The 57,671-nt window shown below is 60.6% G+C and carries 46 protein-coding genes and 1 pseudogene (1 of these 47 cut by a window edge); 20 read left to right on the forward strand and 27 right to left on the reverse strand.

Features of this window, described 5'->3' with window-relative positions; translation table 11 throughout:
* Positions 1 to 767, reverse strand: the 5' portion of a protein-coding gene (locus YA0848_RS25025) for an MFS transporter (protein WP_047882178.1). It extends 544 nt beyond the left edge of the window; 767 of the gene's 1,311 nt are visible here — the first part of the coding sequence; it begins with the start codon at positions 765 to 767; the stop codon falls past the left edge of the window.
* Positions 768 to 927: 160 nt separating this feature from the next.
* Between YA0848_RS25025 and YA0848_RS25030 the strand changes: the two genes are divergently transcribed.
* The 4 genes from YA0848_RS25030 to YA0848_RS25045 all read left to right on the forward strand — a co-directional run bounded on the left by YA0848_RS25030 (position 928) and on the right by YA0848_RS25045 (position 4,960).
* On the forward strand, positions 928 to 2,034 hold the full coding sequence (locus tag YA0848_RS25030) for a sugar diacid recognition domain-containing protein (RefSeq protein WP_034097970.1): 1,107 nt from the start codon (positions 928 to 930) through the stop codon (positions 2,032 to 2,034).
* Between the two features lie 91 nt (positions 2,035 to 2,125).
* Positions 2,126 to 3,265, forward strand: coding sequence for a glycerate kinase (locus YA0848_RS25035; protein ID WP_034113766.1), 1,140 nt, complete (start codon positions 2,126 to 2,128; stop codon positions 3,263 to 3,265).
* Between the two features lie 54 nt (positions 3,266 to 3,319).
* Entirely contained in the window at positions 3,320 to 4,387 is a 1,068-nt protein-coding gene (locus YA0848_RS25040; RefSeq protein WP_034113765.1) for a DUF1176 domain-containing protein, read from the forward strand.
* A 60-nt stretch (positions 4,388 to 4,447) separates the two neighbouring features.
* Complete coding sequence (locus YA0848_RS25045; RefSeq protein ID WP_034097965.1) at positions 4,448 to 4,960, forward strand: GNAT family N-acetyltransferase; 513 nt, start codon at positions 4,448 to 4,450, stop codon at positions 4,958 to 4,960.
* On the opposite strand, the gene YA0848_RS25050 is transcribed toward YA0848_RS25045, so the two are convergent.
* Positions 4,957 to 5,649, reverse strand: a complete 693-nt coding sequence (locus tag YA0848_RS25050) for an aspartate/glutamate racemase family protein (RefSeq protein ID WP_034113763.1) — start codon at positions 5,647 to 5,649, stop codon at positions 4,957 to 4,959. The two genes, YA0848_RS25045 and YA0848_RS25050, sit on opposite strands and share 4 nt — an antisense overlap.
* Before the next feature lie 190 nt (positions 5,650 to 5,839).
* Between YA0848_RS25050 and YA0848_RS25055 the strand changes: the two genes are divergently transcribed.
* Entirely contained in the window at positions 5,840 to 6,511 is a 672-nt protein-coding gene (locus tag YA0848_RS25055; RefSeq protein ID WP_169902607.1) for a DUF3313 domain-containing protein, read from the forward strand.
* On the opposite strand, the gene YA0848_RS25060 is transcribed toward YA0848_RS25055, so the two are convergent.
* The 5 genes from YA0848_RS25060 to YA0848_RS25080 form a co-directional block, all read right to left on the reverse strand.
* Positions 6,508 to 7,521, reverse strand: coding sequence for a DUF3829 domain-containing protein (locus YA0848_RS25060; RefSeq protein WP_034097961.1), 1,014 nt, complete (start codon positions 7,519 to 7,521; stop codon positions 6,508 to 6,510). The two genes, YA0848_RS25055 and YA0848_RS25060, sit on opposite strands and share 4 nt — an antisense overlap.
* The gene (locus YA0848_RS25065) at positions 7,521 to 9,089 is read right to left on the reverse strand and encodes a J domain-containing protein (protein WP_169902606.1); all 1,569 of its coding nucleotides are present in this window, start codon (positions 9,087 to 9,089) and stop codon (positions 7,521 to 7,523) included. The genes YA0848_RS25060 and YA0848_RS25065 overlap by 1 nt, the downstream gene beginning before the upstream one ends.
* 144 nt (positions 9,090 to 9,233) lie before the next feature.
* On the reverse strand, positions 9,234 to 10,634 hold the full coding sequence (locus YA0848_RS25070; RefSeq protein ID WP_169902605.1) for a DUF1254 domain-containing protein: 1,401 nt from the start codon (positions 10,632 to 10,634) through the stop codon (positions 9,234 to 9,236).
* A gap of 250 nt (positions 10,635 to 10,884) precedes the next feature.
* Positions 10,885 to 11,244: a response regulator gene (locus tag YA0848_RS25075; RefSeq protein WP_034097955.1), complete on the reverse strand. Its 360-nt coding sequence runs from the start codon at positions 11,242 to 11,244 to the stop codon at positions 10,885 to 10,887.
* Positions 11,245 to 11,443: 199 nt separating this feature from the next.
* Positions 11,444 to 15,046, reverse strand: a complete 3,603-nt coding sequence (locus YA0848_RS25080; protein ID WP_184316311.1) for a hypothetical protein — start codon at positions 15,044 to 15,046, stop codon at positions 11,444 to 11,446.
* A gap of 282 nt (positions 15,047 to 15,328) precedes the next feature.
* Between YA0848_RS25080 and YA0848_RS25085 the strand changes: the two genes are divergently transcribed.
* The 5 genes from YA0848_RS25085 (at position 15,329) to YA0848_RS25105 (ending at position 21,897) form a co-directional block, all read left to right on the forward strand.
* Positions 15,329 to 18,826 carry a response regulator gene (locus YA0848_RS25085; RefSeq protein ID WP_034097954.1) on the forward strand — a complete coding sequence of 1,166 codons (3,498 nt, stop codon included), beginning with the start codon at positions 15,329 to 15,331 and terminating at the stop codon, positions 18,824 to 18,826.
* On the forward strand, positions 18,827 to 19,657 hold the full coding sequence (locus YA0848_RS25090; RefSeq protein WP_371263992.1) for a CheR family methyltransferase: 831 nt from the start codon (positions 18,827 to 18,829) through the stop codon (positions 19,655 to 19,657).
* The gene (locus tag YA0848_RS25095) at positions 19,654 to 20,253 is read left to right on the forward strand and encodes a chemotaxis protein CheB (RefSeq protein ID WP_034097952.1); all 600 of its coding nucleotides are present in this window, start codon (positions 19,654 to 19,656) and stop codon (positions 20,251 to 20,253) included. The genes YA0848_RS25090 and YA0848_RS25095 overlap by 4 nt, the downstream gene beginning before the upstream one ends.
* Positions 20,247 to 21,440: a hybrid sensor histidine kinase/response regulator gene (locus YA0848_RS25100; protein WP_034097950.1), complete on the forward strand. Its 1,194-nt coding sequence runs from the start codon at positions 20,247 to 20,249 to the stop codon at positions 21,438 to 21,440. Before YA0848_RS25095 ends, YA0848_RS25100 begins: the two co-directional genes overlap by 7 nt.
* 79 nt (positions 21,441 to 21,519) lie before the next feature.
* Complete coding sequence (locus YA0848_RS25105) at positions 21,520 to 21,897, forward strand: response regulator (RefSeq protein WP_034097949.1); 378 nt, start codon at positions 21,520 to 21,522, stop codon at positions 21,895 to 21,897.
* Between the two features lie 58 nt (positions 21,898 to 21,955).
* Here the strand turns inward: YA0848_RS25105 and YA0848_RS25110 are convergent, their stop codons facing one another.
* The 5 genes from YA0848_RS25110 to YA0848_RS25130 form a co-directional block, all read right to left on the reverse strand.
* Complete coding sequence (locus YA0848_RS25110) at positions 21,956 to 25,753, reverse strand: hypothetical protein (protein ID WP_198731446.1); 3,798 nt, start codon at positions 25,751 to 25,753, stop codon at positions 21,956 to 21,958.
* Between the two features lie 153 nt (positions 25,754 to 25,906).
* Positions 25,907 to 27,586 (reverse strand): response regulator, encoded by a 1,680-nt coding sequence (locus YA0848_RS25115; protein WP_034097945.1) that lies wholly within the window; start codon positions 27,584 to 27,586, stop codon positions 25,907 to 25,909.
* Positions 27,583 to 29,085 carry an ATPase domain-containing protein gene (locus YA0848_RS25120; protein ID WP_034097943.1) on the reverse strand — a complete coding sequence of 501 codons (1,503 nt, stop codon included), beginning with the start codon at positions 29,083 to 29,085 and terminating at the stop codon, positions 27,583 to 27,585. The genes YA0848_RS25115 and YA0848_RS25120 overlap by 4 nt, the downstream gene beginning before the upstream one ends.
* 143 nt (positions 29,086 to 29,228) lie before the next feature.
* Positions 29,229 to 30,287: a HEAT repeat domain-containing protein gene (locus tag YA0848_RS25125; protein WP_034097941.1), complete on the reverse strand. Its 1,059-nt coding sequence runs from the start codon at positions 30,285 to 30,287 to the stop codon at positions 29,229 to 29,231.
* Positions 30,288 to 30,363: 76 nt separating this feature from the next.
* Positions 30,364 to 31,257, reverse strand: coding sequence for a bestrophin family protein (locus YA0848_RS25130; protein WP_034097939.1), 894 nt, complete (start codon positions 31,255 to 31,257; stop codon positions 30,364 to 30,366).
* A gap of 238 nt (positions 31,258 to 31,495) precedes the next feature.
* Between YA0848_RS25130 and YA0848_RS25135 the strand changes: the two genes are divergently transcribed.
* Genes YA0848_RS25135 through YA0848_RS25155 form a run of 5 tightly spaced genes read left to right on the forward strand, consistent with a single transcriptional unit; the run spans position 31,496 to position 37,056 of the window.
* A complete protein-coding gene (locus tag YA0848_RS25135) occupies positions 31,496 to 33,145 on the forward strand; it encodes an AMP-binding protein (RefSeq protein ID WP_169902602.1) in 1,650 nt (549 codons plus the stop codon).
* A 21-nt stretch (positions 33,146 to 33,166) separates the two neighbouring features.
* Positions 33,167 to 33,934: an SDR family NAD(P)-dependent oxidoreductase gene (locus tag YA0848_RS25140; protein ID WP_034097934.1), complete on the forward strand. Its 768-nt coding sequence runs from the start codon at positions 33,167 to 33,169 to the stop codon at positions 33,932 to 33,934.
* A gap of 12 nt (positions 33,935 to 33,946) precedes the next feature.
* Positions 33,947 to 35,131 carry an acetyl-CoA C-acyltransferase gene (locus YA0848_RS25145; protein WP_034113744.1) on the forward strand — a complete coding sequence of 395 codons (1,185 nt, stop codon included), beginning with the start codon at positions 33,947 to 33,949 and terminating at the stop codon, positions 35,129 to 35,131.
* 12 nt (positions 35,132 to 35,143) lie between these two features.
* On the forward strand, positions 35,144 to 36,271 hold the full coding sequence (locus YA0848_RS25150) for an acyl-CoA dehydrogenase (RefSeq protein ID WP_034097930.1): 1,128 nt from the start codon (positions 35,144 to 35,146) through the stop codon (positions 36,269 to 36,271).
* Between the two features lie 11 nt (positions 36,272 to 36,282).
* Positions 36,283 to 37,056 (forward strand): enoyl-CoA hydratase, encoded by a 774-nt coding sequence (locus YA0848_RS25155; RefSeq protein WP_034097928.1) that lies wholly within the window; start codon positions 36,283 to 36,285, stop codon positions 37,054 to 37,056.
* Positions 37,057 to 37,159: 103 nt separating this feature from the next.
* On the opposite strand, the gene YA0848_RS25160 is transcribed toward YA0848_RS25155, so the two are convergent.
* The 12 genes from YA0848_RS25160 to arnC form a co-directional block, all read right to left on the reverse strand.
* Positions 37,160 to 38,311, reverse strand: coding sequence for an acyl-CoA dehydrogenase family protein (locus YA0848_RS25160; protein WP_034097925.1), 1,152 nt, complete (start codon positions 38,309 to 38,311; stop codon positions 37,160 to 37,162).
* Positions 38,312 to 38,314: 3 nt separating this feature from the next.
* Complete coding sequence (locus YA0848_RS25165) at positions 38,315 to 39,418, reverse strand: enoyl-CoA hydratase/isomerase family protein (protein WP_169902601.1); 1,104 nt, start codon at positions 39,416 to 39,418, stop codon at positions 38,315 to 38,317.
* Positions 39,419 to 39,550: 132 nt separating this feature from the next.
* Entirely contained in the window at positions 39,551 to 40,261 is a 711-nt protein-coding gene (locus YA0848_RS25170; protein ID WP_034097922.1) for an HPP family protein, read from the reverse strand.
* Positions 40,262 to 40,433: 172 nt separating this feature from the next.
* Complete coding sequence (locus YA0848_RS25175) at positions 40,434 to 40,667, reverse strand: type VI secretion system contractile sheath small subunit (RefSeq protein WP_034113738.1); 234 nt, start codon at positions 40,665 to 40,667, stop codon at positions 40,434 to 40,436.
* Between the two features lie 203 nt (positions 40,668 to 40,870).
* Entirely contained in the window at positions 40,871 to 42,493 is a 1,623-nt protein-coding gene (locus YA0848_RS25180; protein WP_169902600.1) for an ArnT family glycosyltransferase, read from the reverse strand.
* Positions 42,494 to 42,496: 3 nt separating this feature from the next.
* On the reverse strand, positions 42,497 to 43,891 hold the full coding sequence (locus YA0848_RS25185) for a UDP-glucose dehydrogenase family protein (protein ID WP_034097916.1): 1,395 nt from the start codon (positions 43,889 to 43,891) through the stop codon (positions 42,497 to 42,499).
* Complete coding sequence (gene arnF, locus YA0848_RS25190; RefSeq protein ID WP_034097914.1) at positions 43,888 to 44,289, reverse strand: 4-amino-4-deoxy-L-arabinose-phosphoundecaprenol flippase subunit ArnF; 402 nt, start codon at positions 44,287 to 44,289, stop codon at positions 43,888 to 43,890. Before arnF ends, YA0848_RS25185 begins: the two co-directional genes overlap by 4 nt.
* Positions 44,286 to 44,633: a 4-amino-4-deoxy-L-arabinose-phosphoundecaprenol flippase subunit ArnE gene (arnE, locus tag YA0848_RS25195; RefSeq protein WP_169902599.1), complete on the reverse strand. Its 348-nt coding sequence runs from the start codon at positions 44,631 to 44,633 to the stop codon at positions 44,286 to 44,288. Before arnE ends, arnF begins: the two co-directional genes overlap by 4 nt.
* Positions 44,630 to 46,285, reverse strand: a complete 1,656-nt coding sequence (gene arnT, locus YA0848_RS25200; protein WP_169867797.1) for a lipid IV(A) 4-amino-4-deoxy-L-arabinosyltransferase — start codon at positions 46,283 to 46,285, stop codon at positions 44,630 to 44,632. The genes arnE and arnT overlap by 4 nt, the downstream gene beginning before the upstream one ends.
* Positions 46,282 to 47,166 (reverse strand): 4-deoxy-4-formamido-L-arabinose-phosphoundecaprenol deformylase, encoded by an 885-nt coding sequence (arnD, locus tag YA0848_RS25205; RefSeq protein WP_169902597.1) that lies wholly within the window; start codon positions 47,164 to 47,166, stop codon positions 46,282 to 46,284. The genes arnT and arnD overlap by 4 nt, the downstream gene beginning before the upstream one ends.
* Positions 47,166 to 49,157, reverse strand: coding sequence for a bifunctional UDP-4-amino-4-deoxy-L-arabinose formyltransferase/UDP-glucuronic acid oxidase ArnA (gene arnA / locus YA0848_RS25210; protein ID WP_169867798.1), 1,992 nt, complete (start codon positions 49,155 to 49,157; stop codon positions 47,166 to 47,168). Before arnA ends, arnD begins: the two co-directional genes overlap by 1 nt.
* Entirely contained in the window at positions 49,154 to 50,185 is a 1,032-nt protein-coding gene (arnC, locus tag YA0848_RS25215; RefSeq protein WP_169902596.1) for an undecaprenyl-phosphate 4-deoxy-4-formamido-L-arabinose transferase, read from the reverse strand. Before arnC ends, arnA begins: the two co-directional genes overlap by 4 nt.
* Positions 50,186 to 50,588: 403 nt before the next feature.
* On the opposite strand from arnC, the gene YA0848_RS25220 reads away from it, so the two are divergent.
* Positions 50,589 to 51,401 carry a M949_RS01915 family surface polysaccharide biosynthesis protein gene (locus YA0848_RS25220; RefSeq protein ID WP_034097903.1) on the forward strand — a complete coding sequence of 271 codons (813 nt, stop codon included), beginning with the start codon at positions 50,589 to 50,591 and terminating at the stop codon, positions 51,399 to 51,401.
* A 108-nt stretch (positions 51,402 to 51,509) separates the two neighbouring features.
* Positions 51,510 to 52,424 (forward strand): site-specific integrase, encoded by a 915-nt coding sequence (locus YA0848_RS25225; protein ID WP_169902595.1) that lies wholly within the window; start codon positions 51,510 to 51,512, stop codon positions 52,422 to 52,424.
* A 5-nt stretch (positions 52,425 to 52,429) separates the two neighbouring features.
* On the opposite strand, the gene YA0848_RS25230 is transcribed toward YA0848_RS25225, so the two are convergent.
* Together YA0848_RS25230 and YA0848_RS25235 are read right to left on the reverse strand one after the other, a co-directional pair.
* Positions 52,430 to 53,287, reverse strand: a complete 858-nt coding sequence (locus YA0848_RS25230; protein WP_034097899.1) for an SDR family oxidoreductase — start codon at positions 53,285 to 53,287, stop codon at positions 52,430 to 52,432.
* 100 nt (positions 53,288 to 53,387) lie between these two features.
* On the reverse strand, positions 53,388 to 54,596 hold the full coding sequence (locus YA0848_RS25235) for a multidrug effflux MFS transporter (protein WP_169902594.1): 1,209 nt from the start codon (positions 54,594 to 54,596) through the stop codon (positions 53,388 to 53,390).
* A 158-nt stretch (positions 54,597 to 54,754) separates the two neighbouring features.
* Between YA0848_RS25235 and YA0848_RS36750 the strand changes: the two are divergent.
* Positions 54,755 to 55,510 (forward strand): annotated as a pseudogene (locus tag YA0848_RS36750) (MCP four helix bundle domain-containing protein); the annotation flags it as partial.
* A 132-nt stretch (positions 55,511 to 55,642) separates the two neighbouring features.
* Complete coding sequence (locus YA0848_RS36755; RefSeq protein WP_405045996.1) at positions 55,643 to 56,368, forward strand: methyl-accepting chemotaxis protein; 726 nt, start codon at positions 55,643 to 55,645, stop codon at positions 56,366 to 56,368.
* 67 nt (positions 56,369 to 56,435) lie between these two features.
* Here YA0848_RS36755 and YA0848_RS25245 read toward each other — a convergent pair whose 3' ends face one another.
* Positions 56,436 to 56,795 carry a winged helix-turn-helix transcriptional regulator gene (locus YA0848_RS25245; protein ID WP_034113730.1) on the reverse strand — a complete coding sequence of 120 codons (360 nt, stop codon included), beginning with the start codon at positions 56,793 to 56,795 and terminating at the stop codon, positions 56,436 to 56,438.
* A 98-nt stretch (positions 56,796 to 56,893) separates the two neighbouring features.
* On the opposite strand from YA0848_RS25245, the gene YA0848_RS25250 reads away from it, so the two are divergent.
* A complete protein-coding gene (locus tag YA0848_RS25250; RefSeq protein WP_034113728.1) occupies positions 56,894 to 57,643 on the forward strand; it encodes an SDR family NAD(P)-dependent oxidoreductase in 750 nt (249 codons plus the stop codon).
* Positions 57,644 to 57,671 lie beyond the last annotated feature (28 nt).

Raw genomic sequence — 57,671 nt, forward strand, 5'->3', positions numbered from 1 at the left:
GCCCAGATCGCCGGGTTCTTGAACACTTCGGCGAGGGAGTCGCTGGTGGTCTTGGGCTTGTTCGCCAGGTCCGTGGCCTGGTCGCCTTCCAGCACCGCGCGTTCCTGGGGCGTGAGCCATTTGGCGTGGGCGAAACTGTCGCTGAGCAAGAAGTAGGCGAGGGCGCCCAGCACCACGGTGGGTATGCCTTGGAGCAGGAACATCCACTGCCAACCGGCCAGACCGCCCTGGCCGGCGGCGAAGTGGTTGAGAATCCAGCCGGAAAACGGGCTGCCCAATAGGCCCGACACGGGGATCGCCGACATAAACAACGCCATGATCCGCCCGCGACGGAAGGTCGGGAACCACTGCGAGAGGTACAGCACCACGCCGGGGAAGAAGCCGGCTTCGGCCGCACCGGTAAACAGGCGCAAGGTGTAGAAGTGCGTCGGCGTGCTGACGAACAGCAGGCAGGTGGACAGCGTGCCCCACACGATCATCATCAGGGCGATCCAGCGCCGTGGGCCGAATTTGCTCAGCGCCAGGTTGCTCGGTACGCCGCACAGTACGTAACCGATAAAGAAGATCCCGGCCCCGAGGCCGTACACGGTTTCGCTGAACTTGAGGGCGTCGAGCATCTGCAGCTTGGCGAAGCCGACGTTGACGCGGTCGAGGTAATTGAACAGGTAGCAGATAAAAATGAAGGGGATCAAGCGCAGGGTCACGCGCTTGTAGACAGCGTTTTTATCGTCATCGTTGGCCTGGGTGACAGCGGCGCTCTGTGACATGGCGTTCTCTCTTTATTATGATTTTTCGCGATGCGAGGGTAACGTTGATCGCCCCAAGAGTCTCGGCCAGGTAGCAGGGGGCTGTCTTTGTGCTCGCGCACAGTGAACGTGCCTTTGCGCTGTGCCGATGACCAACCACGCCTTGCAGGAAGTTAACCCCATGTTCGAGCTGGATCATGACCTGGCGCAGGAGATCGTCGATCGCACCATGGCCATCCTGCCCTATAACGTCAACGTCATGGACAGCCAGGGCTTGATCCTGGGCAGCGGCGAGCCCGAGCGCATCAACACTCGCCATGAGGGCGCGCAATTGGTCTTGGCGAATGGTCGTGTGGTCGAAATCGACGGCCACACCGCCAAGCACCTCAAAGGCGTGCAGCCCGGCATCAACCTGCCGCTGATGCACGATCAACGCCTGATCGGTGTGCTGGGCATCACTGGTGAACCGCAACTGCTGCGCACCTACGCCGAATTGGTGCGCATGACCGCCGAGATGCTGGTCAGCCACCGTCACCAACAAGCCGAACAGCAATGGCGCCGCCAGCGGTGCGACGACCTGCTGGCGCTGTTGCTTGCCGAATCCGGCGACTCGCCGCGCCTGGTCGACGAAGCCCAGCAACTGGGGCTCAAGCCGCATCTGTCGCGTACGCCATACCTGTTCGAGCTGGGCGCGGGCGCCTCCGCGCAGGACCTTGGTGCCTGGCTGGCTGCGCGTTATCCCGACAGCTGGTGCGTCAGCTCGGCGCAGTTTTCATTGTTGTGGTGCCGACCGGCCGGGCTCCCGGTGGACAATCCCAAGCTGCTGGAAAAACTCGCCGGCCACGGCTGGCAGATCCAGCGTGTGGCGGTGGGTGGCCAGGCCGACGGGCTGGCCGGGCTGCGCCGTTGCTATCGGCGGGTCGGGGACCTGTTGGCCTATGGCCGGGACATCCTGCCCCATACGCAAGTGCTGACCCTCAATCGCTATCGCCTGCCGGTAATGCTGTGGCGTCATCGCAACGACGACGCCCTCGATGAATTGCTCAACCCGCTACGCAAAGTACTGGCCAAGGACGGCAACGGCCAATTACTGGCAACTTTGCGCAGTTGGTGCGAGCACGACGGGCAAAGCCAGGCGTGTGCCGACGCTTTGGGCATCCATCGCAACAGCCTGCGTTATCGCATGGAGCGCATCGCCGAACTCAGCGGTGTCGACCCGCTGACCCTCGATGGCATGCTTGCCTTGTACCTGGGCGTGCAGTTGCTGCCCCAGGATTTGTCGGAATGAACAACAAACCTGCGCCGCACTTGTGCATCGGACCGGCGTTATTGCCGCAGCCAACTGGCAGCATGGGCGTTATAAAAAACGGAGAACGCCCATGAAGATCATCATCGCCCCCGACTCGTTCAAGGACAGCCTGAGCGCCGCAGGCGTTGCCCAGGCGATTGTCGAGGGGTTGGCCCAGGTTTGGCCGGACGCGCAGATGATCCAGTGCCCGATGGCCGATGGTGGCGAAGGCACGGTGGACGCGGTGCTCGCCGCCTGCCACGGCGAGTTGCGCCGCCAGACCGTGCGCGGCCCGCTCGGCGCCCCGGTGGACGCACGCTGGGGCTGGTTGGCCGACAGCCACACCGCGATCATCGAAATGGCCGAAGCCAGCGGCTTGCAACTGCTGCCGCCGGACCAGCGCGACGCGTGCCGAACCACCACCTTCGGCACCGGTGAACTGATCCGCGCGGCGCTGGAGGCGGGGGCTCGGCGCATCATCCTGGCCATCGGCGGCAGCGCCACCAACGACGGTGGTGCAGGGGCGATGCAGGCATTGGGTGTGCAAATGTTCGATGCCGACGACCAGCCCCTTCCACCTGGCGGCTTGGCCTTGGCGCAATTGGCGCGCATCAACCTGGACAGCCTTGACCCCCGCGTGGCCGAGGTGCGTTTCGAGATTGCTGCCGACGTCAATAACTCCCTCTGCGGCCCCCACGGCGCCTCGGCGATTTTCGGCCCGCAAAAAGGAGCGAGCCCGCAGCAGGTGCAACAGCTCGATGCTGCCCTCGGCCATTTTGCCGACATCTGCGCCAGGGTGCTGCCTACCGATGTGCGCGACGAACCCGGTAGCGGCGCCGCTGGCGGCCTGGGCTTCGCTGCCAAGGCGTTTCTCGGCGCCCAGTTCCGCGCGGGGGTGGAGGTGGTTGCCGACTTGGTGGGCCTGGATGCCGCCGTGCGCGGTGCTGATCTGGTCATCACCGGCGAAGGCCGCTTCGACGCCCAGACCCTGCGCGGTAAAACCCCGTTCGGCGTGGCCCGCATCGCCCGGCAACACGGCGTACCGGTGATCGTCATCGCCGGCACCCTCGGTGAAGGCTACGAGCAGATGTACTCACACGGCGTCGACGCCGCCTTCGCCTTGCCCAGCGGGCCCATCAGCCTTGAGCAGGCGTGCAGCGAGGCACCGCGCTTGTTGCGCGAGCGGGCGGCGGATATTGCGCGGGTGTGGCGCGTGGCCGCCGGGCGCTGACGCCACAGGCCGAACATGGGACAATCCGCGCCTTTTCAGACACGGAGAGTCCCCATGTTGCGCCCCGTACTCCTGGCCCTGCTGGCCGGTTCCTCTGCCCAAGCCTTTGCACAACCCGCTAGCGAACGCGTGCCGCTGCTGCGGGACATCAAGGAGTGGGTGGTCGGTTGCGACAACCTGCGCAACTGCCACGCCCTCAGCGCACCGAGCGGAGCCAATGAAGAAGATTACAGCTCACTGACCTTGCATATCTGGCACAAGGCCGGCCCTCAGGGCTACTTGCGCCTGCGCTTCGACCATCGGGGGGAGACGGCGGACCTGTCGACCCTGCAACTGGACGGCCAGCCCCTGGGCAATGACTTGACCCAGGCATTGCAGGTGGAGTTGGACGACCAGGGCGGCGATCCCCATGTGCAATCCTTTGGCGTACTTGACGACGCCGCCGCGCGCCGATGGTTGCAACGCTTGCGCGATGGCCAGCGCTTGCAGCTGCCCGGCGATGCCGATGCCCACGTTTCCCTGAGTGGGTTGAGTGCATCGCTGTTGTTGATGGATGCGGTGCAAGGCCGGGTGGATAACGTCACCGCACTGGCACGACCCGGCAAAGGTGCGGCGAGTGCCGTGCCGGCGCGTTTGCCGACGCCGCTGCTGCGTCCATTCCCCGGTGCGCCGGCGTTGACCGCCGAGGAGCAGCAAGCTTTGGTGGCCGAGGCCCTCAAAGGTGAAACGGCGCAAGAAGACTCGCCGCCACCCGAAGCCAGTGCCGGTGCGTTGACTGCCTCGCAGGCCATGACCGTGTTGAGCTACGACTGCGCGGCCTACAACTGCGAATACGAGGTGGTGCGTCGCGCGCGCCAGGCACCATATGCCCAGACCGCGTTGCAACTGGAGTCGCTGCCTTTGGACGGCGCCGCGCTGCAAGGCTCGGTGGGCTACGACCCAGCCACCGGCACCCTGAGTTACTTCTACAAGCAACGCGGGCTCGGCGATTGCGGGGCCGGGGCGGTGTGGTTGTTTGACGGCAAGGCTTTCCAGCTCAGCGAGTTTCACATGATGTCGCGCTGCACCGGGGTGGCCTACGGCGACTGGCCTTCGTTGTGGACAACCGCTCCAGCGCCCTAGGCAGCGGACGGTCGGCGCCTCTACACTGGCCGACCACATGTCTTTCAAAGGATGAAACCCATGCACGCGCCTGAACCCCATATCGTCATCCAGCGCTTTACCGAGGCCCACCTTGACGGCGTCGCGGCGCTCTACAACGAGCCGGCGGTGTGCCGTCAGGTACTGCAGATGCCGTTCCAGTCGATTGAAGTGTGGCGCAAGCGTTTGGTGATGGACGACGAACGTCGCCTGCAACTGGTGGCATTGCACGGCGGCGAGGTGATTGGGCAGTTGGGGCTGCAACAGTACCTGCGCGTGCGCCAGGCCCATGTCGGCACCTTTGGCATGGGCGTGGCAACTGCCTGGCAGGGCAAGGGCGTCGGCTCGCGGCTGTTGAAGGCAGCCCTCGACGTGGCCGACAACTGGATGAACCTGCACCGCGTCGAGTTGACGGTATTTGCCGATAACCAGGCCGCGCAACGTCTGTACCGCTCGTTCGGTTTCGAGGTGGAAGGGGTGCTGCGCGACTACGCCCTGCGTGACGGCGTCTACGTCGACACCGTCAGCATGGCGCGTTTGCGTCCTTCGACTTAATCCTGCAAGGCAAACGCCACCGCGGCCTGCGCATGCAACGCGGTGGTGTCCAGCAGCGGCAGGTTGGTGTGTTCCGGCTTGATCAACAGGCCGATTTCCGTGCATCCGAGGATGATCGCCTGGGCACCACGGGCAGCCAACGACGCAATGATGCGCAGATAAGCGTCGCGCGAGGTGTCGCTGATGATCCCCACACACAACTCTTCATAGATGATGCGGTGCACGCTCTGGCGCTCCTCGGCCTCCGGCACCAGCACGTTCAAGCCATGCTCGGCCAGGCGCGCCTTGAGGAAATCCTGCTCCATGGTGAACGCCGTGCCCAGCAGGCCGACGTTGAGCGTGCCGGCCGCCAAGGCCGCCTGGCCAGCGGCGTCGGCGATATGCAGAAACGGAATCGAGATCGCCGCTTCGATACGCGGCGCCACCAAGTGCATGGTGTTTGTACACAGCACCACGCAGTCCGCGCCGCCGGCTTGCAGGCGTCGCGCCGCGTCTTCGAGGATCTGCGCCGCGTCGTCCCAGCGCCCATCGTGCTGCGCCTGCGCCACCGGGCCGAAATCCACGCTGTACATCAACACCTGCGCCGAGCGCAGCGAGCCGAGCTGGTCACGCACGCGCTGGTTGATGATGCGGTAGTACTCGGCGCTGGACTCCCAGCTCATGCCGCCGATAAGGCCGATGGTGCGCATGTGATGCTCCTGATAGGGGGGAGCTCCACCTTACTTACCGACGGTTGATTAGTCATACGCAGTTGCCCGCCAAATGACCGGTGCAGTTTTTGTCATCTCGGCTTGATCAGTCGAGTGGGCGCACCATTTCCCCAGGATTGGCTATACCTACAGCTCCGCCCTTCGATGATGACTGCCAGGGAGTTCAATGATGAAACTAAGGCTAATGGTCAGTACGTTGTGCGTGGCTTCGCTTGGGATTGCAGGCTGCGCCAGCCAGGTCACGCAACCGGATGAATATTCGGGCTTTCTTTCCAACTACAGCCAACTCAAGCAAGCCAAGTCACCGTCAGGCGTCGAAGTGATGCGCTGGGTCGATCCCCAACTGGACCTGAGTCGCTATAACGCGGTGTACATCGAACCGACCCAGTTCTATCCCAAACCCCAGGCCACCGCGAAAATCCCTGACAGCACCCTCAACGGCATTAACACCTACTACAACCAGGCGCTCAAGCGTGAGCTGGCAAAATCCTTGCCTTTGGCCAATGCCCCAGGCCCAGGCGTAATCGTGGTGCGCGGGGCCATCACTGCCGTCAGCAGCAAGACCGAAGGGCTTAAACCTTATGAGTTCATCCCGGTAGCACTGGTGGCGGCGGCGGTCAGTACCGGCACCGGCATTCGCGATCAAGAAACCACCCTCGGCACCGAGGCGCAGTTCCTCGACGGCGCCACGGGGAAAGTCCTGGCCCAAGTGGTGCGCAAAGGCACCGGCAAGCCCTTGGAGAACGACGCTCAGGTGATGAAAGCCGATGACGTGAAAAACGTGATCGACGGCTGGGCTTCAGACCTGCATCAGTCCTATGTGAAATTCAAAAAGCACTAAAACGCATTGCGTGCCGGCCGGTTGTAATAGCTGAGCAGGACGTCGTAGCGGCGGGTGACGAGGTCATAGTCGTCACTCAGCTGTTGCGGGGTGGCGTGGTTGAGCCAGTCTTGAAGCATGCCTTGCAGGGCAGCAAGGTAGGTATCGGCGGGGGTTCTGAGGGTGTACCAAAGGTGCAGCGTTTCTTCAGTGAGTTCTTTATCCGGCATCTGATCGACAAAGGCTGCGGCACTTTCTTGGGCACGCTGAACCGAAGCGGTCAACGCAGCCAGGGCTTGGGGTGTCAGGTCGGCAGCGCGTACCCCTTGGTCGATCCGATCGATCGACTGGCGCGACGCAATCATGTAATTGAGCAGGTGCCAATGCAGGTCTCGGCCCAGACGTGCTTCCAGTAAATCCAGCTGTAGGGGGCGCAAACGCAGCTCCTCACGCGTCAGATCGTCACGCAGAGCCGCGGATGCCGACAGGTAGCCGCCACCGTTACGGCTTAGTTCTGCTTTCAACTGGTCAAGCATGACGTTGCCAAATAATTGCTGCTGCGGCGTTTTCGCGCCGGGGGTTTGGTTGGGGCTGAGCAGCGTGCCGACGTCGCTGATTCTGCGAAGGGTCTGCAAGTACTGCTGCGTGGCCGTGATCAATGGGCTGCCGGGGGCTTGGCGTTCCAGCTGGAGGGTAATAGCAGGGGTGCATATCTGCTTTTGGATCAGGCGGGCTTGCGGCTCGGCGTTGTCGCCAAATTCTTCCCGAGGCAAGTTCGCGGCGCCGGAGCGCTCAGCCGTCCGGACTGAGGCGTCGACCTGAGTCAGCAAGTAGTAGGCCAGCCGAGTATCGCGGTCAACGCGGTTAACGCAATCGATGATCGGCGCAAGCGCGCCGGCCGTTGCAGTCTGGGGGCTGTCCAATTGGTTGAGCCACCACTGCACAATCTGCAGTTGTTTGCTGGCGCCGGCCAGGCTGAACAGGCACAGGATCAATACCACCCCGACGGGGTACAACATGATTGGCTTCATCACTCAGCCTCCTGACCGTACCACTGTGCCTGGGTCGCGGGGGCCTGGCAGGGTTGTGCTGTTCTCGGCATGCGGCTGCACACGCGCTCTGTCCACTGTTGCAGGCCTTGATTGCGGCCCACCTGATAATGACTGTCAAAGCTTTTGAGCGCTGCAAACATCATTGTCAGGAGCAAAGTGACAAGGCCCCATACACCGATGGTCTTGCGCGGATGGCGGGTGGACCATTCTTTGTAGCCCGTGCGGGCTTGACGCTTACCCGCACCGATCACGACCAGGGTCGCCACCATCACCAGGCCCGCAACCGCGCCGAATTGAACACTGATGGCCACGCTCATGATCGCCCCCGGCAACAGATCGCGCAGCGGCAATAACGGCAGGCGGGTAGGGCAGAGTCGCGTCGGTAGTCTGACGGCGAGGCTTTCATCCAGGACGCGGACCCGATGTACCAGCGGACGCCACACTTGCCAGGCCAGGGCGCCGCCCACGACATAGGCCATCGACCATACCAACGCGTGCCCCAGTGTGCTGACCAGGACTCCTGAAAACCACGGCGCCTGGAACAGTGCACCTGTCACACAGCCCAGCACTGTCGCCAGCGCCAGCGGCCAAGTGTCGACAGCAGTTTCCCACTCCTGCCAGAAATAAGCCGTACCGCCTGGCAGGGACAGCGCAACGTCGGGATGATCGGCTTTAATGCGCGCGGCCAGCGCTCGGCACGCCTCCCAGTCGGCCTCGCTCAAGCGCTGAGCGAATGCACGTCGCTGCCCCAGTGTCATCGGTGCCAACAGCAAACGAGCGGCGCGCTGTTGCGCAGTGTGCGGCGGCACAACAGCCAGTGCACGCTGGTGGGCAATGAACGCCGGCCCTTGCTCACGCCGCAACAGGTGCTGCCATTCATCCTCGGGGCAGGGGTTTTCGCCACCGTGCGGCCAGCCCTGCCCGGCGCGGACGGCCTCGAACAACGCAGGCAACCAGAAGTAGCCGTCGCATAGCAGTGTGGCAAGTGTCTGGTTGAACCATTGAGCGTGCGCCGGCTGGCGCAACCAGGCGTGTTCGTCACGCCGGGCGTACGCATTGAGGAAGTCCGCTTCATTACGTTGTGCAAGTGCCAGCGCCAATTGGCTGCGCAACGCCTGCCTGCATTGAGAGGCCAGGGCATCCAGCCATTGCGCTGGCAGCTCCAGGCGCTGCCAGGCACTGAGCCAGTGGAAGGTGTCAAACGCCCAGCGAAGCTCCTCATCGCTCACGGTGTCGTCGCTGATACAGCGTTCGAGCAGCGCCACTTCGAATGCCAGGCCGTTACCTTGGGCCAAGGCCTGCTCATAGCGCTGGGGCAGGGTGCCGTCCACCGGTTCTGGTGCAGCCATTTCGACCGCAACGGCGGCAGACGCGTCGTCCATGACCGACTCTTGCCCGTTCAGGGCCGCTTCATACGCTTCGCGCAGGCGCTGGAACCCCTCGGGATCATCATCCGGCCGGGTTTTCTTGAGCAGCGCCGCGTAGGTGCGCTTGATGGTGCGGCTATCGGCATCCGGGGGCAGATCAAGGACATCCCAGCAAGTCATGTGCGGTGCAGCTCCGTGGGGAATCGCGCGCACCTTACCCGTTTTAGCAGCCAATAAACCAGCGGTAGTACAGGTTGGCGCTGTCGGCCTGATATCGGAAAGTGACGTGCTCGGTCCGGACTCGCCGGAGCCGAGCTCGCGGTGTTACTTGAGCGGGGTCAACGGCGGCAGTTTCCATTGACCGCTGCCGACCTCAGGCTTGGGCAGGTAAATCCGCAGCACGGCGTAAAACGGACCGGGGGGAGCCGGCAACCAATTGCTCTGTTCGGCTTTGGGCGGTTCGTGATGTTGCAAGGCCAGGGTCAGGCCGCCATCGGCATCGCGCTTGAGGCTGGGCAACATGCTTGAATTGATCAAGTAGCGCTTCTTGTGGTTGGGCACCAGTTGCTGGGTCTTGGCGCTGTACATGGTCAGCGACCAGAACGCGTCCGCCGGTGGCAGTTGGTCCTTGTTGAAATGCAGTGTGTAGCTATGACGTGCCCCGTTCGCCGGTTTACCTTCGCTGTCGACGACATAACTCAGGTAGGCGGTTTCGTCGCTGGAGGTGCCGAAGATGCCCATGTTGGCACCAGCGTAGCGGTACAAGTAGTTGTTGTTGAGGTGATCACGACTGCCGTACAGGTCGCCGTTAGACACCTGGTGGGTGTCGATCTTGTCTTTTTTGAACGCGGCAAACTCGGCCTTGCCGTCGGCAATCCCTTCTTCCAGGGCCTTGCGTTGTTCGGCGCTGAGCTGGTTGAACTTGAAGGGCGCACCCGGGGCGACGCCAATCTTGGCAAAGCGCGCCAGCAGGTCTTTCTCGCTGTCCTGGGGGGCGGCGAACGCCAGCATGAAATTCAGGTAGCGGAACAGTTGCGGGCTGTCGCTCATAGTGGCGGTGGGTTTTGGCCACTGGACCTTTGGCACATTGGCCGGTGCGGCTTGCTTGACGTAGCTGCTCAGCGGCTGGACTTTATAGCCGCTCTGAATCTGCTTGACCTTGCTCAGGTCTTTCTCGTCGAACAACTGCGTGCGGTACAGCGCGTAAGCGATATTGCTCTCGCTATAGACCACGCGATCGATGTCCACCGGCTGCTGACCTTTCCAGTTTGGCCCGGCGATCATGTAGTGGCCGCCGTTGTTACCCGTGCTGCGCGTGCCCAGGTAGGCGAAGTTCTGCGTGTAGAGGTCGATCAACTGCACCGAGTAGTAACGATTGTCTTCAATCTTGGGCAGGGTCAGCACCAGCGGTTCGCGGCGCAGATCCATCCACACGAACGAGTAGGGCGTGTCGGCGTTTGGGCTGACGAACGCGGTGTCCTTGGGCGTGAACACCTGGGCGGTATTGCCGATGCGGTTGAACGGCGCCTTGAAGTTGGCGCCGCCCTTGTCGACGGCTTGGGTGTAGAGAGATTTGTACATTTCCACTACCGGAAAACCATACAGGTAGGCTTCCTTGGCGATGGCCCGCGCTTCGCTCGGGGTGGCGGTGAAATCGGCCCAGGCGCCGCTGCTCAGGAGGATCGAGAGGCTCGCTAACAGCAGGCGCGTCGGTTTTCTGATCATGTTGTTGCGTCTCTTAGGGAACTGGGTGATGTCATTGAGTTTCCAGCTTTTATCGAAGTAGGCCTCGTGCGCGGGGGGGCGTACGGCAGGGAATCGCTGGCCGGCAGAGTTTGCACCCAGTTTCGCTGGAAGTCTTTTGTCCTGAATGACCGATTGATCGATGGGATAGCGTCGACGCGCCTATCGCCCTGCGCGATAAGCGCTAATGGCAGGCGTTGAAGGTACGGCGCAGGCGAGAAAATGAAAGCAGTCAGCCAATGATGGACTTGACCTTGTCACGCAGTTGATCGATGGAAAACGGTTTGCCAATCACATGCATGTCCGCCGGCGCGTCGATGTTTTCGGCATAGCCGCTGGCAAACAGGATCGGCAAGCCGGGCCGCAGTGCGCGTACTTTGGCTGCCAGTTCTTTGCCGTCCATGTCCGGCAGGCCCACATCGGTCATCATCAGCTGAATCAGCTGGCTTTCATCATTGACCATGCCCAGCGCCTCCGCTGCGTCGGCCGCCTCAATGACCGTGAACTCCAACTCTTCGAGGACATCGACGATCAACATGCGCACGATGTTGTCGTCTTCGACTACTAGGATGGTGGAGGAGGCTGCGGACATAGTGAGGTTTCCCGAAAATTGGAGGTGCAGGTCGTGTGAATGCAAAGACCATCCTCTAGTGAGTCGTGTCGATCGCAGCAAGTTCCCCTGGCGCGCGTATTGTGACGGGAGTCTGCGCGAATGTCTTGCCCGGATGATGCGCGGCAGCAAGTCGGCCCCGGCGCGCTGGGTGCAGCAACGTCGGGGCCGCAGGCACGGCTTATAGGACCGCAGTGGAGAGGCTCGATACGTCGACATTACCCGTACGGTCTGGGGTCAGGTCTGTGGGGGAGAATTGACTTATCTGATACTCGGGAACAGCGGAATCGCGCTTATAGGCGTCAAGTCGATAGGGCGATATACCCCTGTTCAACGTGCGCTCCAGACCATTCTTCATCGAATCCAGCGAATCAAACGTGACGTACCCATAGTTGGGATCGAAATAGAACCATTGCTTGCTCGCACCGTCGACCTTTACACCCGCGAGCAGCGCGTGGTGTTCCGATGCGACTCTAAGCGTGGTTGATTCGGTGGCATTGGCCAACTCCGAGATAATGGTGGTATAGGGCACACGCCGAGGCGTCTGGCCCATGTGATAAAGGGTTTCCGTGCCGGTGACCTTTTGTAGGGTCTCTATATTTTTGATAAAAGCGGCATTGCTTGGCACGTTCGGGTTAGCGGCGGCGGTGTAAAAATTGCTCAGCAGCGTGTGTTCTTTACCGGTGCCGATGGCAAGGGCCATGGCGTTGGAAATGCCTGCACATTCGCCCTCGGAGCCCATATTGACCAGGCTGAGGTAGAAGTCCTGGGGCATCCGATGCAAATGCCCGCCTGCTGCGGCGATATCTTTTTCAAAGTACGCCAGGCGGTGGAAAGATTCCGCGATAGCTTTTTGTTTGATGGCTTTGGCCAATGTGCCTATGTCTTCGGGAGAGAAACAATACTGCAACAGGCGCTGCAGATCGGGAATGTTCAGGTTGGGTGAATAACCGGGGATATCACTCGGATTGCCGTAGTCGAACCCTTGGTCAAAGGCTGCACGGTTTTCCTTACGCATGCCGTGGTTATATTTGGCGGTAAAGTTCTTATGCTCCTCCTTGGTCAGGCGGGTGACAGTGCCTTGAGCGTTTTCAGGCTGGAGCAGGTTGTAAATGCGGTCGAAAAAGCCGTGGAGCGGCATATCTCGGGTTGGCGGCACCGCAGGTTTGAAGTCCGCCAAGGCGGGGCCGTACGGCTGTTGCCGGGCAACGTCGTAGGCATGCCATTGGTTGTTGTGCAGCACTGCGGTGGTCTCCACGGTCCGGTCCGCGAGGGTGAACGTACCCGCCGATAGCGTGGCGTAGCCTTTGTTGGCCCGGACCAAGTCATACGCGCCCGTTGCGCCGCGCAGGGCATTGACCCCTTGGGTGACCAGGGACACCCCTGTGTTAGCCACGGCACGTGTGCCTTTGGCAATCGTTCGCCCTACCGCCTGCGTAACCCGTGCAGCCCCGACCAGTAAGTCGCCGGCCCCGCTTACGGGGTTGAAGGCGCCGATGGCGGCGGCACCGATCACCTTCGCCGTGTTGAGGGCTTTGACCGTCGTCGACGCCGAACTCTTGACGGCCTTGGCCACTTTGCCCGCCGTTCCCACTCCAGCGGTCACGAAACTGAACATGTCCAGTGCCAGGTCCGTGGCGCCATCGGCATAGTTGCCATTCTGAAAGTTGACGATAGCGGACCTGAGCGGCACCAGGTTCAAGAAAAAATCCGCGAGTTTCCATTCCACCTCATTTTGCTTGTCCAGAGGGGTGACCCCCTTGGCTTGCTTGACCACCTGTGCATTGTCGATATCGAGGTGTTCCACAAACGCATCGGCAATCGACTGAGTGCGCGCCGAGATGAAGGAGGCCGGTGCCAGCGTGCCATTCGCGGGCTTGAGCGCAAAATCGCCGGCTGCGACGCTCTTGGGCACGAACGCCTCAATTTTTTCTTCGTGATTGGCGTTGCGCTCCCGGCGCCGGGTCAGTTCGCTCTCGGGCACCTTATTGATCGTGCCGCGCTTACTATCCACTTCATACACCGTCACGCCGTCCGCGCCGGTGGCCTTGATCAACAGCTTTCGATCCGTGTGGTGCAGGGTGCGAGAGGTAAAATCCAGTCCCAGTTCATAGGTTTTCTTCTGAAAGAACTCCAGTTTGCCGTGCGCCAGATTCTGGCGGTCGGCGGGCGGCAACTGGGAGACGAGCTGTTTGATCAGCGTCCCCAAGCCCTGCTTATGTGAATCGATGGTCTGTTTGAATTGCTCGTTGAATGCCTTGTTCACGCCCAGCGCAAGCGGCGCGTTGACCGCTGCGATAGGAATGCGCGGGTCGGTGGTTTTCCAGGTGTAATCGCGCAGCTCCATCATGGCGATGTCGAGCAGCGAGTACCGCCCGGCCGGTCGTCGATTCGGGTCATAGAGCGGCCCCTGATAGGGGGTGCTGGTATCGTCTACGCTCAGCAGTTTTTCTTCGAACGGTACGTTATCGCCAAAGGCCTCGCGCAGCTTTTGCAACGCGATCTGTTTGCGGCTGGGCAGCTCGCTACTCAGTTGGGCCGAGGCGTTGAGTCGTTCGGATTGCTGGGCGTTATAGGCGCTTCTGGCGCTGTCCAGCTCATCAGCGGTGTAACTGTCGTTCTCGCGCTTGGGCAACATACCGTTGACCACCGCCCAGTCCACTAAAGCCCCTCTCTGCGCATCTTCGGGGGCCAACGCGCCGGACCCTTTTGCTGCCTGCATGACTTGCGCAAACGTCATATTGGCTACCGTCCCCGGGGCTTGCGCCTCCACCGCTGCTGCGGCGATGCAGAAACTGGCCCAGGCCTGGCTGCCATAGGTGAGCGCGGCCGGTATCTCTTTGACGAGCAGTTGAGGCGCCACCCGCGCCAGTAGCAAGTGCGCGGCGAACCTCGCTGTTGCATGGGTGGCGCGACCTTCCTTGACCAAGTGCAGGCTGAGCCGGTTGACGATATCGGACGGCGCCTTGCCCCAGTGCTGCTCACTGGCCAGATCGAATCCGGCCACATGGTTGCGATGGGGGACGAACATCGAGTCCAGGTCCAGGCCCATGTTGATGGCCGCGAGCACGTAGTCATTGACGCTGCCAGGGGTGTCAGCGCCACCCAATTCGGTCTGGATCGCCTGGCCAAGCGCCTGGGCGCGAGGGGATGCCACCAGTTTTGCCAGGGCGTTGGGCGGGTCTCGCAGCTCTGCATCGGACAACGGGGTCTGTTCGAGCAGATAACCTAGGGCACCTTTGCGCGCATCCTCCAAGGGCAGACCGGGCAGACCTGCGGTATTTTTGTCCACCAGCGTGCCGATTTTGCTCTGGTCGGCAACGCTCAAGGGGATCGGCCAGGACAGCCCACCGCCGAAATTGCCCAGGGGCGACTGCAGTGCCCGCTGGGCCACTGCCTCGGCCAAGTACACAACGTAGTGGCGGCGGGTAGGCTGCGCCAGGCGTTGTTCGTTGATAAACGCGTCAAGGTTCACGGTGGTAGCAGTGCCAGAGGCCCGGTGGCGCGGCATCGACCGCGCTTTTAACGCGTCAGCCACGGCCTGTTCATCGGCGTCCGCCGGCAGTTCCTTGACCAGGCTGAAGAGCGCCTGTGCCAATTCGTGCCAGTTACGCTGGTCGGCCAGGGCCTGTTGCAGGCTCTGCGTGCCGGAAGAGGAGGACTGTTCAGGCTTTGCAAGAGCCTGAGCCGTGCTCGCGCCCGACGGTAATCGGGAAACCGATGCCAATGGTGGATTTGCCAGGGCAGAGGGAGTGGGCAAACGTGGGGTGTTGACTGCATTCATCGCGGGCTACCTGTTGGTCATGGTTGGAAGTGCCTTGTTGACGAACATCCCTGTACCCGAGGCGTGTCATTAGGTGTCCGTTGCAGACAAGAGCGTTCCGCAGAACCGTTTGCCCAAGTTGTCAGCCTATATGTAGATAAATACGAGCAAACATCGCGCGGCGAGGGCGCTAAAGGTGGCTAACCGCCAGGTTTTGTTCCGCTCGTTGCGTCAGAAACATAGCCCTCACTGCCACGTTTGGGGCAAACTCCCCGTTTTTCCGTATTTGGCCAAGGCATGCCCATGACTCCCGCTTCGTCCGTCGATGAAAAGAGCTTTCGTACCCTCCTGAGCCGAAACGTGGCATTGCCCCTGGGTGTGGGCGTGCTCAGCGCGGTGTTTTTCGTGTGCCTGATCACCTATTTGCTGTCGGTGATCCAGTGGGTGGAGCACACCGATCGCGTCATCAACAACCTCAATGAGACGTCAAAGCTGACAGTCGATCAGGAAACCGGCATGCGCGGTTTCCTGATCACCGGCGATGAGCATTTCCTCGATCCGTACGAGGTGGCCAAACCGCGGATCATGTCCGACCTGCGTAACCTGCAGGAACTGGTTGCCGATAACCCGCAACAGGTCGACCGCCTCAAGCGTCTGGAGGCGCTGCAACTGGAGTGGAACAAGTACGCCCAGACGATGATTGATATGCAGCGCCAGAGCGGGGACTACCGCAGCGCCGTCAAGGCCGGACGTGGCAAGCGCCTGACCGATGAGATCCGCAAGGAGTACGACGAAGCGGTGGCGATGGAGCAGCAGTTCCGGATCACCCGCAATGCCGACGTGACCCGTACCACAGTGATCAGCGTCGGCCTGTACCTGGTATTCGTACTGGGTTTGAGCGGTTTTCTTGCCTATGTCGGGCGTAAAAATCTATTAGCTCTTTCAGAGAGTTACAGCGCAAACCTCGCGTCACAGCAGAAGATTGCTCGGCGTTTGGAGCAGCAAGCGTGGCTGCGTAATGGCCAGACCGAACTGGCCGAGCAGGTGCTGGGGCAACTGACCCTGAACATGCTGGGACGCAATATCCTGCAGTTTTTTGCCCAATACATGGGCTCGGTGGTCGGTGCACTGTATGTGCGCGAAGAACATGGCGGCCTCAAGCGCATCGCCACCTACGGTTTCTCCCGCGAGCAGGAGCAGCAGGAGCAAGCGATCTACAGCGACGAAGGCATTGTCGGCCAGGCCGCGCAGTTGGACCGCCTGATCCGCCTGGACGATGTGCCGGTGGATTACTTCAAAGTCAGCTCGGGCCTGGGCGAAGGCGCTACCCGCAGCGTGCTGGTAATGCCCACCAGTGATGATGATCGCATCAACGGCGTAATCGAACTGGGCTTCCTGCGCCCGCTACAGGAGCGCGATACGGAATTGATGGAGCTGATCGCCGGCAATATCGGCACGTCCATCGAGGCCGCGCGTTATCGTCAACGCTTGCAGGAAGTGCTGGCCGAAACCCAGCAGCTCAACGAAGAGCTGCAAGTGCAGCAGGAAGAACTCAAGACCGCCAACGAGGAGCTCGAAGAACAGTCGCGCATCCTTAAGGAATCCCAGGTTCATCTGGAGACCCAACAAGCAGAGCTGGAGCAGACCAACGAGCAGTTGGCCGAGCAGACCCAGACCCTGGCTGAGCAGCGCGACGCCATGGATCGCAAGAATATCGAGCTGAACCAGGCCCAACTGGAGCTGGAAGACCGCGCCGAAGAGTTGCAGCGTTCAAGCAAATACAAGTCCGAATTCCTCGCCAACATGTCCCACGAGCTGCGTACGCCACTCAATAGTTCACTGATCCTGGCCAAATTGCTGGCGGAAAACCCCCAGGAAAACCTCAGTGCCGAGCAGGTCAAGTTTGCCGAGTCGATCTACTCGGCGGGCAACGATCTGCTTAACCTGATCAACGACATCCTGGATATTTCCAAGGTCGAAGCCGGCAAGCTCGAAGTACGCCCGGAAAATTCCAGCGTGGCACGTCTGGTGGACGGTCTGCGGGGGATGTTCGAACCGCTGGCGTCCGATCGCAAGCTGGGTTTCCAGGTGGAGGTGCAAGAGGGGGCGCCGGCCATGCTGTTCACCGACCGCCAGCGTCTGGAGCAGATCCTCAAGAATCTGCTGTCCAACGCGATCAAGTTCACCGAGCAGGGCCAGGTGAGCCTGTCGGTGTCCGGCGCGGCCGAAGGCGGGATTGTATTCACGGTGCGCGATTCCGGGATCGGCATCGCCCCGGACCAGCAAGAGAGCATCTTCGAAGCCTTCCGCCAGGCCGACGGCACCACCAACCGCCGTTACGGCGGCACGGGCTTGGGCCTGTCGATTTCCCGCGACCTGGCCACCTTGCTCGGTGGTTCGATCCACGTCACCAGCGAACCAGGCAAGGGCAGTGTGTTTACCCTGACGTTGCCGGAACAGTACGTCGAGCACGAGGAACAGCCCCAGGCCATCGAACCGCCGCGCCCGGTGGTTGCAGCACCTGCGCCGGTCCCGGTCAAGGTCTCGCCCTTGCCGGTGGCCGATGCCGAGCAGATCCCGCGCTTTGCCGACGACCGCGACAAGGCCCCGTTCACCACGCGCTGCATCCTGGTGGTGGAAGACGAGCCGAACTTTGCCCGCATCCTGTTCGACCTGGCCCATGAGCTGGGCTACCAATGTCTGGTCGCCCACGGCGCCGACGAAGGCTACAACCTGGCCGAGCAGTACATCCCCGACGCGATCCTGCTCGACATGCGCCTGCCGGACCATTCCGGGTTGACCGTGCTGCAACGCCTGAAGGAACACGCCAGCACCCGGCACATCCCGGTGCATGTGATTTCCGTGGAAGACCGGGTCGAGGCCGCCATGCACATGGGCGCCATCGGCTACGCAGTCAAGCCCACCACCCGTGAAGAACTCAAGGACGTGTTCGCGCGCCTGGAAGCCAAGCTGACGCAAAAGGTCAAACGCGTGCTGCTGGTGGAGGACGACGACCTGCAACGCGACAGCATTGCCCGCCTGATCGGCGACGATGACATCGAGATCACCGCCGTAGGCTTTGCCCAGGAAGCTCTCGAACTGCTGCGCAGCAACGTCTATGACTGCATGATCATCGACCTCAAGCTCCCGGACATGCTCGGCAACGAGCTGCTCAAACGCATGGCCACCGAGGACATCTGCTCGTTCCCGCCGGTTATCGTCTACACCGGGCGCAACCTGACCCGCGATGAAGAAGCCGAACTGCGCAAATACTCGCGCTCGATCATCATCAAGGGCGCCCGCTCGCCGGAGCGGCTGCTGGACGAAGTCACACTCTTTCTGCACAAAGTCGAATCCCAGCTGTCCCATGAACGCCAGAAGATGCTCAAGACCGCCCGCAGCCGCGACAAGGTGTTCGAAGGGCGCAAAATCCTGTTGGTAGACGACGATGTACGCAACATCTTCGCCCTGACCAGCGCCTTGGAGCACAAAGGCGCGGTGGTGGTGATCGGGCGTAACGGCCGTGAAGCCATCGACCGCCTCAATGAGGTCGAGGACATCGACTTGGTGCTGATGGACGTGATGATGCCGGAGATGGACGGCTACGAGGCCACGGCGCTGATCCGCCAGGACCCGCGCTGGAAGAAGCTGCCGATCATCGCTGTGACTGCCAAGGCCATGAAAGACGACCAGGAGCGCTGCCTCGCGGCCGGCTCCAATGATTACCTGGCCAAACCGATCGACTTGGATCGTCTGTTCTCGTTGATTCGCGTATGGCTGCCGAAGATGGAACGCATTTAAGTGGAGCGAAGTTTTTTGGAAAAAAGCAGCGATATTGAGCTGCGCCTGCTGATCGAGGCGATTTACCTCAAGTACAGCTATGACTTTCGCGACTATTCCGGGGCGTCGGTCAAACGTCGCGTGGCCCATGCCATGCGCCAGTTCGACTGCGCCACCATTTCCGCGCTGCAGGAACGGGTGCTGCATGACCCGGCGGCGTTCATGCAGTTATTGCAGTTCCTGACGATCCCGGTGAGCGAGATGTTCCGCGACCCGTCGCACTTTCTGGCGATCCGCCAGGAAGTGGTACCGCTGCTCAAGACCTATCCGTCGATCAAGATCTGGATCGCCGGTTGCAGCACGGGGGAGGAGGTCTACTCCATGGCCATCCTGCTGCGCGAAGAGGGCTTGCTGGAGCGTACGATCATCTACGCCACCGATATCAACCCAGCGTCCTTGGACAAAGCCAAACAGGGCATTTTTTCTCTGGAGAACGTGCGGGCCTACACCACCAATTATCAGCAGGCCGGCGGGCAACGTTCGTTTGCCGACTACTACACGGCAGCATACGATTACGCGATATTCGACAAGACACTGCGGGAAAACGTGACGTTCGCCGACCACAGCCTGGCCACCGACAGTGTCTTCTCAGAAACTCAATTAATTTCTTGTCGTAACGTATTGATTTATTTCAATAAAAAGTTGCAAGACAGGGCGTTCGGATTGTTTCATGAGTCGCTGTGCCATCGCGGTTTCCTGGTGCTGGGCAGCAAGGAAACCCTGGATTTCTCCGGCTATAACAAACACTTCGAACCCTTGGTCAAGCAGGAACGGATCTACCGCAAATCATGAACGACGCTGCAGCCAGCCCGATTCGCGGGATTGAAGCAATCGTCGTCGGCGCGTCCGCCGGCGGCGTCGAAGCGTTGTTGGGTATTTTCAGCGAACTGCCTAACGGCTTCGGCTTGCCCATCATCGCGGTGCTGCACTTACCGGATGAACGCCGCAGCCAATTGGCCGAAGTGTTCGCCAGGCGCCTGCGCATTCCGGTGCACGAAGCCCAGGACAAGCAATCCATCGAGCCCGGTACCTTGTACTTCGCCGGCCCCGGCTATCACTTGTCGGTGGAGCAGGATCGCAGCCTGTCCCTGAGCCAGGAAGAGCGTGTACATCACTCGCGTCCGTCCATCGATTTTCTGTTCACCTCGGCGGCGGATGCTTACGGCCCCGGGCTGCTGGCGATCCTGCTGACCGGCGCCAACCAGGACGGCGCAAGGGGACTGGCCTACGTAAAACAGCAACACGGCACCACTGTTGTACAGGACCCAGCGGAAGCACGCGTGGACGTTATGCCCCGTGCAGCCCTGGCGTTGCAGACACCTGACCATATTCTGACTTTGAGCCGGATAGGCTCATTGCTGGTTTTGCTGGAATCTTCCCCATGTTAAGTACTGTCCAGGCCAAACTGCTGATCGTCGACGATCTGCCGGAAAACCTGCTGGCCCTCGAAGCGCTGATCAAGCGCGAGGATCGCCAGGTTTTCAAGGCATTGAGCGCCGACGAAGCGTTGTCCCTGTTGCTGGAGCATGAGTTCGCCATGGCGATTCTCGATGTGCAGATGCCCGGCATGAATGGTTTTGAGTTGGCCGAGCTGATGCGCGGCACCGAGAAGACCAAGAACATCCCCATCGTATTTGTTAGCGCCGCTGGCCGAGAACTCAACTACGCATTCAAGGGCTATGAAAGTGGCGCGGTGGATTTCTTGCACAAGCCGCTGGATATCCATGCGGTCAAGAGCAAGGTCAATGTGTTTGTCGACCTGTATCGCCAGAGTAAGGCGATGAAATTGCAGGTCGAAGAGCTGGAGCGCAGCCGCCGCGAACAGGAACTGCTGCTCAACCGCTTGCAGGCCACTCAGGCCGAGCTGGAGCAGGCGGTGCGCATGCGCGATGACTTTATGTCGATCGTCGCCCATGAAGTACGCACGCCCCTCAACGGCCTGATCCTGGAAACCCAGCTGCGCAAGATGCACCTGGCGCGAGACAACGCCGCAGCGTTCACTCTGGACAAGATGCACGCCATGGTCGATCGCGATGAGCGCCAGATCCGCAGCCTGATCCGTCTGATCGAAGACATGCTCGATGTGTCGCGTATCCGTACCGGCAAACTGTCGATTCGCCCGGCGCGCTTCGACCTGGCGCAACTGGTCAGCAACTTGGTGGAGAACTTCGCTCCGCAAGTCGCCGCCGCTGAGTCGTCCATGCAGTTATCGACCGAAGGCCCGGTAGTGGGGCATTGGGACGAGTTCCGGATCGAGCAGGTTGTGACCAACCTGCTGACCAACGCACTGCGCTACGGCGCCAAGAGCCCGGTGGACGTGCGGGTGTACAGAGAACACGGCGAGGCGCGGGTCGAAGTGCGCGACCGTGGTATCGGCATCAGCGAGGAAAACCAGAAGCGCATTTTCCAACAGTTCGAGCGTGTATCGGCCAGTCAGGTTGCAGCAGGATTGGGCTTGGGGCTGTTTATTTCCGAGCAGATCGTCGCGGCCCACGGCGGCACCATCGAAGTCGAGAGCCGGATAGGCGAGGGCGCTCTGTTTCGCGTGTGTTTGCCCCTTGAACCGGCGGCGTGAACTCAATCGTCGCCTCGACGCAACCTTCTACGTGACCCTATGGTCGTAGTTGCAGCAATTGACCGGACAAAGGCTTCCCATGAGTGAAGATGCACAAGATGTCGTACTGATCGTCGAAGACGACGAGTCCATTATGTTTGTGTTGGGTGAATACCTGGCGGGCCTGGGCTACCGGGTATTGAAGGCGATCAATGGCGAACAGGCTTTCGAAATCCTCGCCACCAAACCCCATCTGGACCTGATGGTGACTGACTATCGACTGCCGGGTGGCATCTCTGGCGTGCAGATCGCCGAGCCTGCAATCAAGTTGCGCCCGGAACTCAAGGTCATTTTCATCAGCGGTTACCCGCAGGAAATTCTCGACTGCGACAGCCCGATCACGCGCAATGCGCCGATCTTGGCCAAGCCGTTTGATCTGGATACGCTGCAAGAGCATATCCAGCGTTTGTTGGCCTGAGCAAAGTCGCTTGGGCGTAATTCAGGCTCTTGCTGAGCCTGAATTCCCATGTGTGAATTTAACTGGCCTGCGCCATCACTCTGGCGTTGATTTGACTGGCAGGTGTGAATGTGACGTCAAAACCTACCTCTGCATTCAAGAAGTTACGAAAAGCTTCGAATTGCTCATCGCCGAGCCGGTGAGCATTTGCCGACCCCACTTTTTCCACTTTTCCAGATTTCCCCGCAAGGTAAAGATCCAGTGTCAGTTGATTGTTGTGTAAAAGGGTGAGTTCGCCATTATCTGCCTTATGGATGTAAGCGGAGTGAGCGATCTCTCCTTTGCTCACACCGTTTCGATTGACAAAAGTGACAACCCCGGACTCAGTGATGTCGGCGGCATTGAGGGTATTTTTAAGGGTGTCGGGGCTGACCCCCATAAGTCGGTAATAGAGTGGTTTAACGGGGTTAGACGTCTGACTCAGAAGAGTCTGGAACGTTTTCTCAGTTATTTTTTTATCTGCCTGCGCGACACGCAGGGCGACTGAGAGACAGACCGTGCTTTCTGTTTTTTTGTCTAAACTTTTATACAAATGATCGATATTTTTTTTAAGCTCGTCAGTTCCAAGAACTTTGGGCTGAAAATTGTCGAGCGGCAACCCGTAAGCTTGCTGCGTACGAGGGTCTAACGCATGCCAGTTCCCCGTCGTTTCATCAAGTTTGGCGATTACACTGATGTCGTCGATACCATTGGCTGCTTTCAACGTGCCCTGGGCAATCCCGGGCTTTAACGTCTGTGCAAGGGTGTCGGCCTTGCTGAGCCCTGTGTATAGCCGCTTCAACCCACCACCTGCGGCAACGGCACCGCGTTGGGCCAAGCGAGCCGCATCACCCAGCGCGCCCAATGGATTAAGACTTCCAATGGCGGCTCTACCTACGATTTTCACCGCGCGCGCGGCCTTTTCAGCCCAGGACGCACCGGTTTGCAGGACTTTGGCGCTCTTAGCCGCCGCACCGATCGCCAGAGAGAAGCCAAAGACATCAAACACAAGATCCTGCGCGCCGGCTTCAATCTTGCCCTTTTGAAAGTTGCTAATCGCCGATCTCAAGGGAATGAGGTTGAGCATCGCCTCTCGGCCTTTCTTATAGAAAGGAACTTCACTCTCAAATGTTGTAAGGCCGGTGGCTTCTTTTTCGAATTTTTCAATATTCGCGTCGTCCACAAACGCTTGCGCAATGTAGCGCGTTCGTTCGCTGCTGAAGTTGTCCGGTATATGGTCGGCGTGCGGTTTACTGTCGGCGATATCGGGTGCGTGTGTGCCGGTCGGTTTTATTTCTACTAACCTTGTATGGGGCTCGGTTGCCCTAGGCGGATAGTAGCCAGGCTCACTGCCAATAGCCGTTTGGGAAATACTGCCGCGCTTCATATCGATTTCATATGTACGAGTTTTACCATTACGCCGAGTGCGAATCAGAAGATTGTTATTTTTTCGTTCCTTGGTTTTTTGCGCTCGACCAACAAGGTTGCCGTAGAAGTTGTACTGGTTTTCATAATAAAGTTCATCTGCGCGCATCACAGTGATGGCGCCGAACTCGAAATCCTTGCGCACTTCCAACGGCTGCGTCGATATCAAGTGTTTTACTTGGCTGGCCACGGCTTGCTTCATGCCTTTAAAGTAATTTGGAAGCTCCTCCTTAAAGGCTTTATTGACGTCTTTTAATTGTCCAGCCTGTACTTGGATAGGTCGTATCGATACGTTGCTATCGGACGAGTGCCAATCGAAACCGGGCGGGTTGAGAAGGCGACCCTCCAAATACAGATCAACCACTGAGTAGGGGCCGGGATACTCCCGCTGTTCAGGGAATGACGAGATGCACTTCTTTTCAAACGGTATTTTGTCGCCATATACGCGTTTCAACTCTTGAAGAGCCATCTCCTTGCGCGAGGGCATTGGCGTGGCTTGCGCCTGGGAGGCTGCGCTCAGCTCTCTGACCCGTGCGTCATAGGCCGCGCGGATGGTCGTCATCTGCGTCTCAGTGTAAGTATCTTCTGGGTTTCGCGGGATGATTCCGTTGGCGACGCCCCAGTCTTTAAGTGCGTCGGTCTGAGCGGAATACTCGGTAGCCTGGTCCGCAACACTGATGGGCGCGCGCTCCGCCCGCGCCATGATTTCGCCATATGTCAACGTGGAGGAGGCCCCAGGTCGCTCAGCTTCAATGCGGGCGACCGCCGTACTGAAACTCACCCACGAATGGGAGCCGTAGGTCACATTCGCGGGAATATCCCTGACCAGAAACTCAGGAGCCCGGCGCGCCATTAAGAGGTGGGCGGCAACGGGGGCCAGTTTGTGGCTCACACGCCCCGAGCCGGACAAGTGATATGCCAAGTTTTGCAAAATTTCCGAAGGGTGTTTGCCCCACTGTTTGGCGTCCGCCAGGTCAAACCCTGCAACCCGGGTGCGGCTGGGTTTTACGGTACTTTCAGGATCGAGGGTGGCGTGGATGGCGGCCAACGTCCAGTCATTGACGCTTGTGGGGGTCGACAGCCCGCCAAATTTATCTTGGAGGGCTTGGCCCAGGGCCTCGCCCTTGCGCGAGCCAATGATGTCTTCGATCACCTTGCGCGGATGACGCAGTTGTGATGTCGAGAAGTGCAGGTCCGTCGTTAGGTAGTCCAATACGCCCTTATTTGAGTCATACGCGTCCAGGCTGGACAGCCCAAGACTTTTATCCGTCAGCGAAGAAGCCAGGCGTGTGGGGCTGATGCCGCTCAATGGGATCGGCCAGTCCATTGCACCTCCGAAGTTTCCGTTGGACGGTTGCTTCGGTGCGTGACTGATCAATACGTCAATAAAATTAACAATCTCATCAGTGGTCTTGGGAATCGTCCAACCGTTATCAGTGATGAACTTTTCCAACGATACGGTAGTTCCCGAGTTGCCCGGCATTGACTTGGCGTATGCAGAGTCAGGGTTCACGCTGATCGTGGTGTTTTTCAGGGCATTTAGGATGTTTTGCTGCAATTGAGCTTTGGCCGCTTCTGGTGTCAATCTTCTTCGTTCATAAATCGACAGCTTCGTGCGGTACATCAAATCTTTATAGGTTTCACTGTTTTCGTCATTTTTCAAAATAATGGGCAGAAGTTCGCGCGCCAGTAGATACTTGTTTTGAGCATCGCCCAGCTTGGTTGCTTCGTTCTGCAGGCGTGTCGAATAGCTTTCAGATGCCAAATCGTTGGAGTCTTTGCCAGGGATCCAGCGCAAGGTTTTACTCTGTTCAAGTTCGGCGGCGCGCGTGTTGATTGACTCCATTGACCGCGTGCTATGAAGCTCGTTGTGAAAGTGTGCAACCACTTCAAAGGGCGCCGATGTGCTGTTGTGTGCAGATTCCAGGTTCAATGGCTTTCGTTCAGGGCTAAGCACCTCTGCGGCTCGCATGATCGGCCCCGTGACTTCTGCCCAGCTATGCCCCTGATCGGGGCCCGAGAACTTTTGCATCTTCCCGTTGACTGTAAAAGAGATCGAGTCACGGGCAGGGGAGATTTCCATAGGCTTTGACAGGTCAATGCCTTTTTCCAGGGCCCACTTGAGAAACGGCGGACTCTTCAACGCATTGTGCAAAACGCTCCACCACTGGCCGAAGGTCGATGTTTTCGGAATGTTATCGATATTCTCGGGAAAGCCGTCGTCCGTCGCCCCCGCTTTTAATGCTTTGGCAAACAGCAAAGCCAGCACACTGTTTCCATCATCCTGAGGCGTTGCTTCGGTGTCGGTGCGCTCATTTCGAATAAGGGGACTAGGTGCCGCGGGTGACGTTGGCGTGATGAGGGGAGAAACGAGAGGGAGTGAAAGGTTAGACGGTGTGGAATTATCAATCATCGCACGGCTCTTCAAGTAATTTCAGGGGCTACAGGGGAAGGGATTACCTCCCCCCATGTACCTCTTCGTACCCGCAAGGCGCTAAGCGATCCTACTTTCTGCCGAAACAATAGTGACTGGGTTTTTCCCAGCCTTACCAGAGCGTTGATACCTTCAGTCTGAGGGGGCGCAAATCATTTCCCGCACTTTTGCCGTCAACAAATCGAAGGTGAACGGCTTGGTGATCAACTGCATCCCCGGATCCAGGAACCCGCCGCGCACTGCGGCATGCTCGGCATAACCGGTGATGAATAGAACTTTGAGGTCCGGCCTGAGCTGCCGGCCGATTTCCGCCAATTGGCGACCGTTCATGCCTGGCAGCCCGACATCGCTGATCAGTAGGTCGATACGCTGATCGGATTGGATAATCGGCACGGCGGTGTGGCCGTCGCTGGCCTCGACGTACGCGTAGCCCAGCTCCTTGAGCACTGCGCTGACTAGCAAGCGCACCGCCGCATCGTCCTCGACGATCAGCACGGTTTCGCCGTCAGTGGCGTAGGGCAGCAGGGTAGGATTCAGCGTTTGCTGGGCGATCACTTCGCCGACAAAACGTGGCAGGAACAGGCTGACTGTGGTGCCTTTGCCGACTTCGCTATGGATGATCACATGGCCACGGGACTGACGGGCAAAGCCGTAGATCATCGACAGACCGAGCCCTGTGCCCTGGCCAATCGGCTTGGTGGTGAAAAACGGGTCGAACACGCGCCCCATAACGCTTTCGGGAATGCCGCAACCGGTGTCGCTGACGCTCAGCTCTACGTAGTCACCCGGTGTGAGGGAGCCATAAGCGGCGGTGAACACGCTGTCGAGATGACGGTTGGTGGTTTCCACGATAAGCCTGCCACCGTTGGGCATGGCATCCCGTGCATTGATCACCAGGTTGAGCAGGGCGCTTTCCAACTGATTGGGGTCGGCCTCCGCGGTCCACAATTGCTCGCTCAGACGCATGTCCAGACCGATGCTTTCATTGATGCTGCGTTGCAGCAGCTCACCCATGGACGTGACCAACTGGTTGATTTGCACCGGTTTGGAGTCGAGGGACTGGCGGCGAGAAAACGCCAGTAACCGGTGGGTGAGGCCGGCGGCGCGGTTGGCGGAGGTGACGCCCAGGTCGATCAGGCTGTCCAGATCGTCCAGCTTGCCACGGGCCACACGCCTTCGCAGCAGCTCCAGGCTACCGATGATTCCGGTGAGCATGTTGTTGAAGTCATGGGCGATGCCGCCGGTCAATTGACCGACCGCTTCCATTTTCTGGGATTGGCGCAGCGCTTCTTCGTTGTTGCGCAGTTGAGCGGTACGCTCTTCGACCTGTTGTTCAAGGGTCTCCAGGGTGCGTTGCAAGCGCAGCTCGCTTTCGCCGAGGTCGATCAAGCGGTCCCGCGCTTCATATTGGCGGCGACGCCCGCGTAGGGCGGCGCTGACCAGGCTGATCAAAGTTACCGGGTGAAACGGTCGCTCAAGGAAGGTCACGTTGCCCAACAAGCCGCTGAGGTGGGATGAGCCGTTCTGCTCGCCGCCGCCGTGGTGGGTCAGCAGCACGATGGGCAGGTCCGACCAGGCGGGCTGCTGGTGCAGATGCTCCAGTAACGGCTCCAGGTCGACGCCGCGCAAAGCCTCGGCAGCGATGATCAACAGACCCGCGCCCTGTTCCAGGGCTTCGCACAGGGCCTTGAGGTTGCTGGCAATGACGCCGCTGTAGCCGGCCTCATTGAGCATCATCAGCGCCAAGGTGCCGTCGCGGCCCATGGGCGCCAGCACAATGGCACGCTCGGAGACGGGAGACAGGTCTGTCACTCTCCCTCTTCCTTCAATAACGGCGATCCGGCGCCCATGTAGGTGGGGATGCCGCGCAGCACGCCTTGGAAATTATCCAGTGGTTGGCCCACGGTCATGCCCTGGTTGCTGATGCGGTATTCGCGAATCGTCGATTCATGGGTGCCTGTGCGCTTCTTGATAATGGAGATGGCGCGACGGACCTTGCCCAGCGCTTCGAAATAACGCAGCAGAATCACAGTGTCGGCCAGGTAAGTGATGTCCACCGGCGCCTGCATGTCACCCACGAGGCCGTGCTGGGCCACCGTCATGAAGGTCGCCGCACCACGGCGGTTGAGGTACAGCAGCAGCTCGTGCATATGCAGGATCAGCGCGTTCTCTTCTGGCATGGCGGCCTGATAGCCGTTAATGCTGTCGATCACCACTGTTTTGATCCCGCGTTCGTCCACGCAGCGGCGCACACGGTGGGAGAACTCGCCGGGGGACAGTTCCGCGGCGTCTACCTGCTCGATCAGCAGGTTGCCGGTGGCTTGCAGGGCGGCGAGGTCGATGCCCATGTTTTTCATACGTTCGAACAGCAGGCCCAGTTCTTCATCGAAAATGAACAGCGCGGCTTTTTCCCCACGGGCCACGGCGGCGGCGGCGAAGATCATCGAGATCAGCGACTTACCGGTACCGGCCGGGCCGAGGATCAGGCTGCTGGAGCCGGTCTCTACGCCGCCGCCCATCAGCGCATCCAGTTCGCGAATGCCGCTGCTCAGGGTCTGGCGGATGTAGCCGCCACGATGCTCGGCCGCCACCAGGCGCGGGAACACATGGATGCCGTCGCCCATGATGGTGAAATCGTGGAAGCCGCCGCGGTATTTCTGCCCACGGTACTTCACCACCCGAACGCGTCGGCGTTCAGCGCCGTAGTTGGGCGTCAGTTCTTCTAGACGAATAACGCCATGGGCCACGCTGTGCACGGTTTTGTCGAGGGATTCGGTGGTCAGGTCGTCCAGCAGCAAAACGGTGGCGTCGTAGCGCACGAAGTAATGCTTGATGGCGAGGATCTGTCGGCGATAGCGCAACGAGCTTTGCGCGAGCAGACGAATCTCGGACAGGCTGTCGACCACCACACGGGTCGGCTTCACGCGCTCGACCACTTCGAAAATCTGCCGGGTGGCTTCGCCCAGTTCCAGGTCGGAGGAATACAGCAGGCTCTGCTGGTGTTCAGCGTTCAGCAGGCTTTCGGGCGGGGTCAGTTCGAAGATGTGGATATTGTCATCCAGGTCCCAGCCATGGGACTTGGCACCCTGGCGCAGTTCGCGCTCGGTTTCGGACAGGGTGATGTACAACGATGTTTCACCGTTTTTCGCGCCGGCCTGCAGGAAATGCAGGGCTACGGTAGTTTTGCCGGTCCCCGGCTCACCTTCGAGCAGGAACAAATGGCTGCGGGACAAACCACCGGAAAGAATGTCATCAAGACCTTCGATGCCAGTGGCCGCTTTTTCGGTTAACAGCGCTTTAGATGTAGACAAGAAGTGCCCTCAGGTCACAAGCGAGGAGAGGTGCACGCCCGTTCGGGCGCGCCATATGCACTTGACCGTTGGCTATTGCGGGGGTTCAACGTTTTCGCCGGGTTTGTGCGCGGCGTCGCTTTTTTCCAATTTGTTGTAGACGCCTACAGCCCTTGTTGCAGCGCGGGATCGTCGGGGTTCTGTTGTTCGAGCTGGGCGAGCAGCACCTGCACATTCTGCAATTGGCCGCTTTCTTTCCAGTAGTTGATCAACAGCACCCGCGCCTTGCGGTTGGCCGGGTGGCGCTGGACGATTTCTTCCAGCTGACGTTGGGCGGCTTCGAGTTCCTGTTGGGCGTGCAGGGTGGTGGCCAGGTCGTAGCGGTAATCCTGATTGTCCGGCTCCAACTCTACCGCTTTGGAAAGACCGAGCAGCGCGTAGGTCCGCTCACCGTGGTGCAGCAGCCACAAGCCCAGAGCATGTTGCAGGTAAGCCGATTCGGGATGCGCCGCCAATTGCCGGGCCAGCAGTTGCCGCGACTCGTCGGTTTTGCCTTGTTTATCCAACAGCTCGATTTGCGCGACCACCGCCGGCAAGTTGTCCGGTTGCAGGCGAGTGGCCTGTTCCAGCGCATTCTTAGCCTCGGGCAGCAGCGCACTGTGAATGTACAAGCGTGCCAGTTGAATCCAGCCTTCGGCAGTTTCGGGCTGGGACTTGAGGTGTTTGACGTACTCGTCCAGCACCTGTTGCAACGGGCCGAAGTACAGGCCCAGGGTATCTGGCGACAAGCCCAGCAGGGCATTGGCCGCGGCAAAACGCACGGGTTGCTCTGGGTCGTCGAGGACCGGGCCGAGCAACAGCGTGCGCTGGCCGGTAGGCACCAGGCCGACGATGCTGCGGATCGCCGCCTCGCGCACCAGTGTCGACGGGTCGGCCAAGTCTTTATCCGCCAGCTTCAAGGCTTGAGGGCTGGGGTAGTTAGGTAATTCCGCGTGCAGGGCGGCGCGGCGTTCGGGCGACAGGTCCGGCCGCGCCAATTGCTGATACAGCACGCGCGCCGCGCCCGGTTCGCCATTGTGCGCCTGCTTCAATGCTTTGGAGTAACCATGGGCAATCGCGGGCGGCACCGCCACCGGCGTGCTGCGAGTGAAATACCAAGTGATGAGTACGATAAACAACAGGGCGCACAGGCCCACGAGGGCGTAGCGGCGTGACTTTGGCATGCAGGTGTCCGAAAGCGTCAGCAGTTCGTTGAGAGGCGCAAGCTTCGACCAGACCACGGCAGGTGTCAAACCCGCATCAGGTGAGCACGTACTCCACCGGCTCCAACGCCGGCGGCAGTTGCGTTGCCCCCAGAGCGGCCAGGACCTCACGCTCCAGGGTGCGCAGGATGGCGTTGCAGGGCAGGTCGTTTTCGTCGAAGCCGAAGGGGTCTTCCAGGTCGTCGCCAATCTCATCAAGGCCGAAGAAGGTGTAGCTGACGATGGCAGTGAACACCGGGGTCAGCCAGCCCAAGGGTTCGGCCATGGCGAACGGCAGCAGGATGCAGAACAGGTAGATGGTGCGGTGCAGCAGCAAGGTGTAAGGGAAGGGCAGTGGGGTGTGCTTGATACGTTCGCACGCGGCCTGTACCTGGCTCAGGCTGACCAGGCGTGTTTCCCATTGGGTGTAGCGCCATTCGCTGATTGCACCTTGTCCGGCCAGCTCGCTGAAGCGCGCGCCCAATTGCTGCAGGACCTGATCGGGCAGGTTCGGATGGTCGGCCTGCACTTTCGCCCAAGGCTGGATGGCAAGGGCTTCGTCTTCATGGCGCAGACGCGCGATCAAGCCGTGAGAGAAGCCACAAACGGCGCGCAACAGGCTTGCGCGCTCGGACGTATCGGTCAGCGCCTGGGTCTGTCGGATCAGCGAGCGCACCTCAATGATCATTTGCCCCAATTGCTTGCGGCCTTCCCACCAGCGGTCATAGCAGGCGTTGTTGCGAAAGCTCATAAAGATCGACAACGACAGCCCAAGCAAGGTGAAGGGCGTGGCGTTGACCTTGGAGAAGTACGCCGGGTGCAGCGTTTCCACCAATACGATCACCGACGCCAGCAGCGTCACCAGCAGGCTGCGCAAGGCAATGCGCTTGGCAATCGAGCCTTTGAGGGAAAACAGGATGCCCAGCAGGTTGGGCTTGGGACGCACGATCATCAGGCGGGAACTTCTTCGGTGGCGCAGGCCATCAGGTTAGAAGCTGCCGGGCGCGGCGTCCAATCGCCAGGGCCAACCGGATGATCGGCGGGGTCTATGATCAATAAAGGCTTGGCCAAACCAGTCAGCCAAGTTGAAGGCTTTGACCATTGCTGCCGCAACGCTCTGGAGCGACTATTTCGCAGGTTCTTGTCCTGAAAAACGTCCTGAAAATAACAATACGCAAGGATTTGAAGCGATGCGCGATTACTTGGCCGCCACTACCGAATTCGATTACCAACACACCGTCGACGCCACCCTGGCCGGCAGCTTGCTGGGCCTCAATGCCTGCGTTGAATGTTGCGACCGCTATGCGCTGCCGGGGCGCATTGCGCTGTTCTGGGAAGGCAAGGACGGGCGCAGCGCCACCGTGACCTTTACCGAGTTGCAGGACCAGGCGGCCCGCTTCGCCAATTTCCTGCTGGCCCAGGGCGTGGGGCGTGGCGACAAAGTCGCCGGCCTGCTGCCGCGCACGGCGGAATTGCTGGTGGTGGTACTGGCCACCTGGCGCATCGGTGCGGTGTATCAACCGTTGTTCACGGCGTTCGGGCCTAAAGCCATCGAACACCGCTTGAACAGCTCCGGCGCGGCGCTGGTGGTCACCGACGCCGTGAATCGGCCCAAGCTTGTCGAGGTGCAGGATTGCCCCACTGTCGTGACGGTCGCCGGCCCCAAGGGCGAAGGCATCGTGCGCGGCGACTTCAGTTTCTGGGCCGAAATGCCCAAGCATTCCAACCTGTGCGAACCGGTGCTGCTGGACGGCGAGGAACCGTTCCTGCTGATGTTCACCTCGGGCACCACCGGCCCCTCCAAAGCGCTGTCGGTGCCGCTCAAGGCTATCGTTGCGTTCCAGAGCTACACCCGAGACGCCGTGGACCTGCGCCCCGAAGACGCGTTCTGGAACGTCGCTGACCCGGGCTGGGCCTATGGCATCTATTTCGGCGTCACCGGGCCGCTGTCCATGGGCCACCCGATTACCTTCTACGATGGCCCATTCACCCTGGAGAGTACCTGCCGGGTGATCAACAAGTACGGGATCACCAACCTGACCGGTTCACCCACCGCTTACCGTTTGCTGATTGCCGGCGGCAGTCAGTTCGCCCAGTCGATCAAGGGCAAATTGCGTATTGTCAGCAGCGCCGGCGAGCCGCTGAACCCCGAAGTGATCCGCTGGTTCGCCGATAACCTGGGGGTGACCATTCACGACCATTACGGCCAGACCGAATTGGGCATGGTGCTGTGCAATCACCATGGCCTGGACCATCCGGTGCATGTCGGCGCGGCCGGCTTCGCTTCGCCGGGGCACCGTATCGTGGTGTTGGATGAGGCCTACCAGGAATTGCCCGCCGGCCAGCCCGGCATCCTGGCCATCGACCGCGAGCAGTCGCCGATGTGCTGGTTTGCCGGCTATGAAGGGGGGAAAACCAAGGCTTTCGTCGGCAAGTACTACCTCAGCGGCGACACCGTGGAATTGAACCCGGACGGCAGCATCAGTTTTGTCGGGCGCAGTGACGATGTGATCACCACTTCCGGCTACCGCGTAGGCCCCTTCGACGTGGAAAGCGCCCTGGTCGAACACCCTGCGGTGATCGAAGCGGCGGTGGTCGGCAAGCCTGACCCGGAGCGCACCGAGCTGGTCAAGGCGTTTGTGGTGATTAACGAGCAATACCGCGCCACGCCCGAACTGGCCGAAGAACTGCGCCTGCATGTGCGTCAGCGTCTGGCGGCCCATGCCTACCCTCGGGAAATCGAATTTGTCAGCGACTTGCCCAAGACTCCAAGCGGCAAGTTGCAGCGTTTTATCTTGCGTAATCAGGAAATCGCCAAAGCTCAAGCAGCGGTGGCTTGATCCCTTTCTAAGGACACAATGATGCAGATTGAAAACAAGGTATTCCTGGTCAGCGGCGGTGCTTCTGGCCTCGGTGCGGCCACCGCCGAGATGTTGGTCGCCGCCGGTGCCAAGGTGATGCTGGTGGATTTGAACGCCGACGCTGTGGCGGCCAAAGCCCAGCAACTGGGCGACAACGCCCGCAGTGCCGTGGCCGATATCAGCCAGGAGGCGGCGGCCGAAGCGGCGGTACAGGCCACTGTCGCGGCATTTGGCGGGCTGCACGGGTTGGTCAACTGCGCCGGTGTGGTGCGTGGCGAGAAGATCCTCGGCAAGAACGGCCCCCATGGCCTGGCCAGTTTTGCCCAGGTCATCAACGTAAACCTGATCGGCAGCTTCAACCTGTTGCGTTTGGCGGCGGCGGCCATCGCCGAAACCGAGGCCAACGCCGAGGGCGAGCGCGGCGTGATCATCAACACGGCTTCGGTGGCCGCGTTCGACGGGCAGATCGGCCAGGCCGCGTACGCCGCGTCCAAAGGCGCGATTGCCAGCCTCACACTGCCTGCCGCCCGTGAACTGGCGCGGTTCGGCATCCGCGTGATGACCATCGCTCCCGGCATCTTCGAAACCCCCATGATGGCGGGCATGACCCCCGAGGTGCGCGAGTCCCTGGCCGCCGGCGTGCCATTTCCGCCGCGTCTGGGCAAACCCGCCGAATACGCCGCGCTGGTACGACACATTATTGAAAACAGCATGCTCAACGGCGAGGTGATCCGTCTCGACGGCGCCTTGCGCATGGCGGCCAAGTAAGGAGGACCACCGATGAACGATCCGATTGTGATTGTCAGCGCTGCACGTACACCCATGGGCGGATTCCAGGGCGATCTTAAGGGCCTGACTGCGCCCCAGCTGGGGGCTGCGGCGATTCGCGCCGTGGTCGAACGCGCCGGCATCGCCGCCGATGCGGTGGATGAAGTGATGTTCGGCTGCGTGCTGCCCGCCGGTCTCGGCCAGGCCCCGGCCCGCCAGGCAGCGCTGGGCGCCGGGCTGGACAAAGGCACCCGCTGCACCACTCTCAACAAGATGTGCGGCTCGGGCATGCAAGCCACCATCCAGGCCCATGACGCGCTGGTGGCTGGCAGCGTCGACGTGGCGATTGCCGGCGGCATGGAAAGCATGTCCAACGCGCCGTACCTGTTGGACCGCGCCCGTAGCGGTTACCGCATGGGCCATGGGCGTGTGCTCGACCATATGTTCCTCGACGGTCTGGAAGATGCCTACGACAAGGGCCGCCTGATGGGCACCTTTGCCGAAGAGTGCGCCCTGCATAACGGTTTTACCCGCGAAGCCCAGGACGCGTTCGCTATCGCCTCCCTGACGCGTGCTCAGGAGGCCATCAGCCACGGGCACTTCGCCGCGGAAATCGTGCCGTTGCAGGTCACCGTGGGTAAGGAGCAGAAAACCATCCTGCATGACGAGCAACCGCCCAAGGCCAAACTGGACAAGATCGCTCAGTTGAAACCGGCGTTCCGCGAAGGCGGCACGGTGACGGCGGCCAACTCCAGCTCCATCTCTGACGGCGCGGCGGCATTGCTGCTGATGCGCGAGTCCGAAGCCCTCAAGCGTGGCCTCAAGCCGTTGGCAGTGATCCACGGGCATGCAGCCTTTGCCGACGAGCCTGGGCTGTTCCCGGTAGCGCCAGTGGGGGCGATTCGCAAGCTGATGAGCAAGACCGGCTGGAATCTGGACGAGGTCGATCTGTTCGAGATCAACGAAGCCTTTGCCGTGGTGACCCTGGTCACCATGAGCAAGCTGCAGATCCCACATGCCAAGGTCAACGTACATGGCGGTGCCTGTGCCCTGGGCCACCCCATCGGCGCGTCCGGCGCGCGCATCCTGGTAACGCTGCTCGCGGCCCTGCGCCACAAAGGCCTCAAACGCGGCGTGGCCGCTATCTGTATCGGCGGTGGCGAAGCCACGGCCATGGCCGTCGAATGCCTGTATTAAGGACTGCTCCCCATGCTGCCCAATGAAGAACAGCTGCAAATCAGCGACGCGGCCCGGCAATTTGCCCAGGAACGCCTCAAACCCTTCGCCGCCGAGTGGGACCGCGAGCACCGCTTTCCCAAAGAAGCCATCGGCGAGATGGCCGAACTGGGCTTTTTCGGCATGCTGGTGCCGGAACAGTGGGGCGGTTGCGACACCGGTTACCTGGCCTACGCCATGGCCCTGGAGGAAATCGCCGCCGGCGACGGCGCCTGTTCCACCATCATGAGCGTGCACAACTCCGTGGGCTGCGTGCCGATCCTCAAGTTCGGCAATGATCAGCAAAAGGCTCAATTCCTCACGCCCCTGGCCAGCGGCGCCATGCTTGGCGCGTTCGCCTTGACCGAGCCCCAGGCCGGCTCGGATGCCAGCAGCCTAAAAACCCGCGCGCGGCTGGAGGGCGATCATTACGTGCTCAACGGCTGCAAACAGTTCATCACCTCCGGGCAGAACGCCGGGGTGGTGATTGTGTTTGCGGTCACCGACCCCGCCGCAGGTAAGCGTGGCATCAGCGCGTTTATCGTGCCGACGGACTCCCCGGGTTACAGCGTGGCGCGGGTCGAGGATAAGCTCGGCCAGCATGCCTCCGACACCTGCCAGATCCTGTTCGAAGACGTGAAGGTGCCGCTGGCCAACCGGCTGGGGGAGGAGGGCGAAGGCTACAAGATCGCCCTGGCCAACCTTGAGGGCGGCCGCGTGGGTATCGCCGCGCAATCGGTCGGCATGGCCCGCGCCGCGTTCGAAGCCGCCCGCGACTATGCCCGCGAACGCCAAAGCTTCGGCAAAGCGCTGATCGAGCACCAGGCCGTGGCGTTTCGTCTGGCGGACATGGCCACCCAGATCGCCGTCGCGCGGCAGATGGTGCATTACGCCGCCGCGCTGCGGGACAGCGGCAAGCCGGCGCTGGTCGAAGCCTCGATGGCGAAATTGTTTGCCTCGGAAATGGCCGAAAAAGTCTGCTCGGCCGCCTTGCAAACCCTCGGCGGTTACGGTTACCTGAACGACTTTCCCCTGGAGCGCATCTACCGCGATGTGCGGGTTTGCCAGATCTACGAAGGCACCAGCGATATTCAACGCATGGTCATCTCACGCAATCTCTAAGGAGCCGATACATGAGTTACGAGACTATTTTGCTTGAGGTTCAGGGCCGAGTCGGCCTGATCACCTTGAACCGTCCCCAGGCGCTGAACGCGCTGAACGCACAATTGGTAAGCGAGTTGAATCAGGCCCTGGATGGCCTGGAAGCTAACCCGGAAATCGGCTGCATCGTGCTGACCGGTTCGAAAAAAGCCTTCGCCGCCGGCGCCGATATCAAGGAAATGGCCGAGCTGACCTACCCGCAGATCTATATGGACGACCTATTCAGCGACAGCGACCGTGTGGCCAACCGGCGCAAGCCGATCATTGCCGCCGTTAACGGCTTCGCCCTGGGTGGCGGTTGCGAGCTGGCGCTGATGTGCGACTTTATCCTGGCCGGTGACGGAGCCAAGTTCGGTCAGCCGGAAATCAACCTGGGCGTACTGCCCGGCATGGGCGGCACTCAGCGCCTGACCCGCGCGGTGGGTAAGGCCAAGGCCATGGAAATGTGCTTGACCGGGCGCTTTATCGACGCGGTGGAAGCCGAGCGCTGCGGCATCGTTGCCCGTATCGTGCCGGCCGACGAATTACTGGATGAGGCCTTGAAGGTCGCCACACTGATTGCCGGCAAATCGGTGCCCATCAGCATGATGGTCAAGGAAAGCGTGAACCGTGCATTCGAAGTCAGCCTGTCCGAGGGCGTGCGCTTTGAGCGTCGGGTATTCCATGCGGCCTTTGCGACCCAGGATCAGAAGGAAGGTATGGCGGCCTTTGTGGCCAAACGCGCGCCGGAATTCAAGGACCAGTAAACATGTGGGAGGAGGCTCTTGCCCCCGATAGCGGTGGATCAGTCAGCAGTTACTGAGGCTGAGACACTGTGATCGGGGGCAAGCCCCCTCCCACATACGGCATTTAGAGCGGGTAGTTTTTCAGTTCGCGGGCGATGACCATCCGTTGAATTTCACTGGTCCCTTCATAAATCTGCGTGATCCGCGCATCCCGGTAGTAGCGCTCCACCGGGTAATCCTCCAGGTAACCGTACCCGCCATGAATCTGCATGGCCTGGGAACAGACCTTTTCGGCCATTTCCGAGGCGAACAGCTTGGCCTGGGACGCTTCCGACAGGCAGGGCTTGCCGGCGCTACGCAGGCGCGCAGCGTGCAGGATCAACAAACGCGCGGCATTGAGGCGGGTCTGCATGTCCGCCAGCAGATTGGCCACGCTTTGGTGCTCGATGATTGCCTTGTCGAATTGCACGCGGTCGCGGGCGTAAGTCAGTGCTGCTTCGAACGCTGCGCGGGCGATGCCCAGGGCCTGGGCGGCGATGCCGATACGGCCACCTTCCAGATTGGACAGGGCGATGGCCAGGCCTTTGCCGCGTTCGCCCAGCAGGTTGGCTTCAGGCACGCTGCAGTGGTTGAGGGTCACGGCGCAGGTGTCCGAGGCGCGAATGCCCATTTTGTGTTCGGTGCGGTCCACCACGAAGCCAGGGGTGTCGGTGGGCACCAGGAATGCGGAGATGCCTTTTTTGCCCAACGTCGGGTCGGTTACCGCAAACACGATGGCTAACTTAGCGCGCTTGCCGTTGCTGACAAATTGCTTGGCGCCATTGATCACCCATTGCCCATCACGCAACTCGGCACGGGTGCGCAGGTTGTGCGCCTCCGAGCCGGCCTGGGGTTCGGTCAGGCAAAAGCAGCCAATCGCCTGGCCGCTGGCAAGGTCCGCCAGCCAGGTTTGCTTCTGCTGTTCGCTGCCGTAGTTGAGGATCGGCCCGCAACCCACTGAGTTGTGGATACTCATCAGAGCGCCCGTGGCACCGTCGCCGGCGGAAATCTCTTCCACCGCCAGGGCGTAGGCTACGTAATCGACGTAGGTGCCGCCCCATTCTTCGGGCACCACCATACCGAGCAGGCCCAGTTCGCCCATCTTCGCCACCAGGCCATCGTCGATCCAGCCGGCCTTTTCCCACGCCTGGGCATGGGGAGCGATTTCGCCACGGGCAAAGTCGCGCGCCATATCGCGGATCATCACTTGTTCTTCAGTGTATTCAATGTCTTGCATAAGTTATTTCGCAACCTGCTCGAAGTCGTGGAAGAAGCTCTCGACGTGCGCAGCGTCGAGCGCCTGCAGCGTCGGAGGGTTCCAGCGTGGGGATTTATCCTTATCGATGATCAGGGCGCGCACGCCTTCGATCAGGTCGCCGCGCTCGAACCACTGGCGATCCAGGTGCAGCTCCAGTTCAAAGCACTGTTCCAGCGGCAAGCGCCGCCCACGACGCAGCATCTTCAAGGTCACCGCCATGGCCAGGGGCGAGCGGGTCTGCATCAGGTGCACCGTGTTCAGCGCCCACTCGTGGCTGTCAGCGACGGTGACCTCCTGCAACTGTTCGACAATGCTTGGAACATCGGGCAGGGCAAAGAAGTGGTCGATGGCCGGACGCAAGGCCGCCAGCGGTGCATCCGGCAGGTGTTGTACCGCCAGCTTGGCCAGCAGACCTTGCAGGTCTTTGAGAGGCGTGTCATGCCATTGCAGGCGGTCGAGTTTCTGGTCCAGTTCGGCCAGTTTGGCGCTGTCCAGGTACCAATCCGCCAACCTGCAGTACAGCGCATCGGCCGCGCGGATCTGCACCCCGGTGACGCCAAGGTAAATCCCCAGCTCCCCGGGAATACGCGGCAGGAAATAGCTGCCACCCACGTCCGGGAAATAACCGATGGCCACTTCCGGCATGGCCAGGCGGCTGCGTTCGGTGACTACACGCAAGTCCGCGCCTTGCACCAGGCCCATGCCGCCGCCCAGGACAAAGCCGTCCATCAGCGCCAGTACCGGCTTGCGGTAATGGTGAATGGCCAGATCGAGTGCGTATTCTTCGACGAAAAAATCCTGGTGCAGGGTGTCGCCGCTGTTAAAGCTGTCGTAGAGGGAGCGGATATCGCCGCCGGCACAGAAGGCTTTGTCGCCAGCGCCGCGCAAAACCACGGCATGGATCGCCGGATCATCGGCCCAGGCCTGCAACTGCGCGGTCAGGCAACGCACCATATTAAGAGTCAGGGCGTTCAGGCCGGCGGGGCGGTTGAGGGTAAGGTGGCCGATATGATTACGGACCTCGGCCAGCACCTCGTCCTGAGGCGTCTCGGCACGGTTTGCTTCGGATGAAACCTGAGCAGTCATCTCTAACTCCCTGCTTTTATTGTTCTTTATCAAGAGGCCCGCGAACGGACCATCTCGCGATCGTACCAGTGCAAATTTGCCCCGTACAACCTTGAATCATGCAGGTCGTTTTTGCATTTATGCAGCAGGCAGTCAGGGCACGCGGCTGGCCAGGACTTCGCCGATGCTGCGGCGGCGCGCATGGGTTTCGGCGGCGTGGATCAACTGCTCAAGCTCCATGGGCGCCACGTCGTAGAACTGTTCCATCTCGGCCAGTGCCAGTTTCAGGTCGGCGGCGGTGACGGCGGGGTCCCGTGCGGCGTGGGGATTATTCAACATGACGGCGGGCGATTCGACGGCGCCTTTGGGGTACCGGGTGCGGGTGGCGTTGTTGTAAGCCAGCGCGCAAGCGAGCAGGGCGCCAGCGCCCATCAATACGGCGCCCAGCTCGGACCAGCCCAGGGCAGCAGACGCCGGGTCCGCCAGCACCAGGGTCATGGCCAGGCCACCGGCCGGCGGATGCAGGCAGCGCAGCCAGCACATCAGCACCACGGTCATTCCCGCCGCCAGGCATGCGCCGCCCAGGGTGCGCCCCAGCACACGCGCCACCAGCAGCGCCACGATGCCAGCGCACAGGTAGCTGCCGACGATCGACCAGGGTTGCGCCAACGCACCGGACGACACCGCGAACAGCAACACCGCCGAGGCGCCCAACGGCCCGAGCAAGTGCAGCGCAACCTCCATGCCGAAGACTTGGCCGCACAGCCAGACACTAAACAGCGTGCCCAGCGCCATGCCGATGGCGGCGCGGCTCCATTCGGAAGGACGGGTATTGATAGCGGCAGGTAACCAGCGAGCGAGCATTGAACGGTTCCATAAAAACGGCGGGCAAAAAAAAGACTCGTCTGGTTGCCCGGAAAAGTCCTTGAACGTTCCTGCGATTGGGGGAGGAACCGGCGCAGTGTGCCGTGCAGCAAGATTCGGCGCCAATGCATATTAATGAGGGTTGAGTACAAAAAAAGTGGATTGAAGGGCATCAGCCAAAGGGAATGGAACAGATCACACTGGGTAATGGCGTGTTGATTTTGCCCAGCACGCGGTCATCGGCCTCCTCGTTGAATAAACGTCTGCGTAGGTTCTCTTGCAAGGCTGGCTCGCTGCCCAGTGGACCTTTGAGCGCGACCAGCGCATCACGCAGCTCCATCAAGCGATCCAAGGGCGGCATGGGCAGGTAGCCCACATGCACATTGTCACGAACATCGTCTGGCACGGTATTCTCCTCTCATGAAGTACCACGGTGGTGGCTGCGGCCCACAGCGTCCTTGTCGTTATCCTTGGCCTGTGGCGGTAAATGACTACCGCCACTGGCGATCGAGTTTACCGTTGGGTTTCAAGGGCATGAAAGTGAAATGACACCAGCCGTTACGTATAGCTGCGTAGGAGTTTTTACTCCGGGAGCATCGCCGCCGAGGTTCATTTCGGCGGCGATTTAGCCAGATACAGCAGCACATAAGGGTTGCGGTCGAATTCACCGGTGAGGGTCGGGGTGATGGAACGCAAGCGCGGCTCCTGCAACCCTTCATAATCCGCCTGGCTCATCACCAGCCAGGCAGGCCCTTGCAGCGGTGCCAGTTCCGAAGGCAATTGGGTAAACAGCGGCACCTGATCGCAATCGAGGTTGACCATGTACTTGATCGCCTTGGCGTCTTTGCCCAGGCCGTGCAGCACCACCGGCGCGCGCGCTTGCATGACCTGTTCATGGACCTGCAGGGTGAAGGTGCGGGTGTCATATACACGGCGTTCCAACGGCTCGACCACCAGGATATAGCTGGCCCACACCGCGAGTACGGCAGCCATTGCCGGGCCGACAGGGCGCAGGCGCGCCCTGAACAAGCTCAATAGCGCCAGCGCCTGCAACGCTCCCAGCAGCGCGAATATCGGCGCTAAATGGTTCAGTTGCTCAGGGTAACGTGGGCGCATCACCACCAACCCGACGATCAGCAGTGCGGGCAACGCGGTCCATATCGCCAGCATCAAGCCCCGCAACCAGGCGAACACGCGGCCTTGAATCGCGCTGAAAGGGTAGGCGGCGATGATGGCCGCCATGGGCAACATCGGCAGCAGGTAGCGCGCCTTTTTTGCTTGGGGAATCGACAGCCCCAGCATCACCAGCAACGCGGCGGCGGCACAATAGCCGACCAGCTTCAGGGCCGGCTCAGGCGTCTGTGGCCGGGCCACGCCGATGCCCAGCAACACCAACAGCGCCAGCGGGTAGGCCAGGGCGTAATTGCCCAGGGAACTGGTGAAGTAATACAGCGCGCCACTGGAGCCTTCGCTGCCATCCATGCGCCCCAGGAACTGCATGCGGATCACGTCGTGCATGAAGTTCTCGCCACCACTGAGCTTGGCCAGCAGCAACAGCAGCCCCACGCAGGCCCCCAGCAACGCCAGGGCCAGCAGCCCGAAACTGAACAGCTGACGCCACTGGCGGTTGATCAGGTAGTAGCTGCACAGCACACCGGTAGGCACCACCAGGCCGATTGGCCCACGCACGGCAAACCCCACGATCAATAACAGGTACAGCCAATGCAGGCGCTTGCCCGCGCCGAAATGATCGTGGGCATAACCCAGGTAAAACACTGCCAATGTGACGGCGGCGAGCATCTGATCCAGGGACACCGCGCGGGTTTCACTGATAAAGGTGCTGCTCAACAGCAACAGCGTAATGCTGAGCAGGCCCCAGCGCTGGGAGTAGGGCGCGGTCAGGCGATACACCAGCGTCACGATCAAGGCCGAGGCAATCGCTGTGGGCAGCCACGCGGTAAAACTGCTCACATGCCCCAGCGGCACCGACAGCAGCCAGGTGAGCAGCGTCGAAGTGGCCAGGTAATCGGCATAGGGCTGGCCGTAGGTGGTCGGGAAAAAGCTCGGCCCGTGGCGCAGCATTTCCTGGGCAAACACCACAAACCGCGAATCGAAGCCGATGATTGCCTGGTTCCAGTTCCCGGCAATGAACAGCAGCAACGCCAGCAGGCCCAAACCGAGGGACTGCCGACGAAGCGTGGGTGTGAGCAGCAGTGGTTGGGCTTTGTTCACGTCTCAGGCTTCCGCGACCTTCGCCAGCTCAAGCGCTGGCAGCCATTGCTGCTGGGGAATCGGCAGTTGGCAGGAGTCGCCGCGCCCAATCGGGAAGTACTGGAAGCCTTTGCGCGCCAGACGCTCGCCGTCGTAGAGGTTACGGCCATCGAAGATCACCGGGGTTTTCAAGCGCTGGTGGATCAGGTCGAAGTCCGGCGCCTTGAATTGCTGCCATTCGGTGCAGACGATCAGCGCATCGGCGCCCACAAGGGTTGATTCCGGCGTGCCCATCAGCATCAGGCGGCTTTCATCGGCGTAAATGCGCTGGGTTTCCTGCATCGCTTCCGGGTCGAAGGCGCGCACCTGGGCGCCGGCGGCCCATAAGGCCTCCATCAGCACGCGGCTGGGGGCGTCGCGCATGTCATCGGTGTTGGGCTTGAACGCCAGGCCCCACAAGGCGAAAGTCTTGCCGCGCAGCTCGCCTTTGAAGAACGCATTGATGCGCTCGTACAGCTTGCTCTTCTGACGCTGGTTGATCGCCTCGACGGCTTCCAGCAGATCGCTGGAGCAGTTGGCTTGCTTGGCACTGTGGATCAGCGCGCGCATGTCCTTGGGGAAGCACGAGCCACCGTAGCCACAGCCGGGGTAAATGAAGTGGTAGCCGATGCGCGAGTCGGCGCCGATGCCCAGGCGCACGGCTTCGATGTCGGCGCCCAGGTGCTCGGCTAGCTCGGCGATCTGGTTGATAAAGCTGATCTTGGTGGCCAGCATGCAGTTGGCGGCGTATTTGGTCAGCTCGGCGCTACGCAGGTCCATAAATATGATGCGGTCGTGGTTGCGGTTGAACGGCGCGTACAGCTCGCGCATCACCTCGCGCACTTCTTCACGCTCGCAGCCGATGATGATCCGGTCCGGGCGGCGGCAGTCGGTCACCGCCGAGCCTTCCTTGAGGAATTCAGGGTTGGAGACGATATCGAATTCCAGACTGCGCCCGGCCAGGTGCAAGGCTTTCTCGATATGCGCGCGCAGGGTGTCGCCAGTGCCTACGGGCACGGTGGATTTTTCCACCAGGATCACCGGCTCGATTCGATGGCGTGCCACCGCGTCACCCACCGACAGCACGTACTTGAGGTCGGCCGATCCGTCTTCATCCGACGGCGTGCCCACCGCGATAAACAGCACTTCACCGTGTTCGACGGCGAGTTTCTCGTCGTAGGTGAAATGCAGCCGTCCGCTTTCGAGGTTCTCCTTGACCATCGCGGCCAGCCCCGGCTCGAAGATGCTCACATGGCCTTGCTGCAGCTGCTTGACCTTGTTTTGATCGACGTCCATGCAGATCACATCATGACCGACTTCGGCCAACACAGTGGCCTGCACCAGGCCGACGTAACCACTACCAAATACGCTGATTTTCATGGGGCATTCCTGGGACTTGTAGAGCAAGTGCGACGAGAGTTGATAACCAGCACACCCAGGATGACAAATGCCACCCCGAGGGTTTTCGAAAGCGAAAAATGTTCGTTGAACACCGGCAGGCCGGCCGCCAGCAGATACACCAGCGCGTAGCTGATGCTCAGCAGCGAATAGGCCCGCCCCAGCGGCAGGTGCTTGAGGGCCACCAACCAGCAAAGCATCGACAGGGCATAGGCACAGATCGCCAGAAACACCACCCCGAGGGCTGCGAGATCGATCTGCGCATTGAGCCATTCATGGGGCAGCGGTAAACGCGTCATGCTCCAACGCATGCCCAACTGGGCCACGCTGACCAGACCGACGCTGCCCAAGGCCAGGGCAAATCCGCGCGCCCGGCTCATACCTGACGCCCCAGCAACACTACGCCGGCGATCACCAGCGCGACGCCCAGCCAGTGCCGAGTATCAATGGGCTCCTTGAACACAAAGCGCGCCACCAGGGTGACCAACACAAAATTCAGGCTGAGCATCGGGTAAGCGATGCCCACCTCAAGGCGTTGCAACACCAGCAGCCACACTAATAGTCCGAAGCCCAGGCACAGCAGTGCGGACCACAACCACGGCGAACGCAGCCTCAGTGCCCAACCGGGCGGCTGGTCACGCCAGCCTTCCACGGCGAATTTCTGCGAGACCTGGCCCATGCAGGTCAGCAAGCAAGCGGCCAATAGCAGCAATAGAGTGATCATGACGAGACCTGCGGGAAGATCAGAATCACCAGATTGCCTTGCTCATAGCGCTTGCCGTCCTGAGGCAGCAGGTTCACTTCGGCGACTTCGTCGTCACCCTTAACCCGCATCACCACGCCGACCGCGCCGCGTTTGCGCGCGTCGTTCATCCATTGCTGGACCTGAGCCATGTCGACCTTGTGATGGGCTGCATCAGCGAAGGCCAAGCCGTATTTGACTTCGCCGACGGTGTTATAGAGGGTCACGTCCGCACGCTTGACCCGCCAGGCCAAGGCCGACGCGGCGCCCAGGTCATTGCTCAGCAGGGCGCCGGTCTGTTTCAGTTCCGGTAGGTGATCGATGATGAACTGATCCGGGGTTTTGTTATAAACCACCGAGTGGGGCAAGGCCGCCGGGGCCAGGGCTACCAGCAACCAGCTGCCGATGGCCGGCGCCGCCCAAAGGTGCAGCGGGCGTGCCGCTTGCAGCAGGTTGGCGAAGATCCAGCCAATTAGCAGTACGAAGACCAGTACCAGGCTCAGGGTTTCGGTACCGTGCTCATACACCGGCTTTTTCAGCTGGAACCAACTTAATGCCAGCAACGCCACGATGCCCAATACCAGGTTCAGCCAGCCATTGACGCGCAGCGCACGGCCACGACCCTGGGCTAGTTTTTCAGCCAGCGCATGGCCCATCAGCAGCGCCAGCGGCAACAGGCACGGCATGATGTAGGAGGGCAACTTGCCTTTGGCCAGGCTGAAAAACGCCAAGGGCATCAGCAGCCACAGCAACAGGAAGCCGATAGAAGCCGTGCGTTTCTCCAGCCAGGCCTGTTTGACGGTGGCGGGCAACAGCGCCACCCACGGCAGGCTGAAGCCGACCAACAAGGGCAGGTAGTACCAGAATGGCTCGGCGTGCTGGGCATCTTCGCCGGCGAAGCGCTGGATATGCTCGTGCCAGAAGAAGAAGTGCCAGAAGTCCGGTTCTTGCAGATGTACGGCCAGCGCCCACGGCAAGCTGACGGCCACTGCCACCAGCACCGCTACCAGGCCGTAACCGAGCAGCTCGCGTAAGCGTTTCTGCCACAGCGCGTAGGGCAGGGCGATCAATACCGGCAGCAGCCAGGCGAGAAACCCCTTGGTCATAAAGCCCATACCGCAGGCAAAGCCCAAGAGTGCCCACGCGCCCAGGCGCCCGTTGCGGGTACGGCTGTCGAAGCAAAACCACAAAGCTACGCCGGTCAGGTTGACCCAAAAGGTGAACTGCGGGTCGAGATTGGCGTAACCGCCCAGGGCCGCCACACTGACAAAACTCATATACAGCAAGGTGCTGACCAGGCTTTTGCGCGGGTCATTCCACAGGCGGCGCGCTACCAGATACACCAGCAGGATGCTCAGGCCGGTACTCAAGGCAGACGCGAAACGCACGCCAAACAGGTTCTGCCCGAACATCGCCTGGCCTAGTGCGATCATCCAATAGCCGGCGGCCGGTTTTTCGAAGTAGCGGATGCCCATAAAGTGCGGCGCGGCCCATTTACCGGTCAGCAGCATTTCCTGGCTGATCTGCGCATAGCGGGTCTCGTCGGGAATCCACAGGCCATGGGTGGCCAGCGGCGCCAGGTAACACAGCACGAATGCCAATAGGAGCAGGGGCAGCGCCCACCGGCGCATCATGCCTGCTGCACTCCCAGCCACCCCTCGCGGCCGCTCAACGCGCCACGCACCAGCTGTTGCTGGGGCAGGCGGGTCAGATCGGTGGGCAACAAGTCGCCCAGAGGTGTGAAGTCGATGCCGCGCTGCTTTGCCTGGGCAAGCAGCTGGCGAAAATCGTTAGCCATCAGAATCCCTTCTACTTCTGCATGGATCGTGTAAACGTTGAGCTTCGACGCGGCGAAGCGATCAAGGATGTAGCGATTGAAGTCGTTGGCGGCCACCACCGGCCCGACCACTTCGTCGAAGGTCGGCAGGTCCACCGGAATTTGTGGCGTGCCCGCGCTGCCATCGGCCAGTGTCGGCCGAAACAGGCTGGTACCCCGGCAATCGCTGTTGTAGCGAAAGTTGAAGCCCTGCTTGGCTTGCACCACGCGCTCATCGGCGCGCCAGCCGGCGGCCGCGGAACAATCGATGGGCTCGCCAAGGATGTCGCTCAAGGTGTCCACGCCGCGCCGAATCTGCTCGACCAACTGCGCCTCGCTCCAGCGCCCGGTATTGGCTTGCCAGCCATGGTGGTCCCAGGCGTGCAGGCCGACTTCATGCCCGGCGGCCTTGGCTTGGCGCATCAAATGCCCCAGGTCGCGGCCAATGGGCTTGCCTGGCCAGGCGGTGCCGGCCAGCAGAATGTCCCAGCCGTACAGGCCGGCGGCGTTGGAGCGCAGCATCTTCCACAGGAACTGCGGGCGGATCAGGCGCCACAGGTGGCGCCCCATGTTGTCCGGGCCGACGCTGAAGAAGAACGTCGCTTTTACCCCGGCTTCATCCAGGGATTCGAGCAACCGTGGCACGCCTTCGCGGGTGCCACGGTAGGTGTCGACGTCGATGCGAAGACCTGCCTGCATCAGCGCTTGTCCGCCTGTTCGAGCATTGCTTCACGCAGGAAGAAGTCCAGGGTATTGCCGATGGTTTCGCTCATCTCCACGGTCGGTGCCCAGTTCAACAGGCGCTTGGCGTTTTCGATGCTCGGTTTGCGGTGCGCCACGTCCTGGTAACCGTTGCCGTAGAACGCCTTGCTTTCGACATCGCGGAAACCGGCGAATGGCGGGAAGTTGCCACGCAGCGGGTGGGCCTCGAACTGGCGCAGCAGCTCTTCACCCAACTGGCGGATGCTGGCTTCGTTTTCCGGGTTGCCGATATTGATGATCTGGCCGTTGCACGCGTCATTATCGTTATCGATGATGCGCGCCAGGGCTTCGATGCCGTCGGCGATGTCGGTGAAGCAGCGTTTTTGCTCGCCGCCGTCGAACAGGCGGATCGGCGTGCCTTCCACCAGGTTCAGGATCAACTGAGTGATTGCCCGGGAGCTGCCGATACGCGCCGAATCCAAGCGGTCCAGACGTGGGCCCATCCAGTTGAAGGGGCGGAACAGGGTGAACTTCAGGCCCTTGTCGCCGTAGGCCCAGATCACGCGGTCCAGCAGCTGCTTGGATACCGAGTAGATCCAGCGTTGCTTGTTGACCGGGCCGACCACCAGGTTGGAGGTGTCTTCGTCGAAGTACTGGTCCTGGCACATGCCATAGACTTCCGAGGTCGACGGGAAGATCACGCGCTTGTTGTACTTGACGCAGTAGCGCACCAGCTTGAGGTTTTCTTCGAAGTCCAGCTCGAACACGCGCAGCGGGTTGCGGGTGTATTCGATTGGCGTGGCGATGGCCACCAGCGGCAGGACCACGTCGCACTTCTTGATGTGGTACTCGATCCACTCGGTGTGGATGCTGATATCGCCTTCCACATAATGGAAGTTGGGGTGGCTGCGCAGGCGCTCGATGGCGTCGGAGCCGATGTCCAGGCCGTAGACTTCGTAACGGTCGTCACGCAGCAAGCGCTCGGACAGGTGGTTACCGATAAAGCCGTTCACCCCCAAGATCAGCACGCGGGTGCGGCGTGGCTTACGGCCGGATTCGGCGCCGCGCAGCACGGAGCCGTCCACCAGGCCCAGTTCATCGGCCAGGGACGGGCCGGCCTGGTATAGACCGTTGTCGTTACGCTGACCGAACGTGATCACCAGGGAGTCTTCACCGCAGGCGATGCGCAGCGGATTGACGCTGATCACCCGGCCTGGCGCAAGGCCATGGTTGCCCTTGACCACTTCGGCCTGCCACACGATGAGCTTGTGCTCACCCACGGCGCAGAAGGCGCCAGGGTAGGGTTGCGTGACCGCGCGCACCAGGTTGAACAGTTCTTCAGCCGGTTTTTTCCACTCCAGTTTGCCGTCTGCGGCCGTGCGGCGCCCGAAGTAGGTGGCCTGGCTGTCGTCCTGAGCGGTCTCCGTGAGCTTGCCCGCAACCAGTTGCGGCAGGGCGTCACGCAGAAGGCTGGTGGCCGCGTCACGCAGTTTGGCGTGCAGGGTCAGGCCGGTGTCGCTGCGCTCGATGGTGACTTTTTGCTGAGCCAGGATCGCGCCGGCATCGGCACGTTTGACCATGCGGTGCAGGGTCACGCCGGTTTCGGTTTCGCCGTTGACCAGCACCCAGTTGGCCGGCGCGCGGCCGCGGTATTTGGGCAGCAACGAACCGTGCAGGTTGAACGCGCCTTTGCTGGCAGTGCCCAGCAGGGCTTCACTCAGCAGGTTGCGGTAGTAGAACGAGAAGAGGTAGTCGGGCTTGAGTTTGGCGATGCGCTCGACCCACAGCGGGTGGTTGGCGTCTTCCGGCGCGTGCACGGGAATACCGTTGCGCGCGCACAACTGGGCCACGGAGCCGTAGAAATTGTTTTCCTTGGGATCATCGGCATGGGTGAACACGGCAGCGATGTCGTAACCGGCATTGAGCAGCGCTTCGATGCCTGCACATCCAATATCGTGGTACGCAAATACAACGGCTTTTGAACTCATGACTGAACCTGATCGGGAGAAGTAGAAGTATGGGAGGACGCCAGGCCGTCGACGACGACCACAGGCGCCGGTGCCGCCGGTTGGTTGCGCAGCACTTTTTCAATGAAGAAACGCGGGCGGGCGCGCACATCGCTGTACATGCGGCCCAGGTATTCACCCAACAGGCCCATGCCGATGAACTGGCCCCCGGTGAACACGAACAGCACCGCGAACAGCACGAACATGCCGTCGCCGGCCCACTGCGCGCCGAAGGCCAAGCGCAGGATGATCAGCGCAAAGGCAAACAGCATGCCCAGCGCCGCCAGGCTGAAGCCGACGATGGACAGCAGGCGCAATGGGGTGGTGGTCATGCAGGTCAGCAGATCGAACATCAGGCTGATCAGGCGCATGGCGCTGTATTTGGATTCGCCGTGTTCGCGCTCGGCGTGGTGCACCAGAATCTCGGTAGTGTGGCGGGCAAAACCGTTGGCCAGGATCGGAATGAAGGTACTGCGCTCGCGGCAGGCGAGCATGGCGTCGACGATGGTGCGGCGGTAGGCGCGCAGCATGCAGCCGTAGTCGGTCATGGCCACCCCGGTGGAGCGCTGTACCGCGAGGTTGATCAGCCGCGATGGCCAGCGGCGGAAGGCGGAGTCCTGACGGTTATTGCGCACGGTGGCGACCACGTCGTAGCCCAGGGCGGCTTGTTCCACGAGGCGCGGGATTTCTTCCGGCGGGTTCTGCAGGTCGGCGTCCAGGGTGATCACTACCTCGCCCCGGCACTGCTCGAACCCGGCCATGATCGCCGCATGCTGCCCGTAGTTACGGTTGAGGATCACCGCGACCACGTTGCTGCCATCCTCTGCGGCGGCGTCTTCGAGCAATTGAGCGGAATTGTCGCGGCTACCGTCATCCACCAGGATGATTTCGTATTCGTAGGCCAACTGCTTGCAGGCTGCCGTGGTACGACGCAACAACTCAGGCAGGCTGTCTTGTTCGTTGTAGACCGGGATAACGATCGACACGCAATTAATAGGGTAGGGTTTCAAAGATTCATGACCTCGGGGGTTAGCGCAGCTTGGAGCGTTAAAGCAGCAGCAAAACAAAGGCGATTGCGCACTAATGCACAGCTAAAGATGAAACATAATCAACAGGTTAGCTGGTAAAGCGCGGATTGCTATGAAGTACTGGGTTCAAGATTAAGCGCAAAAATGTGGAACGAATATGAAAGCCGGATGAAAAACTCGTTTATTTGACAGGTAGACAGCCAGGGTTCAGCTAAGCCACCCATGGGCGTCCGGGTTCTATTGAGCGGTTGAATAGGAGCGATTTTAAAAGGCTTTGGTTCCACCCTGAACAGCACAATGGGCAGTTCAGCGCCACATGAAGAATCTTCTCTGCATTGGCGCTCAAGTGCCGGTAAAGTAAGCCATCTCTTGCCAGGGCAGACGGATGAATAGCGTGCAGCTTTTACGCGGCCAGTTGCGGCCGGTATTGATGGGGTTGTTGTTGGGCGTGGCCTGTATTTCCACGGTGCGGGCCGACGACGGGGTGGCGCTGACCAGCATCGATCAGGTGCCCGAAGGCGTGGAAGTACGCGGCAAGCAGATCGCGGCCTACACCTGGGACGACCGCCAGGGCAAAAACCTGCTGGTACTCGCCGAGCAGCTCAACGAACGGGACGATGACGGCACCCAGTCTGCATTTGTCTACGCCGCCCAGTACCTGATTGACGGCAAACGCCCCAAGCGTATGTGGATGCTCTACGACGATGTGCAGCACTGCCAATTCGATGCGGCCCTGCGTTTCGACCGAACCGCCACCAAAGTCACTGACCTGAACGGGGATGGCATCACCCAGACCGTCGTCGGCTATTCGCTGACCTGCACCAGCGACGTCAGCCCCAATGAATTCAAGCTGATCATGCATGTGGGCAAATCCGAGAAGTACCGCCTGCGCGGCGTCGACCGCTACGGCGCGGCTTGGTGGGATGAAGAGGCTGGCGCGCTGCGCGGTATGCCGTTGCCCAAGGACTGTAGCGTGGCCGGCCAACAGGCGCTGGTCAGTCAATACAAGGAGCAGGGCACCGAGCTGCCATTGCCGGGCTGCTACCGCGACGAGAAGGATTTCGCCAAGGCACCGCAGGCGTACTTACCGTTCATGCGTCAGCACTGGTTTGCCCTGATGCAGAAACAGGACGCCGAGTGGAGCCAGGCCCAGACCCAGCCTCAGGAACCCACCGACGACGAAGAAACCGCCCCGTGATTTTGTGCCAGGGCCGGTCATGCGCTAGACTCGGCCTTCGCCAATTCACTAAATACCTCGATGAAACAATGAGTTGATCGGGGTATTTAATCCAAAGGCTGAATTACATTGACTGAGTTTCTGCGCAACCCCCTGACCCTTTACCTCACCCGCCTGGCACCTTCCAGCCAATTGACCATGCGCTATGTGCTGCAAGACGCCGCCGACCGCCTGGGCTTCGAAGACATCAATCTTGAAGAGATCGACTGGCACCTGCTGCAACCCGAACATGTCATCGCCCTGGTGGCGGCGCTGCGCGAAGACGGTTACGCGCCCAACACCTCATCGCTGTACGTTAATGCCGTACGCGGGGTGATGAATGAAGCCTGGCGCATGAGCCTGATCACTCAGGAACACCTGCTGAAGATGCGCACGGTCAAGGCATCCGCCGGCACGCGCCTGGGTCAGGGCCGCAATCTGCGCCGAACGTTGATCCGCGAAATGATGGAAGCCTGCGCCGCCGACCCACGCCCCCAGGGCCTGCGTGATGCCGCGGTGATCGGCATTCTCTATGGCTCAGGCATGCGCAAATCGGAGTCGGTCAACCTCGACCTCGCGCAGGTCGACTTCGCCGAGCGCAGCCTGCGGGTAATCGGCAAGGGCAATAAGGAACTGGTCAAATACGCGCCGGACTGGGCCTTCGCCAAACTGCAGGCGTGGCTGGCGTTTCGTCGTGATCAGCTCAAGGAGGGCGAGGAGGATGACAGCTTTCTGTTTAACCGCATCCGCCGTGGCAGTCATATCACCCGTGAACGCATCACCAAACACGCAATTTACTACATCGCCCGCCAACGCGGCGAACAGGTCGGCGTGAAGATCATGCCCCATGACTTCCGCCGCTCGTTCATCACGCGAGTGATCGAGGAGCATGACCTGTCGATTGCGCAGAAGCTGGCGCACCACACCAATATCCAGACCACCGCCAGCTATGACGTTCGCGACGACAATGAGCGGCGGCGGGCAGTGGATCGGTTCGATTTGTAGAACGGTCAGAGGATCGGCTTGCCACCGGTGACGGCGTAACGCGAGCCGGAGATGTAGCTGGCTTCGTCCGAGGCCAGCAATACATAGATCGGCGCCACTTCCACCGGCTGTCCGGGGCGGCCCAGCGGGGTTTCGCTGCCGAAATTCTGCACATCCTCGTCGGTCATGGTGGCCACGATCAGCGGCGTCCAGATCGGGCCAGGGGCGACGCTGTTGACGCGAATCCCCTTGCTGCCGAGCATCTGTGCCAGGCCCCCGGTGAAGTTGGCAATGGCGCCCTTGGTGGCGGCGTAGGGCAGTAATGTCGGCTTGGGCATGTCGGAATTGACCGATGTGGTGTTGATGATCGAGCTGCCGGCCTTCATGTGCGGCAAAGCCGCCTTGCAGATGCGAAACATGGCGGTGATGTTGATATCGAAAGTCTTGACCCATTCTTCATCCTCGATTTCTTCGAGGGTTTCATGGCTCATCTGGAACGCGGCGTTATTGACCAGCACGTCGATACGGCCGAACTGTTCAACGGTCTTGTCCACCAGCGCCTGGCAGGTGGCTTTTTGCGCAATATCGCCGGGCAGCAGCAGGCACTGACGGCCGGCTTCTTCGACCCAACGCGCGGTCTCCTGAGCGTCGTCGTGCTCATCCAGATAGGCGATGGCCACATCGGCGCCTTCACGGGCAAACGCGATGGCGACTGCGCGGCCGATGCCGCTGTCGGCGCCGGTGATCAGGGCAATTTTGTTGGCCAGGCGGCCGGAGCCCTTGTAGCTCTGTTCGCCACAGTCCGGGTACGGATCCATTTTCTTCTGGGTACCCGGAACGCTTTGGGCTTGCGGGGCGAACGGCGGGCGTGGGTAATCAGTCATTGTCGGTCTCCATAGGTGTGTGAAACAGCTATGGAGTTAGTGTTTTCCGGCCCGCCGATAGTTGTAATGGATGCCGGCCAAGCCCGACGAATGGTGCCTGTCAGGAGGAGGGCGGGGCGCTCGCCAAATGCGCTGGCAAGCGGCGTAAGGTCCACAGCACCGTGAGGAGTGCCGCGACGGCGCACAGTGCGATTCCCACCAGCATCGGCGCTGGCGTGTGGTCGGCGAACACACCGACCAGGCTCATGCACACCGCGCCGGTGATCATTTGAATCGCCCCGAGCAGCGCCGAGGCCGAGCCCGCTACGGCACCGTGGTCCTCCATGGACAGCACGCCGGCCGCCGGCAATAGCAGGCCGAGAAAACCAAAGCCGATAAACAGCAGCGACATCATCAAGGCCAGGTTGCCGGACCACAGCGTGGTGATTGCCAGCAGGCTCATCACCACCGCCACACCGATCACCGAACTGCGAATCAGCGGCGCCAGACCAAAGCGTGCGCTGAGGCGCGCAGTCAGTTGGCTCATGGCGAAAAACGACGCGGCGTTGAGGGCGAATGCCAGGCTGAATTGGGTCGGCGTCAGGCCGAAGTGCTCGATGTACACGAACGGCGCGCTGCCGATAAACACGAAAAACGTGGCCAGCCCGAAGCCGCACACCAACGACAATCCCATGAATACGGGGTCACGCAGCAAACCGCCGTAGCTGCTGAAGGCGCTGCCCAGGGTTTTGCCCAGACGGCGCTCCGCCGGGTGAGTCTCGGGCAATTGCACGACAGTCATCACCAGGCACAGCACAGCCACCACCGCCAGCACGGCAAACACTTCGCGCCAGCTCCACAGGGAAATTACCAGGCTGCCGGCCAACGGCGCGAGAATCGGCGAAACACTCATCACCAGCATCAGTAGGGACATCAGCCGCGCGGCTTCATGGCCGGTGTACAGGTCGCGCACAATGGCGCGGGGCACCACCATGCCGGCGCAGGCCCCGAACGCCTGCATTGCGCGAAAGGCAATCAGCACTTCAATGGTCGGCGCCAATGCGCAACCGATGCTGCCCACCGCGAAAATCATCAACCCGGCATAAATCGGTGGCTTGCGCCCGAATACATCGCTGATCGGCCCGTAAAACAGCTGGCACACGCCGATCACAATAAAGAACACCGTCAGGCTCATCTGCACCGCCGCCGGTGATGCGTGCAGGCTCGCGCCCAGGGTAGGGAGGGCAGGGAGGTAACTGTCGATGGCGAAGGGGCCGATGGCGGTGATCAACCCCAGCAGCAGGGCGAGATGGGCAATACGTCGAGACATGGAGCAATTCCGGGCCAAGCAAAGGCCGCTCAGCTTAAGGGATCCGCGCAGATCCGCAAACTTAGGCTTCAATAACAGGGACAAGATGCCGATAACGGTACTAACGACGCTCAGGCGGTTGGCTTTTCAACCGGCGTTCCAGGCACAGGGATACCCGCATGACGATCAAATTACGCTTGATGCTGCTGATTGCGACTGGATTGTTGACCGCCATGCTGATGAGCTTGGTCAGTTACCTGGGAAACGCTCGGATGAGCGACGCCGTGCGCGAAAACGAGGTCAGCATGACGGTGCTGCGCAACCATATGGAAGCCGACATGATGCACGACGCTCTGCGCGCCGACGTGTTGTCTGCCATGTTGGTCGGGCTGGGTAAGAGCACCAGTAGCAAGGACGAGGTCAGCAGTTCGCTCAAGGAGCACGCGGAGCATTTTCGCCAGATGCTGGCAGAGAACCTCAAGCTGCCGTTGGACGAGACGCTCAGGAACAAGTTGGAAAGCACCAAGCCCGCGCTCGATACCTATATCAGCGCAGCCGAACGTATCGTCGTGCTGGCTCTGGACAACCCGGAAGCCGCTCGCGGCGAATTAGAAACGTTCAATAAAGCGTTCACCCAACTGGAAGATCAACTGGCAACGCTGAGCGAGCTGATCGAAAGCAATACCCAGCAAACCGGCGCCAGCACCCAACAGACAATTCGCAGCGCCAATTTCACCCTAGGTGCGGTGCTGATTGCCAGTCTGTTGTTGCTCCTGGCGCAAGGCCGTTGGGTGATGCTGAGCATCATGGGCCCACTGCAGTCCGCTAGCCGGATTGCCGCCAGCATCGCCCGGGGCAACTTGAGCGAAACCATTGTCGAGCCGCATCGCAAGGACGAAGCCAGCTCATTGATCCGCAGCCTGGCGACCATGCAGCGTGATTTGCGCGGCATGATCGACGTAGTGCGCAGCAACGCACACGGCATCACCGGCGTTACCGAACAACTGAGTCATGGCTGTCATGAAGTCGCCAACAGCAGCCAGCAGCAAAGTTCAGCCGCCAGCACCATGGCCGCTGCCGCCAGTGAAATGACTGCCAGTATCGAAGAAATCACCCGCCACGCCGGGCACGCACTGGAAATGGCCAACCAGGCCGAAGCCCTGGCCAAGGACGGTGGGCGAGTCATACACCAGGTGGTCAGCGACATGGACGGTATCGCCCGTTCCTCCCAGCAATCGGCCCAGGTGATCCGCACCTTGGACAAGGAATCCGAGGCGATCTACAGCATCATCCAAGTGATCAAAGGCATCGCTGACCAAACCAACCTGCTGGCCCTCAACGCAGCCATCGAAGCGGCGCGGGCCGGGGAGCAGGGGCGCGGCTTTGCGGTGGTGGCCGATGAAGTGCGCAGCCTTGCGGGGCGTACCAGTGCGTCGACCCAGGAAATCGCCAGCATGGTTGGGCGCATCCAGCAAAGCACCCGGGAAGCGGTAACCAGCATGGAGGAGGGCGTCGCTCAAGTGGACAAAGGCATGGCGGTTACCGCTGATGTGGAACGCGCCATTCGCGAGATCCTGCAGGCAACCCTCAACACCACGGAACTGGTGCACGACATTTCGCGCACCATCAGTGAACAGAGCCTGGCCAGCAATGAAATCTCCCATCAGGTGGAGATGATTGCCGGGATGTCGGAGAACAACAGTCGTGTGATAGGCCAGACAGCGTCGACCACGGACGAGCTGTCGAGCCTGGCCGGCAAGCTGTCGCAGTCGGTGGATCGGTTTCAGCTTTGATTTCGTACGCTATTGATTAACTCAACTAAATAGTCATTTAGTTGAGTTGGATGCCAGAAGAGGGGGCTCAAGACTGGGCGAGGGCGGCCGCACGGCGCTGGCTGATACGTTCCACCGTCTGCATATGTTCGGTGCCCCAGGCACATAAGGTGCCCAATGCAATGGCCAAGGATTCGCCAAACGGTGTCAGCGAGTACTCCACCTTCGGCGGGATCTCCTGAAAATCGATTCGCACGATGATCTCGTCGCGCTCCAATTCCTTGAGTTGCTGAATCAACACTTTATCGGTCACGCCACCGATGGCGCGGCGCAATTCGCCGTAGCGATGGACATCCTTCGCCAGATTGTAGAGAACCAGCGGTTTCCATTTGCCGCCGATCACGGCGAGCGCAGCTTCAAGGCCGCAGTTGAATGACGTATTAGCCATGATTCGGGCACTCCATAGGGTACTTACCAAAAGGTGCATACTATTCAAAAGAATAGTCCGGATCTACAGTTGTGCCTCCACATACCTTGGAGTGCAACATGAGCAGGCTCAACGGCAAGATTGCAGTCATCACCGGTGGCAACAGCGGCATAGGCTTGGCGAGCGCGATTCGCTTTGCGCAGGAAGGCGCGCAGGTCGTTATCGTCGGCCGCAGGCAAGAAGAACTTGACAAGGCGCTCGACCTGATCGGCCCGCACGCCATAGCCATTCAGGGTGATATTGCCAAACTGGATGATCTGGAACGCATCTTCGCGCAGATCAAGGCGACTAAGGGTCGGATTGATGTGTTATTCGCCAATGCGGGCCTAGGTGATTTCGAGCCTATCGGCTCAATTACCGAAGCATCGTTCGACCGCACGTTTGGCATCAACGTCAAAGGCACACTGTTCACCGTGCAAAACGCGCTGCCACTGATGAGCGCCGGCGGCTCGATCATGCTCACCGGTTCTACGACTGGCACCATGGGAACACCAGCGTTCAGCGTTTACAGCGCAACCAAGGCGGCACTGCGCAATTTCGCCAGAAGTTGGGCGCTGGACCTTAAAGGCACAGGCATTCGCGTCAACGTTATTTCTCCTGGACCGATCTCGACACCCGGACTGGACCTGGCATTGAGCGGAACCGGTCAGAAAGACGCGATCATTGACGACATGACTGGGCAGGTTCCTCTGGGCCGAATTGGTCAAGCCGAAGAGGTGGCAGCGGCCGCATTGTTCCTGGCGTCGGACGAAAGCAGTTTTATGACCGGCAGCGAGATGTTCGTGGATGGCGGGTTTGCTCAGGTTTGACACAGCAAGGGGTTTTGCCCGTTGAAAT

It is taken from the genome of Pseudomonas sp. S4_EA_1b, assembly GCF_016307435.1.
Classification (GTDB): Bacteria; Pseudomonadota; Gammaproteobacteria; order Pseudomonadales; family Pseudomonadaceae; genus Aquipseudomonas; species Aquipseudomonas rhodesiae.

Excerpts from the sequence above, each read along its gene's own strand:
- YA0848_RS25030 (WP_034097970.1), top strand. The coding sequence starts at position 928 with ATGTTCGAGCTGGATCATGACCTGGCGCAGGAGATCGTCGATCGCACC.
- YA0848_RS25035 (WP_034113766.1), top strand. The coding sequence starts at position 2,126 with ATGAAGATCATCATCGCCCCCGACTCGTTCAAGGACAGCCTGAGCGCC.
- YA0848_RS25040 (WP_034113765.1), top strand. The coding sequence starts at position 3,320 with ATGTTGCGCCCCGTACTCCTGGCCCTGCTGGCCGGTTCCTCTGCCCAA.
- YA0848_RS25045 (WP_034097965.1), top strand. The coding sequence starts at position 4,448 with ATGCACGCGCCTGAACCCCATATCGTCATCCAGCGCTTTACCGAGGCC.
- YA0848_RS25050 (WP_034113763.1), bottom strand. The coding sequence starts at position 5,649 with ATGCGCACCATCGGCCTTATCGGCGGCATGAGCTGGGAGTCCAGCGCC.
- YA0848_RS25055 (WP_169902607.1), top strand. The coding sequence starts at position 5,840 with ATGAAACTAAGGCTAATGGTCAGTACGTTGTGCGTGGCTTCGCTTGGG.
- YA0848_RS25060 (WP_034097961.1), bottom strand. The coding sequence starts at position 7,521 with ATGAAGCCAATCATGTTGTACCCCGTCGGGGTGGTATTGATCCTGTGC.
- YA0848_RS25065 (WP_169902606.1), bottom strand. The coding sequence starts at position 9,089 with ATGACTTGCTGGGATGTCCTTGATCTGCCCCCGGATGCCGATAGCCGC.
- YA0848_RS25070 (WP_169902605.1), bottom strand. The coding sequence starts at position 10,634 with ATGATCAGAAAACCGACGCGCCTGCTGTTAGCGAGCCTCTCGATCCTC.
- YA0848_RS25075 (WP_034097955.1), bottom strand. The coding sequence starts at position 11,244 with ATGTCCGCAGCCTCCTCCACCATCCTAGTAGTCGAAGACGACAACATC.
- YA0848_RS25080 (WP_184316311.1), bottom strand. The coding sequence starts at position 15,046 with ATGAATGCAGTCAACACCCCACGTTTGCCCACTCCCTCTGCCCTGGCA.
- YA0848_RS25085 (WP_034097954.1), top strand. The coding sequence starts at position 15,329 with ATGACTCCCGCTTCGTCCGTCGATGAAAAGAGCTTTCGTACCCTCCTG.
- YA0848_RS25095 (WP_034097952.1), top strand. The coding sequence starts at position 19,654 with ATGAACGACGCTGCAGCCAGCCCGATTCGCGGGATTGAAGCAATCGTC.
- YA0848_RS25100 (WP_034097950.1), top strand. The coding sequence starts at position 20,247 with ATGTTAAGTACTGTCCAGGCCAAACTGCTGATCGTCGACGATCTGCCG.
- YA0848_RS25105 (WP_034097949.1), top strand. The coding sequence starts at position 21,520 with ATGAGTGAAGATGCACAAGATGTCGTACTGATCGTCGAAGACGACGAG.
- YA0848_RS25110 (WP_198731446.1), bottom strand. The coding sequence starts at position 25,753 with ATGATTGATAATTCCACACCGTCTAACCTTTCACTCCCTCTCGTTTCT.
- YA0848_RS25125 (WP_034097941.1), bottom strand. The coding sequence starts at position 30,287 with ATGCCAAAGTCACGCCGCTACGCCCTCGTGGGCCTGTGCGCCCTGTTG.
- YA0848_RS25130 (WP_034097939.1), bottom strand. The coding sequence starts at position 31,257 with ATGATCGTGCGTCCCAAGCCCAACCTGCTGGGCATCCTGTTTTCCCTC.
- YA0848_RS25135 (WP_169902602.1), top strand. The coding sequence starts at position 31,496 with ATGCGCGATTACTTGGCCGCCACTACCGAATTCGATTACCAACACACC.
- YA0848_RS25140 (WP_034097934.1), top strand. The coding sequence starts at position 33,167 with ATGCAGATTGAAAACAAGGTATTCCTGGTCAGCGGCGGTGCTTCTGGC.
- YA0848_RS25145 (WP_034113744.1), top strand. The coding sequence starts at position 33,947 with ATGAACGATCCGATTGTGATTGTCAGCGCTGCACGTACACCCATGGGC.
- YA0848_RS25150 (WP_034097930.1), top strand. The coding sequence starts at position 35,144 with ATGCTGCCCAATGAAGAACAGCTGCAAATCAGCGACGCGGCCCGGCAA.
- YA0848_RS25155 (WP_034097928.1), top strand. The coding sequence starts at position 36,283 with ATGAGTTACGAGACTATTTTGCTTGAGGTTCAGGGCCGAGTCGGCCTG.
- YA0848_RS25160 (WP_034097925.1), bottom strand. The coding sequence starts at position 38,311 with ATGCAAGACATTGAATACACTGAAGAACAAGTGATGATCCGCGATATG.
- YA0848_RS25165 (WP_169902601.1), bottom strand. The coding sequence starts at position 39,418 with ATGACTGCTCAGGTTTCATCCGAAGCAAACCGTGCCGAGACGCCTCAG.
- YA0848_RS25170 (WP_034097922.1), bottom strand. The coding sequence starts at position 40,261 with ATGCTCGCTCGCTGGTTACCTGCCGCTATCAATACCCGTCCTTCCGAA.
- YA0848_RS25185 (WP_034097916.1), bottom strand. The coding sequence starts at position 43,891 with ATGAAAATCAGCGTATTTGGTAGTGGTTACGTCGGCCTGGTGCAGGCC.
- arnF (WP_034097914.1), bottom strand. The coding sequence starts at position 44,289 with ATGAGCCGGGCGCGCGGATTTGCCCTGGCCTTGGGCAGCGTCGGTCTG.
- arnE (WP_169902599.1), bottom strand. The coding sequence starts at position 44,633 with ATGATCACTCTATTGCTGCTATTGGCCGCTTGCTTGCTGACCTGCATG.
- arnT (WP_169867797.1), bottom strand. The coding sequence starts at position 46,285 with ATGATGCGCCGGTGGGCGCTGCCCCTGCTCCTATTGGCATTCGTGCTG.
- arnD (WP_169902597.1), bottom strand. The coding sequence starts at position 47,166 with ATGCAGGCAGGTCTTCGCATCGACGTCGACACCTACCGTGGCACCCGC.
- arnA (WP_169867798.1), bottom strand. The coding sequence starts at position 49,157 with ATGAGTTCAAAAGCCGTTGTATTTGCGTACCACGATATTGGATGTGCA.
- YA0848_RS25220 (WP_034097903.1), top strand. The coding sequence starts at position 50,589 with ATGAATAGCGTGCAGCTTTTACGCGGCCAGTTGCGGCCGGTATTGATG.
- YA0848_RS25230 (WP_034097899.1), bottom strand. The coding sequence starts at position 53,287 with ATGACTGATTACCCACGCCCGCCGTTCGCCCCGCAAGCCCAAAGCGTT.
- YA0848_RS25235 (WP_169902594.1), bottom strand. The coding sequence starts at position 54,596 with ATGTCTCGACGTATTGCCCATCTCGCCCTGCTGCTGGGGTTGATCACC.
- YA0848_RS36755 (WP_405045996.1), top strand. The coding sequence starts at position 55,643 with ATGGCCGCTGCCGCCAGTGAAATGACTGCCAGTATCGAAGAAATCACC.
- YA0848_RS25245 (WP_034113730.1), bottom strand. The coding sequence starts at position 56,795 with ATGGCTAATACGTCATTCAACTGCGGCCTTGAAGCTGCGCTCGCCGTG.
- YA0848_RS25250 (WP_034113728.1), top strand. The coding sequence starts at position 56,894 with ATGAGCAGGCTCAACGGCAAGATTGCAGTCATCACCGGTGGCAACAGC.